General features: G+C 61.1%; 38 protein-coding genes and 1 pseudogene (1 of these 39 cut by a window edge). 11 read left to right on the top strand and 28 right to left on the bottom strand.

Features of this window, described 5'->3' with window-relative positions; genetic code table 11:
* Positions 1–20 precede the first annotated feature (20 nt).
* The 14 genes and pseudogenes from BN1800_RS07190 to BN1800_RS07125 all read right to left on the bottom strand — a co-directional run bounded on the left by BN1800_RS07190 (position 21) and on the right by BN1800_RS07125 (position 14,233).
* On the bottom strand, positions 21–1,049 hold the full coding sequence (locus tag BN1800_RS07190) for a substrate-binding domain-containing protein (protein ID WP_086995985.1): 1,029 nt from the start codon (positions 1,047–1,049) through the stop codon (positions 21–23).
* 303 nt (positions 1,050–1,352) lie between these two features.
* On the bottom strand, positions 1,353–2,321 hold the full coding sequence (locus BN1800_RS07185) for a cyclase family protein (RefSeq protein ID WP_086995982.1): 969 nt from the start codon (positions 2,319–2,321) through the stop codon (positions 1,353–1,355).
* Positions 2,322–2,365: 44 nt separating this feature from the next.
* Positions 2,366–3,737: pseudogene (locus tag BN1800_RS07180) on the bottom strand (amidase).
* Positions 3,738–3,756: 19 nt separating this feature from the next.
* On the bottom strand, positions 3,757–4,971 hold the full coding sequence (locus BN1800_RS07175; RefSeq protein WP_086995979.1) for an ABC transporter substrate-binding protein: 1,215 nt from the start codon (positions 4,969–4,971) through the stop codon (positions 3,757–3,759).
* The gene (locus BN1800_RS07170) at positions 4,968–6,008 is read right to left on the bottom strand and encodes a CobW family GTP-binding protein (protein ID WP_086995977.1); all 1,041 of its coding nucleotides are present in this window, start codon (positions 6,006–6,008) and stop codon (positions 4,968–4,970) included. The genes BN1800_RS07175 and BN1800_RS07170 overlap by 4 nt, the downstream gene beginning before the upstream one ends.
* Complete coding sequence (locus tag BN1800_RS07165) at positions 6,001–6,333, bottom strand: hypothetical protein (RefSeq protein ID WP_086995974.1); 333 nt, start codon at positions 6,331–6,333, stop codon at positions 6,001–6,003. The genes BN1800_RS07170 and BN1800_RS07165 overlap by 8 nt, the downstream gene beginning before the upstream one ends.
* Before the next feature lie 12 nt (positions 6,334–6,345).
* Positions 6,346–7,227, bottom strand: a complete 882-nt coding sequence (locus tag BN1800_RS07160; RefSeq protein ID WP_086995970.1) for a polysaccharide deacetylase family protein — start codon at positions 7,225–7,227, stop codon at positions 6,346–6,348.
* Positions 7,228–7,280: 53 nt separating this feature from the next.
* Positions 7,281–8,390 carry an ABC transporter ATP-binding protein gene (locus BN1800_RS07155; protein WP_086996011.1) on the bottom strand — a complete coding sequence of 370 codons (1,110 nt, stop codon included), beginning with the start codon at positions 8,388–8,390 and terminating at the stop codon, positions 7,281–7,283.
* Positions 8,391–8,497: 107 nt separating this feature from the next.
* Positions 8,498–9,733, bottom strand: coding sequence for an ABC transporter substrate-binding protein (locus BN1800_RS07150; protein WP_086995968.1), 1,236 nt, complete (start codon positions 9,731–9,733; stop codon positions 8,498–8,500).
* Positions 9,734–9,836: 103 nt separating this feature from the next.
* Positions 9,837–10,610 (bottom strand): SDR family NAD(P)-dependent oxidoreductase, encoded by a 774-nt coding sequence (locus BN1800_RS07145; RefSeq protein WP_086995965.1) that lies wholly within the window; start codon positions 10,608–10,610, stop codon positions 9,837–9,839.
* Between the two features lie 13 nt (positions 10,611–10,623).
* The gene (locus BN1800_RS07140) at positions 10,624–11,361 is read right to left on the bottom strand and encodes an SDR family NAD(P)-dependent oxidoreductase (RefSeq protein ID WP_086995963.1); all 738 of its coding nucleotides are present in this window, start codon (positions 11,359–11,361) and stop codon (positions 10,624–10,626) included.
* Positions 11,361–12,206 carry an ABC transporter permease gene (locus BN1800_RS07135; protein ID WP_086995960.1) on the bottom strand — a complete coding sequence of 282 codons (846 nt, stop codon included), beginning with the start codon at positions 12,204–12,206 and terminating at the stop codon, positions 11,361–11,363. The genes BN1800_RS07140 and BN1800_RS07135 overlap by 1 nt, the downstream gene beginning before the upstream one ends.
* Before the next feature lies 1 nt (position 12,207).
* On the bottom strand, positions 12,208–13,107 hold the full coding sequence (locus tag BN1800_RS07130; protein WP_086995957.1) for an ABC transporter permease: 900 nt from the start codon (positions 13,105–13,107) through the stop codon (positions 12,208–12,210).
* A gap of 37 nt (positions 13,108–13,144) precedes the next feature.
* Positions 13,145–14,233: an ABC transporter ATP-binding protein gene (locus tag BN1800_RS07125; protein ID WP_179213758.1), complete on the bottom strand. Its 1,089-nt coding sequence runs from the start codon at positions 14,231–14,233 to the stop codon at positions 13,145–13,147.
* A gap of 174 nt (positions 14,234–14,407) precedes the next feature.
* On the opposite strand from BN1800_RS07125, the gene BN1800_RS07120 reads away from it, so the two are divergent.
* Positions 14,408–14,755, top strand: a complete 348-nt coding sequence (locus BN1800_RS07120) for a hypothetical protein (protein ID WP_086995951.1) — start codon at positions 14,408–14,410, stop codon at positions 14,753–14,755.
* Positions 14,756–14,796: 41 nt separating this feature from the next.
* On the top strand, positions 14,797–15,816 hold the full coding sequence (locus tag BN1800_RS07115; RefSeq protein ID WP_086995948.1) for a GntR family transcriptional regulator: 1,020 nt from the start codon (positions 14,797–14,799) through the stop codon (positions 15,814–15,816).
* Positions 15,817–15,838: 22 nt separating this feature from the next.
* Here the strand turns inward: BN1800_RS07115 and BN1800_RS07110 are convergent, their stop codons facing one another.
* From BN1800_RS07110 to BN1800_RS07090, 5 genes are read right to left on the bottom strand one after another with little or no spacing between them, the layout of a single operon-like run.
* On the bottom strand, positions 15,839–16,810 hold the full coding sequence (locus BN1800_RS07110) for a 5-oxoprolinase subunit C family protein (RefSeq protein WP_086995945.1): 972 nt from the start codon (positions 16,808–16,810) through the stop codon (positions 15,839–15,841).
* Positions 16,800–17,675, bottom strand: coding sequence for a 5-oxoprolinase subunit B family protein (locus tag BN1800_RS07105; RefSeq protein ID WP_086995942.1), 876 nt, complete (start codon positions 17,673–17,675; stop codon positions 16,800–16,802). The genes BN1800_RS07110 and BN1800_RS07105 overlap by 11 nt, the downstream gene beginning before the upstream one ends.
* Entirely contained in the window at positions 17,675–19,060 is a 1,386-nt protein-coding gene (locus tag BN1800_RS07100) for an acetyl-CoA carboxylase biotin carboxylase subunit (RefSeq protein ID WP_086995940.1), read from the bottom strand. The genes BN1800_RS07105 and BN1800_RS07100 overlap by 1 nt, the downstream gene beginning before the upstream one ends.
* A complete protein-coding gene (locus BN1800_RS07095) occupies positions 19,057–19,299 on the bottom strand; it encodes an acetyl-CoA carboxylase (protein ID WP_086995937.1) in 243 nt (80 codons plus the stop codon). Before BN1800_RS07095 ends, BN1800_RS07100 begins: the two co-directional genes overlap by 4 nt.
* 18 nt (positions 19,300–19,317) lie before the next feature.
* Positions 19,318–20,094: a 5-oxoprolinase subunit PxpA gene (locus tag BN1800_RS07090; RefSeq protein ID WP_086995934.1), complete on the bottom strand. Its 777-nt coding sequence runs from the start codon at positions 20,092–20,094 to the stop codon at positions 19,318–19,320.
* Between the two features lie 249 nt (positions 20,095–20,343).
* On the opposite strand from BN1800_RS07090, the gene BN1800_RS07085 reads away from it, so the two are divergent.
* Both BN1800_RS07085 and fba read left to right on the top strand, forming a co-directional pair.
* Positions 20,344–21,252 carry a LysR family transcriptional regulator gene (locus BN1800_RS07085; protein ID WP_086995931.1) on the top strand — a complete coding sequence of 303 codons (909 nt, stop codon included), beginning with the start codon at positions 20,344–20,346 and terminating at the stop codon, positions 21,250–21,252.
* A gap of 343 nt (positions 21,253–21,595) precedes the next feature.
* Entirely contained in the window at positions 21,596–22,660 is a 1,065-nt protein-coding gene (fba, locus tag BN1800_RS07080) for a class II fructose-bisphosphate aldolase (protein ID WP_086995928.1), read from the top strand.
* Between the two features lie 8 nt (positions 22,661–22,668).
* On the opposite strand, the gene BN1800_RS07075 is transcribed toward fba, so the two are convergent.
* The 7 genes from BN1800_RS07075 to BN1800_RS07045 form a co-directional block, all read right to left on the bottom strand.
* Positions 22,669–24,414, bottom strand: coding sequence for a glycerol-3-phosphate dehydrogenase/oxidase (locus BN1800_RS07075; RefSeq protein WP_086995924.1), 1,746 nt, complete (start codon positions 24,412–24,414; stop codon positions 22,669–22,671).
* A 28-nt stretch (positions 24,415–24,442) separates the two neighbouring features.
* On the bottom strand, positions 24,443–25,993 hold the full coding sequence (locus BN1800_RS07070; RefSeq protein ID WP_086995921.1) for an FGGY-family carbohydrate kinase: 1,551 nt from the start codon (positions 25,991–25,993) through the stop codon (positions 24,443–24,445).
* A 37-nt stretch (positions 25,994–26,030) separates the two neighbouring features.
* Positions 26,031–26,873, bottom strand: a complete 843-nt coding sequence (locus tag BN1800_RS07065; protein WP_086995918.1) for a DeoR/GlpR family DNA-binding transcription regulator — start codon at positions 26,871–26,873, stop codon at positions 26,031–26,033.
* 172 nt (positions 26,874–27,045) lie between these two features.
* Entirely contained in the window at positions 27,046–27,993 is a 948-nt protein-coding gene (locus tag BN1800_RS07060) for a D-ribose ABC transporter substrate-binding protein (RefSeq protein ID WP_086995915.1), read from the bottom strand.
* Between the two features lie 111 nt (positions 27,994–28,104).
* Positions 28,105–29,157, bottom strand: coding sequence for an ABC transporter permease (locus tag BN1800_RS07055; RefSeq protein WP_086995913.1), 1,053 nt, complete (start codon positions 29,155–29,157; stop codon positions 28,105–28,107).
* A gap of 2 nt (positions 29,158–29,159) precedes the next feature.
* A complete protein-coding gene (locus BN1800_RS07050; protein WP_086995910.1) occupies positions 29,160–30,725 on the bottom strand; it encodes a sugar ABC transporter ATP-binding protein in 1,566 nt (521 codons plus the stop codon).
* Positions 30,722–31,378: a DUF2291 family protein gene (locus BN1800_RS07045; protein ID WP_086995907.1), complete on the bottom strand. Its 657-nt coding sequence runs from the start codon at positions 31,376–31,378 to the stop codon at positions 30,722–30,724. Before BN1800_RS07045 ends, BN1800_RS07050 begins: the two co-directional genes overlap by 4 nt.
* Positions 31,379–32,167: 789 nt before the next feature.
* Here BN1800_RS07045 and BN1800_RS07040 point away from each other — a divergent pair.
* From BN1800_RS07040 to derI, 7 genes are all read left to right on the top strand, one after another.
* On the top strand, positions 32,168–33,745 hold the full coding sequence (locus BN1800_RS07040) for an FGGY-family carbohydrate kinase (protein ID WP_086995904.1): 1,578 nt from the start codon (positions 32,168–32,170) through the stop codon (positions 33,743–33,745).
* Between the two features lie 41 nt (positions 33,746–33,786).
* Positions 33,787–35,298 carry a glycerol-3-phosphate dehydrogenase gene (locus tag BN1800_RS07035; RefSeq protein WP_086995901.1) on the top strand — a complete coding sequence of 504 codons (1,512 nt, stop codon included), beginning with the start codon at positions 33,787–33,789 and terminating at the stop codon, positions 35,296–35,298.
* Between the two features lie 11 nt (positions 35,299–35,309).
* Entirely contained in the window at positions 35,310–36,242 is a 933-nt protein-coding gene (locus BN1800_RS07030) for a sugar phosphate isomerase/epimerase family protein (RefSeq protein ID WP_027509056.1), read from the top strand.
* A 72-nt stretch (positions 36,243–36,314) separates the two neighbouring features.
* Complete coding sequence (locus BN1800_RS07025) at positions 36,315–37,250, top strand: sugar-binding transcriptional regulator (RefSeq protein WP_027509055.1); 936 nt, start codon at positions 36,315–36,317, stop codon at positions 37,248–37,250.
* A 99-nt stretch (positions 37,251–37,349) separates the two neighbouring features.
* A complete protein-coding gene (locus tag BN1800_RS07020) occupies positions 37,350–38,126 on the top strand; it encodes a DeoR/GlpR family DNA-binding transcription regulator (RefSeq protein WP_027509054.1) in 777 nt (258 codons plus the stop codon).
* Positions 38,123–38,893, top strand: a complete 771-nt coding sequence (locus BN1800_RS07015; RefSeq protein ID WP_086995897.1) for a triose-phosphate isomerase — start codon at positions 38,123–38,125, stop codon at positions 38,891–38,893. The genes BN1800_RS07020 and BN1800_RS07015 overlap by 4 nt, the downstream gene beginning before the upstream one ends.
* A gap of 12 nt (positions 38,894–38,905) precedes the next feature.
* Positions 38,906–39,361, top strand: a complete 456-nt coding sequence (derI, locus tag BN1800_RS07010; protein ID WP_027509052.1) for a D-erythrulose-4-phosphate isomerase — start codon at positions 38,906–38,908, stop codon at positions 39,359–39,361.
* A 168-nt stretch (positions 39,362–39,529) separates the two neighbouring features.
* Here the strand turns inward: derI and dhaL are convergent, their stop codons facing one another.
* Together dhaL and BN1800_RS07000 are read right to left on the bottom strand one after the other, a co-directional pair.
* Positions 39,530–40,180 carry a dihydroxyacetone kinase subunit DhaL gene (gene dhaL, locus BN1800_RS07005; RefSeq protein ID WP_027509051.1) on the bottom strand — a complete coding sequence of 217 codons (651 nt, stop codon included), beginning with the start codon at positions 40,178–40,180 and terminating at the stop codon, positions 39,530–39,532.
* A 17-nt stretch (positions 40,181–40,197) separates the two neighbouring features.
* On the bottom strand, positions 40,198–40,790 hold the 3' portion of the coding sequence (locus BN1800_RS07000) for a dihydroxyacetone kinase subunit DhaK (RefSeq protein WP_086995894.1). Its footprint extends 403 nt past the window's final position; 593 of the gene's 996 nt are visible here — the last part of the coding sequence; the start codon falls outside the window, past its right edge — the gene reads right to left on this strand; its stop codon occupies positions 40,198–40,200.

The raw sequence follows: 40,790 nt of genomic DNA, 5'->3' as shown, positions 1-40,790 counted from the left end.
GGACGGCAATCCACAGAAGCTTATTCCTCGATGCCCTTCGTGCCGCGACGCTTCAAGTACTTGTCCCAGTAGAAGTCGTCGGCATTTTCCGCCGTCACAATGGACAGGCCGTTATCGACGACCGGAATGCTCATCGGGTTGAAGCCGGAGCGCTTGGCGTCGTTCATCGGGTCTATCAGTTCCGGATGCTTGGCGAACCACAGCAGCATGAAGCCCATATAGCCCTGCATGCCCTGGTTCGGGTTGATCGAGCCGAAGACTTCACCGGCCTTGATCATGTCGAGGATGTTGGCATTGACGTCCGCGCACATGACGAGGACCTTGCCGCCGCTTTCCTTGCTTGCCTGCGCGGCGCCGATCGCCGAGTTCGCTTCGGGCATGAAGACCGCGCCGAGATTCGGATTGGCCTGAATAAGGCTCGAAAGCCCCTGATAGGCCTTGGTCGGGTCCTGATTGGAAGCCGCGCGACCGACGAGCTTCATGTCCGGCCACTTCTCTTCCATGCGGGCGATAAAGGCGACGATGCGCTTGTCATGGTTGTCCTGGCCCGGATTTTCGAGAACCGCATATTCGCCCTTGCCGCCCATCTTCTCGGCGATCGCGTCGGCGGCATAGGTGCCTTCGCGGGTGTTGTCCGAGGTAATGAAGGAGACGCGCTTGGAAAGCGGGGAGTCGGCCGCAAACGTGGCGACCGCTGTGCCCTGGTCGATCGCGCGGTTGATCGGCTCGATGAACGGATCGGAGTTCATCGGATGCACGAGAATGCCGGCCGGGTTCTGTGCCAAGGCTTGGTCGAAGGTGGCGATCTGCTTGTTGACGTCATATTCCGGCGTGCCGGTATATTCCGTCTCACAGCCGAGCTGCCGGCCGGCCTGCTTGAACATTTCATAGACGGGGAACCAGTATTCCACGCCCGACACCATGACGTTCATGACGTATTTTTCGCCCGGCTTGCAGCGGAACGGGTTTTCCGTTTCGGCGGCCGCGGAACCTGCAAAAAGCGTTGCCGTAAGGACCGCCATCGCGGTCGTGCTGAGAAAAGTGCGCAAGTGTCCTCCTCGAGGCCGAAGCCCCTCCCAAAAGCCCGAAGGCGCCAAATCGACGCCGGTGATCGCTGTGATGACCGGATTTCCTCCTCGAAGTCCGGTATGGACAGCTAAACGCAAGCCGCAGCGCATGTCAATATAATTCATGTTGTGAATTATAATTCACGCTCACGATCACGCTGATCGACCTTCGGCTGAAGGTTCCTTCGCAAACGCCGCGTCAAGTAAACATCCAAACCGCTAGGAAATGGATTTCAGAATGCAGAATCCTCTGGAATATCCCGGCGGGCGATTTCTACCCCGAGCTCAGTTTAGCGGCATCGCCACCGGTCGCATCGGCGCGCCGGTTGCTCCGCGCAATTTGATGCATGCACCAAAAAAGGCGAATTCGTAACGCTTCTCGCCGGCCAACTCCTCAAGATAGGCCATTTCGAGGATCGGCACGGCCGCTTCCGCCAGCAGATAGGTATGAACGGGGAAGAAGTTGAGCTCGTGTGCCGACGGCGTCTGCTCCAGCGTCAGGTTGTCGGCGCCGATCATGATTGCCCCGTGCTTGGCGATATATTCCGCACCGTCGCGGTTGAGGCCGGGCGTGTTCCTGGTGAAGGCCATGTCGGGCCACAGCAGCATCTGGCCGGTGCGCAGCAGCACCACGTCGCCGGGCAGGATCTTCAGCCCCTGCTTCTTCAGGCAGCCCTCGATATCGGCCTTGCCGATCGGGTGGCTCGGCGGCAACGTGTCGACGCCGTGCATGGCCGCGATATCAAGGAGAATGCCGCGTGCGAAAATCGGCGGATATTTTTCCGGACCGCAAATATCCCAGGCGCGGCTGCCCAGGTGATCCCGCGCCGTGAACCCATTGAAAATCTCGCCGTTGTAGCCGAAGTGGTTGAACGTATCGATATGCGTGCCGCAATGGGTGTACATCGAGATACTGTCGCCGGAATAGGCGACGAGTTCGTTCTGTTCGCGCGTCACGCCCATCGTGTTGGCGACGATTTCGCCCTGCGGCGTGTGGGTCATCCAGATCTGGTAGGGCTGGTCACCGGCGCCGAACCAGCCGGGCATGCCGACGAAATGGTCGACCGACAGGTCGAAGACCCTCGAGGCATCGGTACGGCCGATTATCGCCGAGCGTGACTTGGCGTCGATGAGGTTCAGCATGCCGATCTCGTCATCGTTTCCGTAAGGGCTCTTCGTCACCTTATGGAATTCGGCATTGTAGGCGATGATCTTGCTCTTGGTCGCTTCGTCGACATAACATGCCATGCACATTGCAAGTCTCCTTGTTCATCTTCGCAGCGCCGGAGCTGCCGACTTCAGATCGTTTCGCCACGAACGACCGGTTCGGCCGAGAGCGCCACCGACAGCAGCCGCTCGTCGGCGTGCGCCAGTCCAGACAGCAGAAAGCCGACCGGCATGCCGGCGTCGCCCGTGCCGCAGGGGATCGACACCCCGCACCAATCGAGGAAATTGCCGAGCAGCGTGTTGCGCAGTGTCTTGTGGTTAGTCGTGACGAAGAGGGTCATCGGTCTTCAGCGGCTCGACAGGCGGCGCCACATGCGCAACGGTCGGAAAGGCGATCAGGCGGTCGCCGACCAGCCGGTCCACCGCCTCGATCAGCCGCGTGCGGGCAGAGAGAATGTCGAGGTAGTGCGAAAGGGTGATCTTCTCGCCGAAACTGGTGCGCGAGACTACACGCGGGTCGATCAGCCCGGCGTCCGGTCCGGTGATACGCGACCGATGCAGCCAGTAGGCCTCTGCCGTCACCAAGGCCCCGTGGCTCGCCATCAGTTGCAGAATTTCCGCGAAGGCCGGGATCTCCAGCCGCGTGAACGCGACGCCGGCGGCGGACATACGCTCGACCGCCGCTTCGAAGGCCGCGACAACGCCCGGCTCGGCATCGTCGAAGACGACATTGCTGGGGATGACCACCTCCAGCCCGGCGAGCGGGTGACGATTGCTCGTCGGTGCGGTTGCCCCGCGCATTGCCGCGTCGATCCATGCGGCATCCTGCACCGAGCGGCAGAGCGGCCCGAGCGAATCCAGGCTGCCGGCAAGCGGAAATACACCCGTCATCGGATAACGCCCGCGCGTCGCCTTGTAGCCGACGATACCGTTCAGCGCCGCCGGGATGCGCACCGAGCCGCCTGTGTCGGAGCCGATCGAGACTGGCACGAGACCGGCCGCCACCGCCACGCCCGAACCGGAGGACGAGCCGCCCGGGATGCGGGCGACATCAGTGCTGCGGGGGTTTTTCGGCGTGCCGAAATGCGGATTGATCCCGAGGCCGGAAAAGGCGAACTCGCTCATGTTGACCCGGCCCGCTGCCACCATGCCGGCGGCAGCCAGCGCAGAGACAACGGCGGCATCGGCCGCAGCCGGTGCCTCGTCGCGAAGAAGCAGCCTGGACCCTGCTGACGTGACGCTGCCGGCAACGTCGAAAAGATCCTTCCAGGCAACGGGAATGCCTTCGAGCCGGCCAAGAGAACGGCCATCCTTCAGCCGCTTGGATGAAGCATGCGCCTCGGCCATCGCCCGCTCACGCGTCAGCGAGATGAAGACCGTCTTGTCGTCATGGCTTTCTATCGCGTCGAAGACCTGTTCCGCCACAGCGACGGGATCGACGCTGCCACCCTGGATGAGGGTGGAGAGCTGGGCGATCGAGCGAGCGCCGTAAGAGAGTTTCATTCTATCTTTTCCACTTTGCTCACGCCGCCACGAACTGCACCCAGCGGCGCACCAGGTAATTGTGTTCATCCATGGTCGTGTTCCAGACGGCGATCGAGTTGGCGCGCTGCCAGTAGGAGCCACCGCTACGCACCGCACCTGCCTTGATGCGGAGGAGCCCGTCAGGCCCCGGCAAGTCCGTCGCAGCCGGCAGACCTTCGTACCAATAGTCCCATTCGGCCGGCGTCATGTGTGGCCGCGAGCGTCCCGGCGTCGACATGTAATAGCCCTGCCGGGCCACCACCGCGCCGGGCCAGCCGGAGATCCACCAGTTGAGATAGTCGTAGGCCGCATCGAGCATCCGGCCGGAAAGCCGCTTCGAAAGGCAGAGCCCGCCATGCCAGGCGCGGTAGCCCTCGGCGGGATTGGCGAGTTCGACGGGGAAGCCACGCAGGTTCAGTTTGCTGATGCCGAGCGACCACATCGACTGGATCTGCGTGTCGCTCTTCGTCATCAGGTTCGCCGCGTCCTCGGCCGAACGCCAGAAGCCGCGGAAGAAGCCGGCCTTCTTGCGCTCTTCGAGAATATCCAGCAGCCGGTCGATCTCCTCGATGCTCATGTTGCCGAGGTTGTCGAAGGTCATCAGCCCAGCCGACTGCGCGGCAAGTGCTGCGTCGAAGATGCCGATCGCCGGCTCGTTGACGAGGGCAGCGCGACCATGCCAGCGCGGGTCGAGCAGTGCTGCCCAGGAGATCATCTGGTTGGAATTTGCCGCATCCGTCCGGTAGGCGAAGCTGTCGAAATTATGCGTCGTCGGCAGCATCGAGATGCGTTGCGAGGGCGTTTCGGCAAGCGCCAGGTTCGGTTGCACGAAAAGCTTGGTCACCGGCGCATCGCCCTGCCCGATCCGCGCATTTGGTCCAATGCGGCCCGTTTTCGTCAGATCGGTGATCTCGTCCCAGAGCGTGATCCGCTCGATCTCGATCGGCTGCACAGCGCGCCAGTACCAAACGATGTCGAGGTTGTGGAAGCATTGGTCGTAGATGTCATAGGTCATCGGCTCCAGCGCCGCCTTGTGCTGGGCCGTCATGAAGTCCTGATTGTCGAATTCGATATCCATGCCGAGATCGCGCTCGGCACCGAGCCGAAGTTCTTCGAGAAGCGAAATCGCCGTGCCGAGGATGCGCAGCTTGATCCGGCCCTCTGTATGAAGGGCGGGCGTCGGAAAGCTCTTCGGTGTCGGCATTTTTCTCATGGCTGCAGTTCCTCGATCCGCCGCGGCGCGACTTGAGCCACGCCGAGCCCATTGAAGGCGTCAAACGATCGCTCGATCGCCGCGGGCGCGATGCCGTCGACGATGAAGACGATGCGGGAACGCCTGTCCCCGCCGGGCCAGGATTGCATATGAACGGGCGTATGGACCAGATGCTGCACGCCGTGGATCGCCACGGGAAAGTCTTCGCCCTCGATGTTGAGAATACCCTTGACCCGAAGGATACGGTCGCCGTGCCGATTGAGGAGCATGGTCAGCCAGATCCCGAAAGCGGTCCAGTCGACCGTGCCTTCGCTCACCAGCACGAAGGACCGGATGCCGCCGGAATGTTCGCCGGCAAGAGCCGGCCCCGGGTCGTCGCAATAGAAGCCGCCCGGTGACTGCATCGCCTCGGCGCGGCCGGTTGTCATGTCCTCCAGCAGATTGATGACATCGTCCGACGCCAGGACAATCGGCGCGTCCGGATTGATCTGCCGGATCATCGCCGTAACCCGCGCGACCTGGCCAGCCTCGGCGATATCGGCCTTGGTCAGCACCAAAAGGTCGGCCACCGCCACCTGCCGCATCGGTTCGCGATAGGCGGCAAGCTGCCTCCCCGCATTGACGGTATCGACGGTGGCAATCACGCCCGAGGACCGGAAATGATGCCGCAGAACCGGATCGGCCTTCAACGTGGAAAGAACTGGGAAAGGATCGGCAAGCCCGGTGCTCTCGATGACGATCCTGTCGAAGGGCGCGACGATGCCGCGCTCGCGCTTCGAATGGAGATCGCGGATCGCATCGGCCAGTTCGCCCCGCACCGTGCAGCAAAGGCAACCGGATTGTAAAAGCACCATGTTGTCGTCGATGCGCTCGAGCAGGTGATGATCGAGCCCGACCTCGCCGAATTCATTGATCAGCACAGCGGCGTTCGAGAGCGCCGGATCGGTCAGCAGACGGCGCAGCAGTGTCGTCTTGCCGGACCCGAGAAAACCGGTCAGCAACGTCACGGGCGTGAAGGCCGGAAACGCATCAGCCATGGCGGTTCGCCTCCAGCCCGTCGACAAGCGGCTCGGCCAGCGGATCGAGCGGCCGGCCCGCAAGCCGCTCGGCCGCCGGCCACAGATGTCCGAGATCTTCGATGATCTCGGTCTTTCCGGTCCGGGTCGACAGCAGGAAGGAGGATCCCTGCCAGTCGGAGATGGAGAGACCGAAGGCGTCGAGAATGCGGTTGGCGATCGCAACACGGCGGGCGCGCTCGCGCCGGCGGTCGATCCGCTCGCCGGAGCGGGTATAGACCCCGGGCCGCGCGACCGCGTCGGCCCAGTGCTCGTTGCCACCCAGAATGCCGCAGAGCGAACACATCGGCTTTGCCTCTTACTTCTTGCGCGGGAAGCGGTTGGCGAAGTCGTCGGCGATCTCGTTCATCGTCACGAACTTGACGCCGGGATGCTTGATCATATGGGCGTAAAGACGCTCCAGCATCATCAGAACCTGCGGCCGACCGGCGACATCAGGGTGGATCGTGATCGGGAAGACGGCGTAATCCATTTCGCGATAGACCCAGTCGAACTGGTCGCGCCACATCTGCTCGATGTCGTGCGGGTTGACAAAGCCGTGGCTGTTGGGTGCCTTCTTGATGAACATCATCGGCGGCAGGTCGTCGAGATACCAGGATGCCGGGATCTCGATCAGGTCTGTCTCGTGACCGCGCTTCAGCGGCACCATCCAGTCCGACGGCTTCTTCGAATAGTCGATCTTGGTCCAGCTGTCGCCGACGCGGACATAGTACGGCGTGAAGTCGTTATGCATGAGCGAATGGTCGTACTTGATGCCACGCTCGAGCAGCAGTTCGTTGGTGACGTTGGAGAATTCCCACCAGGGCGCCACATAGCCGGTCGGTCGCTTGCCGGAAAGCTTGGCGACGAGCTCGATGCACTTGTCGAGCACCTCCGTCTCCTGCTCGCGCGTCATGGCGATCGGGTTTTCATGAGTGTAACCATGGATGCCGATCTCGTGGCCGGCATCGGCGACGGCCTGCATCTGCTCCGGGAACGTCTCGATCGAGTGGCCGGGGATGAACCAGGTGGTCTTGATGCCGAAGCGCTCGAACAGCTTCAACAGCCGTGGGCTGCCGACTTCGCCGGAAAACAGGCCCCGCGAGATATCGTCCGGCGAATCTTCGCCGCCATACGAGCCGAGCCAGCCGGCAACGGCGTCCACGTCGATGCCGAAGCTGCAGAAGATTTCTTTTGCCATTGCGGGGTCTCCTTGTGATGTTCTCGTTGGTCCGGCTTTGATCGGCCGGCTTTTCAGTGGGCGGGAATGACGGTGGCATTTTCGGGCTTGAAGGCGAGCGTGACCGGCGCATCGACCGGAAACGCGCCGGGTGGATACTTGTCGACATGGGCTTCGAGCGCCAGCATACGTCCATCCGGCAGGACGACCGAAAGATGCGAAATATGCCCGACGACCTCGAAGCGGCGGATCCTGGCATCGATGATATTGCCGCTGGAGGCCTCAACGATCGCGTCGCGGCCGCCCTTGTCGAGCGCATGCACCTCGACGGCTTCGGCAGGGATCACGACGCTCACCGCATCTCCGTCTGCGACCGCGCCATTGGCATCGCCGGCGAGAAGGCCAAGCGGCGTGTCGACCATGACATGTCCCTTTTCGTGGCCCTTGACCGCACCCTTGAAGATCGTGTTGCGGCCGATGAACTGCGCGACAAAAGGCGTGTTCGGCCGCGTATAAAGCTGATGCGGTGGGCTGATCTGTTCGATCCGGCCTTGGTTCATCACGACGATCCGGTCGGAAAGCGCCAGCGCCTCGGATTGGGCGTGCGTAACGAAAACGAACGTCACGCCGAGCTCGCGTTGCAGCAGTTTCAATTCGCTTTGGATCGTCTTGCGCAGGTTGGCGTCCAGGGCGCCAAGCGGCTCATCGAGCAGCAGGATATCAGGCTCGACTACCAGGCCGCGCGCAAGCGCGATGCGCTGGCGCTGGCCGCCGGAAAGCTTGTCGCATCGCTTGTCGGCGACGTCCTCGAGACCGAGTTTGGCGACGATGCGGTCGACCTTCGCATTGCGCTGGGCCTTCTCGATGCGCTTCACGTCGAGGCCGTAACCGATATTGTTGCGCACAGTCATATGCGGGAAGAGCGCATAATTTTGGAAGATCATCGAGGTCGGCCGCTGAGCCGGGCCGATATCGTTGATCCGCTCGCCCCTGACCATCAGATTGCCGGAGGAGATGCTTTCTAAGCCGGCGATCATCCGCAGCGTCGTCGTCTTGCCGCAGCCGGACGGGCCGAGGAACGCGATGAACTCGCCCTTGTCGACGGTGAGGTTGAAATCGATCACGGCCGGCGTTCCGTTATCGTAGACCTTGCCGATCTGGTAGAGTTCGAGGTCATGTATCATGTCGATCATTCCGGGTTGCGGGTGGAAGGACAGGCGACCGGAGCCGCCTGCCAGGTGGCGCCCTCACCGCATCTCGCGTGGGATGCCCGGGCGCTGGGAGTAACACATCAAGCGCTGAGGAATTCGTCCCACTTCTGGATGAGGTGATCGTATTCGTCCGGCCACTGGTGCCAGTAGGCGACGTTTGCCGCGCGGGTCTCGAGCGAACCGCCGTCGCGCAGATCGCCCTCCTTGATGCCGCGCTCAGCCGCACCGACCCACGGCTTGCCTTCGTACCAGAAGGCATATTTCTCCGGTGCCATCTTCTCCTTGATGTTGGTGGTCGGCGAATAATAGCCCTGCTCGGACACCGTGATGCCTGGTTCGCCCGACAGCCAGTAATCCGCATAGGCGACAACGGCTTCCTTGTTCGGCGTGCCCTTCAGCATGGTGTTGCCAATGGACCAGGCGCGATAGCCTTCCTTCGGAATGGCATATTTGCAAGGCTTTCCCTGCGCCTTGACGGCCATGACCGCCGGCTGCCAAGCGTCGCAGACGACGATTTCGCCGGATGCCAGGAAGTTGACGAGTTCGCCGAAATCGCCCCAGAGCGCACGGAACTGGCCTTCCTTCTTTTTCGAGATCAGGAACTTCGCGGCTTCGTCGATTTCCGCGGCGGTCGGATTTCCGGGGTTCTTGACATTGGAGAGACCAAGCGTGTTCATCGCCATGACCGCCTGGCCGAAGGCCGTCAGCGGGTCAGTGTTGAGGCCGGATTTGCCCTTGTACTTGCTGTCGAAGATCGCCGTCCAGCTGTTGGCTTCCTCGTCGGAGAGTACCTCCGGATTATAACCGACCGAGTCGAAGTTGAAGACCGAAGGCACCATCCAGAGCGCCGTCTGCGTCTCGTCCGTCCAGATCTGGCCGACGATCTGCGCCTCGGCATCGAACTTCGGATCCGGTTTGGTGAAGATCTCCCGGATATTCGACCAGCTCTTCAGGCCCGAGGTTTCAATTGGGTCTGCGTTGTCGGTCATGACGACGGAAGGAAGACGTTCGCCGATCGTTTCCCAGACGTCATAGTCCTTCGAACCGGAGAGGATGCGGGTCTGCGCGTCCGAGAAGGTCGCCGCCGTGCCGGACGTCGTGCCGACGCCGCTTGCCGCCTTGAAGTCGGCCAGGATGCGTTCCTGCACGGTGACCGAAAGGCCGATCGTGCGCAGCTGCTCGCCGGCGAGGCTGGCGGCCTGCGCATAGGCTGCCCGCGAAGAGAGGAAGTGCGTGCCGCCGCCGATGGCAAGCGCCATCGCGCCTGCGGATCGCTTCAGCAGTGAGCGTCGATTCATGTCCATCGAAATTGTCATTGTCGTTCTCCGGTTTTTTTGTTCCCGGGATGGTCTTCATGACCACCCATCGTTCTCGTCCGGCCTCGGCGTCAGGACGGGATCGGTCCTGACGCGCCCGCCGTCAGTATCGGCCCACGAGGAGCCCTCCATCCACGACCAGCGTCTGGCCGGTCATGTATCTTGCGCTGTTTGATGCCAGGAAGACGATCACGTCGGCGATGTCCTCCGGTTCGCCGAGCCGCCCCATCGGGATGAAGGCGCTTGCCGCTTCCGCGCCCTTCGGTCCGAGCGAGTTTTCTTCCGACAGAAGCTGCGCCGTGCGGATGTAGCCGGGCGCCATGCCGTTGACGCGGATGCCGTCGCGAGCAAGTTCGACCGCCAGGCCGCGCACGAGGCCGACGACGCCGGCCTTGGCGGCGGAATAATGCACGTGTTCGTCCCAGCCGTAGGCGACACCCATAATCGAGGAAAGCGCCACCACGGCGCCGGATTTACGTGCCTTCATGCCTGGTGCGGCGGCACGGACCACTCGGAAAACGCCCTTGAGGTCGATGTCCAAGGTCAGCTCCCATTTGTCGTCGTCGAGGACATCGAGCGGTGCTTTGTGGGCGATGCCGGCATTGGCGATGATCACGTCGAGGCGGCCAAAACGCTTCTCCACGTCGGCGACCAGGGCATCGACGGCGGACGTCGACCGGACGTCGAGCTCGATGAATTCGGCCGAGCCGCCTGCATCCTCGATCTCCGCCACGGCCGCGCGCCCCTCGACCTTCAGGACATCCGTGACGATCACGTGGTCGCCAAGCGCGGCGAATGCCTTGGCGGCCGCCTTGCCGATGCCGATGCCGGCGCCGGTGATCAGCACGATGCGGGGTGTCGAGGAGATCGTGGTCATTTTGTTTTCCTGACTAGAGCATGACGTCGCCGGAGTTCGGGCCGAGCGTTTGGCCGACGAACAGGCTGGCGGCGGGAGATGCGAGAAACGAAACGGTGGCGGCGACCTCTTCGGGCTCACCGAAGCGGCCGAGCGGCAGTTCGGCGGCCTTGCGGACCCGCCACTCCTCCGAGAGTTCGCGCACCAGCGGCGTATTGATCGGCCCGGGAGCTACGGCATTGACGCGCACGCCGCGGTTCGAGACCTCGCGCGCGAGCGATTTCGTCATGCCGATGATCGCCGCCTTTGCCCCGGCATAATGGACGAGTTCGATGCCGCCGATCTGGCCGAGCTGCGAAGCGACGTTGACGATGATGCCATCCCCGGCAACGAGCATCGGCGGCAGAGCAAGCTTCGTCATGAGAAAAGTGCCGCGAACATGGATTGCAAACATCCGGTCGAAATCCGCAACCTCGAGGTTCTCGAACAGCGCCTGGTGGACGATGCCGGCACAGTTGACGAGCAGCCGGGGGTGGCCGAAGGCCGAGACTGCGACCTCGTAGACGTTCGCCGTATCCGTCTCGGAAGAAACGTCGCCGGCAACCGCCACGGCCTTGCCGCCGGCTGCCGCGATCTCGTCGGCAACCGCCTGCGCACGGTCGGGGTGGAGGTCGTTGACGATGATGGCGTAACCGTCTTCCGACAGCCGGACGGCGATTGCGCGGCCGATGCCGGATCCGGCGCCCGTGACGATGGCCGAAGGTATCGACATCATGCCTCCTCCTGGATCGCGACGCGCTTGGCACGCCGTATGGAGAGCATCATCAAAATGGCGTACACACCGAGCAGTGCGAAGGAGAAGATCGTCGTCAGCACCCCGAAGGCGAAGACGTTCGGATGCACCTCCACCGAGAAGGTGCCGTAGATGGCGAGCGGTAACGTCAGGTCGCGGCCGGATGCAAACAGCGTGCGCGAGAATTCGTCATAAGACAGAGTGAAGGCGAAGAGCATGGCCGAGAGCACGCCTGGAAAGATCAGCGGGAACGTCACCTTGCGGAATGTGCGCGCCGGCGACACGCCAAGCGACCACGACGCCTCCTCGACGCTCTGATCGAAGCGATTGAGGATCGCCAGCATGACAAGAAAAGCGAAGGGGTACGTGTAGACGACGTGCAGCACGAAAGCGGTTCCCCACCAGTGCCGGTCGATGCCGAGCGCATTGGCCACGAGCGCCATGCCGAGGCCGACCAGAACGCCGGGGACCATCATGCCGAGAACGATCAGGTAGAAGACGACGCCCGAGCCGGGGAACCGGCGACGGAAGGCCTGCGCGGAGGTGACGCCGAGCACTGTGGAGACGATCATCGTCATCACCGAGAGCACCAGCGAGCGGACCAGGGCTTCGTTGATCGGCAGCGGCGCGATGCGCGACGGCGGCGTCAGGCCGAAGAGATGCTTGTACCAGTATGTCGACCATTCGATGATCGGGAACTGTGGTCCGCCTTCCGGCCCTGTCTGGAAGGACAGAATGGCGAGCACCACCATCGGTGCGTAGAGGAAGACTAGGAAGAGCGCCGTGTAGACGCCGAGTGAGAGCTTGATGCCGCCGGCCTGCATGTTAGAGCTCCTTCCTTAGATCAACGACGCGCAGGAGCGCCGCGACGACAACCCCCATGAGCACGGTGAGCACGACACCGACCACGGCGGCGAAGGCCCATTTCAGCGATCCGACCTGTGTGACGATGATGTTGCCGAGAAGGTTCACTTTACGGCCGGAAAGAGCGGCAGCAGTTGCGAATTCACCAAGCACCATGACGGAGACGAAGATCGCGCCGACCACCACGCCCGGCATGGTGAGCGGCAGTATTATGGTGCGGAAGATGCGCCAGAAGCCGGCCCCTAGATCCTGCGCCGCTTCGATGACGCTCTGATCGATGCGGCCCATCATGAAGGCGATCGGCCCGACCATGAAGACGCAGTAGATCTGCGTCATGCCGATGATGACCGACAGTTCGGAGAAGAGCAGCACCTCGATCGGTTGGTTGATGATCCCGAGATTCTGCAGGATGAGGTTGATCGCTCCCTCCTTGCCCAGCATCGGTCGCCAGGCAAGGACGCGGATCAGGAAGGAGGTCCAGAAGGGGATGACGCAGAGGACGAGAAGGGCCGTCTGGATCGTCTTGTTCTTGACGAAGAGGCCGACGTAGAGCGCCGCTGGATAGCCGACGACCAGCGTCGAGGCGAGCACGATCAACCAGATCCTGACCGTCGTCCACAGTGCGCTGAGATAAGTATCCGTGGTAAAGAAGGTCACCCAGCTCTTGATGGTGAGATCCGGGGTGATCTTGAAGGTCGTCTGCGTCCAGAACGACACGTAGATCATCATCAGGATAGGCGTCACCAGAAAAAGCAGCATCCAGATGACGCCCGGCGCCAACAGCCAGAGCGCCTTGCCGGATGCCTTCGTGACCGGTTCCACCGTGGTTTCGGTCTCGGCTGTTGTGGCACTTATCGACATCAATCAGTCTCCGGTCCCGCGCTGCGCGGTAAGAGTGTCAGGCGTAAACGAGGGCATCCCGTCGCTTCCAGACGAGCGCGTAGCGCGACTGCGGCGTGCAGGCGGGCGGCATGCTTTGGCTCAGATGAGATTCCACTTCGAAGACGCGGCCGTCATCGAGCGAGAAGAAGGAATTGATCGCGGCGCCCGAATATTCGTCGGCGACGAAAGTCGCCTCGAGCTTCACCTCGTCATCGGCGACAGGGGCTTCGGCCGGGCGGATCACGACGCGGTCGTAGCGGATGGCGTAGCCGGTGCGGTCGCTGCGGAATTGCGTCTGGTCGCCGAGCGGGAAAGCACCGTAAGGGCCGAGGAAGCTCTCGCCGGCGAGTTGGCCTTCGAAGAGATTGTAGCAGTTGAGGAAACCCGCCACCGGCAGCGATTTTGGCCGGTTGTAGATCGTGTCGGCGTCCGCCGCCTGCGCGATCCGGCCGCTCTCCAGCACCAGCACCATGTCGCCCATGGCAAGCGCTTCGCTCTCGCTGCCGGTCACGTGCAGGAAGGTGACGCCGCAGCGCTCGCGGATCAGCCTGAGCTCGCTGCGCATGCGGGCCCGCAGATTGGCGTCGAGTGCGCCAAGCGGCTCGTCGAGCAGCACCAGTGACGGTTCGGTCACCAGCGTGCGGGCCAGAGCCACGCGCTGCCGCTGACCGCCGGAGATTTGCGCGACGCCGCGATCTTCGAGACCCGATAGGCCGACAAGCGCAATCATGTCCTTGACCCTGGCCTGCACGATACCAGGATCGACCACGGGGTTTTCGACACGGTTTTCCAGCCCGAAGGCGATGTTCTTGGAGACCGACAGATGTGGGAACAGGGCAAAATTCTGGAAGACGAAACCAATGTCGCGTCGGTGCGGTGGCACCGTCTCAATACGCTGGCCCTTAAAAATCACCGTGCCGAGGTCCGGCTGCTCGAAACCGGCGATGACGCGCAGTAGCGTCGTCTTTCCCGATCCGCTCGGCCCCAGAAGCGAAACATAGCTGTCGTTCGGCAGCGACAGGTCGACGCCGTCGAGCGCGTTTAGCGCGCCATAGGTCTTGGTGACGCCTGCGAGCTTGAGAACCGAAGACAAGAGCCTCTCCATTTTGCGTCAGAGACAGATCGCCCGCTCCGCCGCCGCACTCCTGCGATACGGCAGCCGAAACCGTGCGTGCGCAGCGAGGCACACGGCGGAAATCGATCGGCAGTCTGACTTTTTTCTAGTTCACCCTCGGGACACTTCTAGCGGCGTCCCTACTGTGCCGAATTGATGGCATAAATGATTTTTGTATTCAATAGGCTTTTTCTGAAACAGCCCGAGATTTTGTGCAGGGCAACAAAAAATCACAAAAAGGCGGCATTGGATGAGAGGAAGGCCGAAAAACAGGATACGGGATCTCACCTCGATCACGCGCAGTTTTCACGCAAATTTTCGCTAAAAATCGCATATTTCTGCATCAAACGTGCTTTCGTCGCGCAGCCGTTCGCAACTCCCGGCCATTTGCATGGCAAAAAAGGTCGGGATTGGCAGAAAGTACCGCTTCACTCGGCGTCACGTAAAAAAATGCAATTTTGGTATGCAAAAGACATTTATTTTGACATGGTCCAAAACGGCAAAATAAACTAAAGAGAATTCCCACTTTGTTGCCATCCGCTCTTGGATGGAGGATGCCCAGCCCGATGATACGCAATCTCCCAGGACAGACGGCCCAGCGTCGGTACGAGATTGCCGAGCACATCCTGCGCGACAATATCGTCGGCGGGCAGTTGCCGCTGGGTCTGGTTCTGCTTGAGGGGCCGATCGCCGACATTCTCCAAACATCGCGGGCGCCAGTGCAGCGCGCCCTGCTGCGTTTGGAGGCAGATGGCCTCGTCCACCGCTTCCAGGGACGTGGTTTCCTGGTCGGCCCTCAGGATGCGGGTCTCACTCCAAACCGCACTGATATCAAGTCCTTCGGCCTCGTCATCGCCCAGCATGCCGACGAGGCGTTGCAGAGCCGCTCGTCCTGGGCGCGCATCTACAACACCGTCGAGCGCGACGTGGCCGGCTGCGTCGTTTTCGGCCAGTACCGCATCATCGAGATCGAACTCGCCAATCATTTCAAAGTCAGCCGCACGGTGGTGCGCGACGTCCTCAGCCGGCTGCAGGAACGCGGCCTCGTCCGGAAGAACCTGAGTTCCCATTGGATCGCCGGGCCGTTGACAGCCCAGACGATCAAGGATCACTTCACGCTTCGACGCATGCTGGAGCCAGCAGCCCTGAAGGCCGGCGCTGCCGCCGTCAACCGCGAACGCCTGACCGAGCTCTTCACCCGCCTGGCCGGTCTCGAAGCTTCGCAGCCAGTCGATCACCTCGAAAAACTCGAGGAACTTCAGGAGCAGATGATCGACATCTGCGTATTGACGACGGCAAACGAGAAGACCCGCGAGTTGATCCGCAACAACCTCCTGCCTGTCAACGCCGCCGAGCGGCTGCTGCGTCATCTCGGCCTGCCTGATGATCCCACCGCCATCACCGAGATGCGGCTGATCGTCGAACTTCTGATGCGCGGCGCCGTCGACGCGGCCGCCGCCATGCTGGAGACCCATCTCGACGCTTCGGTGAAGCGCATGATCGCCCAGATGAAGATCGTCGCCATCATTCCCGGCCCGAGCGTGACCGCCGACTACCTGACGCGTGTCGAGTGATCGGCCGGCCATCGTTGTCACCTCACGACAGGCTTTGGCGGAGGCGGTCGAGCAGTGCGGCCCGATCGGCCCTCGCCTTCAGCGCCTCGTCCATCGTCACTTCAACGAACCGCGCCGGCGTATGCGGCTGCAGCTGGCCGATGAGGTCCATGTCCGCCGAGATCACCGTGCCGACCATGAAATAGCCGCCGCCGGATACAGCGTCGCGGTGGAGGATAATCGGCTCCGTCCCGCCCGGCACCTGGATCGAGCCGTAGGGGTAGCAGCTGTCGACGATGTTCGACGGATCGGAACCGGCGCCGAAGGGCTGCTTGCGGTCCAGAAATTCGAGCTTGCGCCCGCCGCGGAACCGGTAACCCATGCGGTCGGCCTCAGGCGCCACCTTCCACTCGTCGGCGAAGAAGCTCGCCTTGGCGGCATCCGTCAGCCGGTCCCAGTAGAGCCCCGGCAACACGCGCAGCTCTACCGGCGTTCCGGGCTTGCGCCGCAGCTCTTCGGTGACGCTTTTTCCTTCCTTGGCAAGGTTGGCCTTTCCGACGGGCAGTTCGTCGCCGGCTGCCAGTGCCCTGCCCTTGTAGCCGCCGAGCGCGCCGATCGGATAGGTGGAGCGGCTGCCGAGCGCTTCCGGCACATCGATGCCGCCCGCGACCGCGATCAGGATGCGCGCGCCGGATTTCAGGAGGTCGAAGCTCAGCACCTGGCCGGCCTTGACCTTGAAAGCTGTCCACCCGGGCTGCGCCACGCCGTCGACCTTGGCCGGCATGTCCGCACCGGTGACGGCCACCAGTGTATCCTCGGTGAATTCAAGCTTCGGCCCCATGAAGACCGCCTCAAGACCCGCCGCCCCTTCATCGTTGCCGACGAGCAGATTGGCGGCACGCATGGCGTAGCGGTCCATGGCGCCGCCGATCGGGATGCCGAGGTGGAAATAGCCGGGACGGCCGAGATCCTGGACACTCGTCACCAATCCGTGATGCAACACCTTAATGGCCATTGAGAATGCCCTCCAGCCCCGCGTTGTAGCCGTCGATGTCGTTGCTGAATTCGCGCAGATCGAACCGGACCTCGCGGATCGGTGGGCTGAAAAGCCTCTTTTCGACCTCCTCAACCGCAGTATTGTAACCGTCGCGATCGACCGGCTTGAACTTGACGATATCCCCAGGGCGGAAGAACACCATGAAATCGCGCAGATAACTCGTTTGCTGCGTCGGGTCGAAGATCGGCATCGGCGTGACGCCGAACATCTGGTAGCCGCCGGCGCCACGCACCGAATAGATGCAGCCGAAGCAGCCGCCATGGCCGACCGTCAGTTTGGGCGTATCTGTGCGCGGTCTCAGATATTTCGGCACCTCGATCTGCCGCTGCCGTTCGACCATCTGGTACATGAAGGGCAGCCCGGCCACGAAACCGACCATAGACACGAACCACGGTGAACCCGCATGCGCGGCGATGAAATCCTTGACACCGCTATAGCCGTTGATCCGCGCGGCATAATCGAGGTCCGTTCCGCCAGGCTCCTGGTGCCGTTCGCGAAAGCGCATCAGCGTCTCGTGTGTCCACGGATCGTTGTAAAAGACCGGAATTTCGATGATGCGGGTCTTCAGGACCGGCTCTGATTTTTCTGCCGCGCCCTCGATCGCCTGCACCTCCCGCAGGATGTCGTCCGGTTTGATGAGATCAGGATTGAATTTCACTTGGAACGAGGCATTTGCCGGGCAGATCTCGGTGACACCCTTGATCTGGCTTTCCCGAACCGCTGTCGCCATCGACAGGCTCTTGAAGAAGGCCTCGAGCGACATCTCGCTGCTGCATTCGACGAACAGGTGCTCATCACCTCCGAACGTATATCGCGCAGGCATCAGGCAACCTCCTGGGTCGGGCTGGCCAGAGCAGGAAAATCATGCTCCAGCCATTGTTCGAGAAAGCGGGTATGGATGGCACCCTTGGCGACGCTTGCGTCACGGGCGAGCGCCAGATGCAGCGCTGCCGTCGTCGGTACGCCTTCGATCGTGAGAGCCGTCAGCGCCGCGGCGAGCTTTTCAAGGCAGGCCTTGCGTGTCTCTGCGTGGACGATGAGCTTGCCGAGCAGGGAATCGTAGAAGGGTGGAATCGTGTAGCCCTCATAGAGCATCGTATCGAACCGGATGCCCTCGCCTTCCGGCACGGAAAGCGACGTGATCGTACCCGGCGATGGCTGGAAGGCTTTGAAGGGATCCTCGGCATTGATGCGGCACTCGATCGCATGGCCGCTGACCACGATGTCTCGCTGGGCGACCGAAATCGCCGCACCACCCGCGACCTTGAACATCTCCTGCACCAGGTCGAACCCGGTGATCATCTCGGTCACAGGATGCTCGACCTGGATGCGGGTGTTGACCTCGATGAAGTAGAAGTCACCCGTTTCGTCGTCATAGAGATATTCGACCGTGCCGGCGCCGCGATAGCCGACCTCGCGCGCAAGTGCCACGGCGCTCATGCAAAGCCGTTCGCGCATGTCGGCTGGCAGCAGGAAGGCGGTTGCCTCTTCCCACACCTTCTGGCGCCGCCGCTGCAGCGAGCATTCGCGTTCGTAGAAATGTACGAAATTCTGGCCATCGCCGAAAATCTGCACCTCAACGTGCCGGGCGCGGGCGATGACCTTTTCCATATAAAGTCCCCCGTCGCCGAACGCGGCCAGCGCCTCTGCCGAGGCAAGCGGAAACTGCTGTTCCAGCTCGGCGATACTATCCACGATGCGGATACCACGTCCGCCGCCGCCGGCCGCGGCCTTGATCATGACAGGAAAACCGATCTCATCTGCGAGTAGCCGCGCGTCGTCGAACCCGGCGACACGCCCATCACTGCCAGGCACTGTCGGCACGCCGGCGCGTTTCGCCACCTGTCGCGCCGCAACCTTGTCGCCGAGCATGCGGATAGCATCACCGGAGGGACCTATGAAGATCATGCCAGCGTCGCGCACCGCATCCGCGAAATCGCCGTTTTCGGATAGAAAGCCGTAACCAGGATGCACGGCATCGACGCCGGCGGCCTTGGCGGCGGCGATCACCGCCTCGATGTTGAGATAGGATTTCTTCGGCGCCGGCGGGCCGATGTTCACTGCCTCATCGGCGAGCCGCACCGCCAGCATATCCGCGTCTGCTGCGCTGTGCACCTGCACGGTCCGGATGCCGAGTGCCTTCGCCGCCTTGATGACGCGAACGGCGATCTCCCCGCGATTGGCGATGAGCACCGAGCCGATTGTCATACTTCGAGCTCCGCAATGACCTGCCCGGCCATAACGGGCTCCTCATTGTCGACGAGGAAGGTGATCGCCCTGCCGGAAACACCGGCCGGGACTTCCTGGAATGTCTTCATTACCTCTATCACGCCGATCGTCTCGGCCTCGGTGACGTCATCACCGTTCCCCTTGAAGGGCGGAGCATCCGGCGCGGAAGCCCGGTAGAAGGTGCCCGGCAGGGGCGAACGGATTTCAATCTTGCTCATGGTCGGTCTCCGCAAAATCTATTGGCCAAGGATCTGCGACACCGGCGCGATCCGGATTCCCGCACCGATCAGAAGCTCGCGAATGCTGAGAACGATATCCAGCGCGCCGAGCGTATCGGAATGAAAGCAGATGGATTCAAATTCGATGTCGATGTCATTGCCCGCGACCGTGCGAACCTTGCCTTCCTGGCAGGCCCGCAGCACTTTCTGTGCCAGCGCCATCGGATCCGGGCGGCCGGCATCGCGGGTAAAGACGATCGAGCCGCTGTCGTCGTAGTCGCGGTCTGCGTAGAACTCGCGCACGACAGGCTGTCCGGCATCGAGCGCTGCCCTGTGCGTCGCCGAGCCGCCCATGCAGAAGACAAAGGTGCTGGGCGAGACGGTGCGCATGTACTGGACGAAGATTTGTGCGAAATCCGAATTGACCGCCATCTCCATATAGAGCGCGCCATGCGGCTTCACATGCTGCACGGGCACGCTGTGACGGCGAGCGAACTCGCGGAGCGCCCCCACTTGATAGATGATGTCGTTGACCAGTTCTTTGCTGTTGCCGAGAATCTTGCGGCGGCCAAAGCCCTGCAGGTCATTATAGCCCGGATGTGCCCCCACACCCACTCCATGAGCCGCGGCAAGCGCCACGGTCTCGTCGATGAGGTTCGGATCGCCGGCATGGAAGCCGGCGGCGATATTGGCCGAACTGATGTGGGAAATTAGAAGCGAATCCTGCGTGTCGCCGATCCGCCAACGCCCGAAGGCCTCTCCCATATCGCAGTTGATGTCGACGATGTTTTTCAAGCTGTCTTCCGCCGTTGTCATCTGACGAAAACGCTACGTGACAAAACTGGATTTGAAAAATTCAATTTTTGCGCCATCATTATCGAGAAAAGAGATACCTTGGCTTAAATCAAAGGCAAAAAATATATGGTTATTTCCAATGGCTTCTTTCCATTTCGCCTCGAATGCAGAGGGGCTTCGCATAAATCAAAGGCAGTGAATCGAATTTATTGACGCCTAATTCAGAAAATTCGATGGGAATATAGACTTATGAGCCTGAGTTTCCGGCAGCTCCGCTATTTTGTCGCAACTGCCGAGCAGGGGCAGATATCCTATGCGGCGACACAACTCTCGATCTCGCAATCGGCGGTGACAACGTCAATCAAGGAGCTCGAAAAATCAATCGGCGTGGCTCTGTTCACTCGCATGCCGCAGGGCATGGAACTGACCGCCGCTGGCCGGCAGTTTCTTTCCTACGCCTACGAGATTCTCGCCAAGGTCGATGAGGCAACGCATCTGAACTATGTCAGCAGCGACATTGAGGGCGATCTGACTGTCGCTGCGACCTACACCGTTATCGGTTACTTCCTGCCGCTCCATATCGAGCGCATGCGGCGGCTTTATCCCAAGCTGCGCATCCAGCTTTACGAGGTGAACCGCGAGTCGATCGAAGAAGGCTTGCTGGTCAATCGTTACGACATTTCGGTGCTGCTGACCTCGAATATCTTGAATGCCGCACTCACCACGGAGACGCTGTTGCGTTCCGTCCGCAGGCTCTGGGTGCCGGCGCAGCATCCGCTGCTGAAGCGCGCGGGCGTCGGACTGCAGGACATCGCCGAGGAGTCTTACATCATGCTGACGGTGGACGAGGCGGCGTACTCGTCGCTGAAATATTGGAGCACGACGCCTTATCAGCCGCGCGTGATGCTGCGCACCTCGTCGATCGAGGCGGTCCGCTCCATGGTCGCCAACAACCTCGGCGTAGCGATCCTGTCGGATATGGTGCACCGTCCCTGGTCGTTGGAAGGCCGGCGGATCGAGACGATCACCATTAAGGATCCAGTGCCACCGATGGATGTCGGTCTCGCCTGGCGCGCCAACACCGAGTTCACTCCGGCAATGCATGCCTTTCGCCGGTATTTTCAGCAGGCTTTCGGCCTGCCGGGCACCAATGGATAAACTCGCATTCGACGGCAACGTCTCGGAAGATCGATGGTATTTGGGGCCACTATGGCCTGCATATGGGTCTTGAAAGGGGCGGAACCGCAGATCCGTAAAAAAAGCGCGGCGCAGAGAGCATTTATGGAACGATGGCCTTCCTGATCGCTGCTGCGATCGGTCGAGTGCATGCGAAGATGGCTCCCCCATAATATCATACTGACTGTGATATTGTTATTATTGCTTGTTACATTCCTCCTCCCATGCCATTCTGCCCTTTCAAAAACGGGCGCCCGAAGCGCCCGGGCTCTACTTTCGACAGGATGGCGGCGTTCCGTTCGACCATCGAATGGGGAAATCTTGGATGGCACGCATCACGCTGAGGCAACTGCTCGACCATGCTGCGGAGGAAGGCTACGGCGTTCCCGCTTTCAACATCAACAACATGGAGCAGGCACTCGCCATCATGGAGGCCGCAGATGCGTCTCACGCACCGGTCATCATGCAAGCGTCGCGCGGAGCGCGCGCCTACGCCAACGACATCATGCTGAAGCACATGATGGATGCGGTAGTCGAAATCTATCCACATATTCCGGTCTGCGTTCATCTCGACCACGGGAACGATCCGTCGAGCTGCATGACGGCAGTCCAGGCGGGCTTCACCTCGGTGATGATGGACGGTTCGCTAAAGGCGGATGCCAAGACCCCCGCTGACTGGGCCTACAATGTCGGCGTCACCAAGATGGTAACAGACATGGCTCATCTCGGCGGCATCTCGGTCGAAGGCGAACTCGGCGTGCTCGGCTCGCTGGAAACCGGCATGGGCGAGGCCGAGGACGGTCACGGTGCCGAAGGCAAGCTGTCCCATGACCAACTGCTCACAAACCCCGACGAGGCCGTAAAATTCGTCCGCGAAACCAAGGTCGATGCGCTGGCGATCGCCATGGGAACGTCGCATGGCGCCTACAAGTTCACCCGCCAGCCGGACGGATCCGTGCTGGCGATGGGCGTCATCGAAGAGATCCATCGCAAACTGCCGAATACGCACCTCGTCATGCACGGCTCGTCGTCAGTCCCGATCGAGCTGCAGGAGGTCATCAACAAGTACGGCGGCCAGATGAAGCCAACATGGGGCGTGCCGGTCGAAGAAATCCAGCGCGGCATCAAGAACGGCGTGCGCAAGGTGAACATCGATACCGACGGCAGAATGGCGATGACCGGCCAGATCCGCCGAGTGCTGCAAGAAGATCCGAGCGAATTCGACCCGCGCAAATATCTCAAGCCGGCGATGGCGGCGCTCAGCAAGCTCTGCAAGGAGCGCTTCGAACAGTTCGGGACGGCCGGAATGGCAAGCCGGATCACGCCGCTTCCTGTGTCGGAAATGGCAAAGCGCTACAAATCCGGTTCGCTCGATCCGGTCTTCTCTTGAGCTGTAGTCTATACTGACGCCGGGCGCTGTGCCTGCTCAGGCCCGGTGGCAGGCATCCTGCTTACGAGTGTCTGGCCGTGGAATTTTTCAAGCTGGCTGACGACGTCCTCGATCTCGCTTGCAATGCGTTCGGCGTTCCAGCCGAGCGCGGCCCCGGCGACACCGGCGATTTCCCGCAAACCTTCGAGCGTCAAGCGGCCTTCGATCGCAAGCGTCGTGCGCCGAAGGACGATATCGGAGAGGTGTACGACGAGTTCGTTTCGAGCAATCCAGTCGACTTCCTTGAAACTATAGTGCCCCGCGCCCGTCAGCCGCTGTTCATCGGAGTATGCCGACGAGAAAGAGAGCACGGCCGCAGCCGTCGTTCCGTAGCGACCAAGCAGTTCGTCCACGCGCTCGACTGGTACGCTGGTCCGCGCCGCGGCTTCCCTGATCCAGACGCTTCGTTGCAGCACGTCCGCCGGGAAGGCCTTTCCGCCACCGATCGGCAGGTAGCGGGTCGATTGCTTGCGGACATGCTGCAGGCGCGCGAGGATGGAATCGGCAACTTCCTCGGCAAAACCGCGGAAGGTCGTCCACTTTCCACCGACGAGCGAGATGATCGGAAACGGCCTGCCTTCTTCCGGCTCCTTCACCGGTGCAGAATGATCGCGACTGATCAATCCTGGGGTAGTCGCATCAGAGGCCGGCAGCGGACGGACGCCGCTATAACTATAGACGATCTGATCACGATCGAAGCGAAGCGTCGGTAGCAGCGAGCGGACGCTATCGAGGAAATATTCGGTTTCCGGTTCCTCGCAGCGGACATTATCCGGGTCATAGGCAGGGATATCGGTGGAACCGACGAGCGCCAGCCCGAGATAACTGTAGACGAGGCAGATGCGCCCATCGTCGGCCTCGAAATAGATCATGTGGCCGTTCAGGCTGCGAACCAGCTCAGGGTGATCAAGCAGAATGTGGGAACCCTTCGTGCCGCCGATCATTCGAGAGGGAGCGCCGAGCGCCCCATTGACCTGATCGATCCAGGGACCGGCGGCGTTCACCACCAGTTTGGGGGAAATTGCCAATTCGCCGCCGTCCGGTTGCCTGAATGTCAGGCGCCCGCCGGAGACTGCCGCCAGCGTTGCAAAATTGGCGGCAAGGCTCTTCGCATTTGCGTCGAGCCCGTCCATGACAAGTTCGTAGACAAGCCGCTCGGGCCTGCTGATCTTGGCGTCGTAATAAATTCCGCCGGCGACGATTGCCGGGGTGACATGCGGCATCTCCTTGCGCGCCTTCTTTCTCAAGATCAGCCGATGGCGTGGCATGACCCGGTCGCGTGATCCAAACAAATCGTAGAGCCCAAGCCCGATCTTGATGAGAACAGCCCCCCGGCTGCGCGGCGCAGTCTTGGAGCCCAGCAGCGTGCGCAGCGCCGCCCAAATACCCCGTGTCCAGGAAAAGACCGGTATGAAGGTAGGCAACGGCTCGACGCAATGCGGAGCGTTCTTCAGCAGCAGATTGCGCTCCAACGTCGACTGGGCGACCAAGCCGAACTCGCCTGTCTCGAGATATTTCAGGCCGCCGTGAATGAGGCGCGATGGCGCGGCACTCGTCCCGGAGCCGAAATCGGCCTTGTCGACGATCATGCAATTGACGCCTTGCGCCGAGAGGTCGCGAAACAACCCGGCACCATTGACGCCCGCACCGATGATCAGGACGTCGATGTCGGCCTCTCCAAGGTTCGAGAAGCGCTGCTGCATGTCGGGAGTCATGATCTTGTCGTCCTAAATCGCGCGCACATCAGTGCCGGGCTTCCGTCTCGTCGCTTACCGATTGCTCCGGCGCAAGGCCGGCAATTTTCGGCCAAAGGGGCATCATAGCGTCGGCGATCTCGCGGAAGACCCGGTAGCGTTTGTCATAATCCGCGCTGCGTGTGCCATCCGGCTGGCACGTCTTCGCGATGCGGCCGATATCGCGCGGATCGCTCTGCGGATCGGCATAGATGCCGGTGCCCGATCCGGCGCAAAGAGCAGCACCCCAGGCGGCGGCCTCATCCGTTTGGGTCACGGTCACTGGCATGCCGAGCACATCGGCGAACATCTGAACGACCAGCGGGTTGCGCGAGATACCCCCGGCAAGCCTTGCCTCGTCAAATGCAAAGCCGTCGCGAAGTGCGTCGACATGGATGCGGTGATTAAAGGCGATACCCTCGAGCACGGCGCGCAGCATGTCGCCGCGATCGTGCCAGCCGCCGAGGCCGAAGAAGCCGGCACTTGCCGAAGCACCATAGGGCGAACCGAACAGATAGGGATGGAAGAGCGCCGTCGATGGCCGATCGAAAGCCGCATCGACCTCCGGCGCGAGCAAAGCGTGAATGGAGCTGCCTTGCGCCTCGCCCTTCGTCCGCTCGCCGGCGCACAGCTTGTCGAGAAACCAGTCGTAATTAGCGGTCGATGCTGGCGAGATTGACATGTTGTTCCAGATGCCCGGCGCGATGCCGTTGCGGCAGAACCAACGCCGGTCGACCCGTGGTTCCGACGACAGCGTCTCATTGATCGAATAGGTACCGGCAATAACGGCGACGATGCCCTTGGCATAGCCGCCCGCCCCGAGCGCGGAGGCCGTGACATCATGCAGCCCGGCGACGACAGGCGTTCCCACTGCAAGGCCGGTCAGATGCGCCGCCTCACGTGTCACCCGCCCGATGATCTGATCAGAACGCGCGGCCGGCGGCAGAGCATGGACGAGCTCCTGCAGCCCAAAAAGCCTCAGAGCCTCCTGGCTGTATTCCTGTGTCTTCACGTCGGTAAAGGAGGTACTTGCCTCCGTGCGATCCGTACCGATGATGCCCGTCAGACAAAAACGCAGCCAGTCCTTGCAGCTCAGGAAATGACCAATGCCTTTGAACCGCTCGGGTTCCATGTCGCGGATCCAGGCAAGCAGTGTCGATGGTGCGGAGACATGCGGGATCTGCCCCGTGAGCTCGATGGCACGGTCGGCGACATCGCTGTCCATCCACTGATCGACGATGGCACCGGTCCGGCTATCCAGCGACAGGATGGCCCGACCCAAAGGTATCCGCTCATGATCGAGCAGATAGATGCCATCCCCGTGGGCCGTTGCGGCGATGCCCTGGATGTCGCTTCCCGGTCGATTGCTGAGGGTGATCGCCTCCCGAATTGCATCGGCCGTCGCACTCCACAATTCGTCCATGTCCCGCTCGATATGGCGGGCCTTTGGGATAAACTGCGTGACGCGGCGCCGGGCGACTGCGAGCGGCGTGCCGTCAATATCGAAGATGACGGCCTTGGTGACCGTCAGGCCACTATCGATCCCGAGCAGACTCGGCATTCGCTTTAACCTCGTTACCAGCAACAGGCTTGCCCAGTCACGAGCGCCCTCCGGCGCCCCTGGCGATGACAACGTTGATATCTCTGGACCGCATGCGGTCGATGTGCACCGGCTGCGTCTTGTCGTCGACGATGACGACGTCAAACTCATCCAGTGCCGCGAAACTGTGAAGCGCCCGCCGCTCGAACTTCGTATGATCGGCAAGCAGGATGCGCTTGACGGAACTGTCGAACATGGCACGCTTCGTATCGACCGTCTCCGGGGATTGGTGCAGCACCGTGCCGTCGCTGATCGCCGACATGGAGATGAACGCGACATCGGCCCTCAGACCCCTGATCTCGTTGATGGTCATGCGACCCATGAAGGCGTTACACCAGTTGTAATACTGCCCGCCGAGTGCGAGCAGCGTCACGTCGTGCATGCCCTTCAGCGCGTTCATTAGCGTCAGCGAATTGGTGATAGCCGTGATCGGCACTTTCGACGGCAGATGCGCTGCCATCTGTAGGACTGTGGTCGAATCATCGAAAAAGATTGCCTGCCCCGGCTCAACGAACTGCATCGCCGCTTCGGCGATCATCTTCTTCTCCGCCGACTGGCGGTTCGAGCGATAGACCTCGCTGGATTCTATGAGGTTGGTGGCAGCCGCAGTGACGATACCGCGCGTCTTCCTGAAGAGACCGCGGCTGACAAGTTCGTCCACGTCACGATGAGCGGTCATCAGGCTGATCCCGAAACGGTCGGTGAGGTCTTCTATCCGCATCGAGCCTTCATTCATGACGGCCTCAGCAATCATGCGCCGGCGCGCGATCTGGCGCGTCTGGCGGCTGTCGCTCGTAAGCTGGTCCAACAGATCCTCGCCCTGGCTCGTCTTCTGTGTCACGGGTCACCCTTGTCGCTGAACTCTGGATGCCAGCTTCGTACAGTGATTGCCGCCCCAAGGCAAAAAGACGACATGGAACGGGCGGTTGCGGCCGCAAATTGGCGTTTCAGGCATGCGAAGAGCCGAGCTGCCGGCGCAAAAAGGGGCGCCTTTCGAGCGCCCCCTTCGGCGATTACTGCGACAAGACGAAAGGACCCGTGTACTCATCCACGTTGTCCTTGGTGATCAGCAGGCAATCGAAGAGCTGTTTCTCGCTCTTGGCACCGGTGTTGCCAGTCTTGATGACGCTGTCGGCCTGCTTCACCGCTTCTGCGGAGAATACGGCAACCGGCTGCAGGACTGTGTACTGGAGTTCACCTGCCTTGATGGCCGCAACAGCATCCGGAGAACCGTCAAAACCGCCGACCTTGATGTTGGCGAGCTTGCCGGCTTCCTTGAGAGCGGCGATGGCGCCCAGCGCCATTTCGTCGTTGCCAGAGATGACGCCGACGATGTCCGGGTTTGCCTGCAGCATGGACTGCATCTTGTTATGGCCCTGAGTACGGTCCCAGTTGGCGACTTCCTTGGTAGCCTTCTTCAGGTCCGGATACTGCGAAAGCACGGTCTCATAACCGTTGGAGCGCGTCGCCGCATTATTGTCCGACGGTGCGCCGAAGAGTTCGGCATAGTTGCCCTTGTCGCCGATAGCTTCGACCCACTGCTGGGCACCGAGTGCTGCACCCTGGGCGTTGTTGGAAACCAGCTGCGCCTTCGCCAGGCCTTCCTGGTTGATTTCCGCGTTGACGAGGATGACCGGAATTCCTGCTGCAACGGCCTTCTTCACCGCACCGACGGAACCGTCAGCATTCGCCGGGTCGAGGATAATCGCAACCGACTTGTTGGTGATTGCCGTATCGATCAGGTTGCTTTCGGTGTTGGTGTCACCCTTGTGCGCGCTGACCGAGGCCGTGTAGCCGAGCTTTTCGGCGGCAGCTTTGGCAACGTTGCCTTCCGTCAGCCAGTACGGGTTCGACGGATCGTTGACAATGATCGTCATCATCCCGGCCGCCCAAGCGGAGCTTGCAAGAAGCGGTGCCACAGTCGCGGCGGCAAGAAGAATGCGCATACCTTTTTTAAACATAGTCTCTCTCCCATTCGTTTGCTCAGTTATTGCCGGAGACCCGGCGGTGCTTTCCCCAATCGGCCTTCGTGGAACCCAGCCTGCCGTCGCGGATAAGTTCAGTCGCAGCCGTCAGGATGATTTGACCCGGCGGCCGTATTGGATGCTATTCATGAGGACGGCGAGAACGATCACCGCACCGGTGAAGACGGTCTGCCAGTAGGCTGAGACGCCGATGATCACGAGGCCGTCCGAGAGGAATCCGATGACGAAGGCCCCGAGCATGGTGCCGCGTACCGTACCGCGGCCGCCGGTCAGCGCGGCACCACCAATGACGACGGCTGCGATCGCCGTCAGTTCGTACGTGGTACCGGCAGTCGGACCGGCGGAGGTCAGCTGCGACGAGAGCACCAGGCCGGCGATCGCGGCACAGACTCCCGACAGCACATAGACGACGATCTTGACGCGCTTGACGGGAACGCCCGAAAGGTCGGCCGCACGTTCGTTACCACCCGAGGCATAGAGCCAGCGGCCGAAAGCCGTGCGGCTCAGCACGATGCCGCAGACGATTGCCAGAACCGCAAGCACAATCACGCCGATTGGGATGCCTCCAAGCCGGTTAAAGCCGAGCCAGTCGAACCCGGTATTGCCGAGTTCCCGGCGGCCGCCGAGATTGTTGTAGGTGAGACCATTGGTCATCAGAAGCGCAATACCGCGGGCTACATAAAGCACACCCAGCGAAGCGACGAAGGCCGGCACCTTGAGATAAGCGATCAGCACGCCGTTGACCGCGCCCACCAAAGCACCAAGCGCACATGTGATGACGACGACCGCCCAGACCGGCGGATAGAGGATGACGCCGAAATAGTTGAGCGTGACGCCTTGCATCAGGAAGCCGGCGATGCAGCCTGCGAGCCCCAGCGTCGAGCCGACCGACAGGTCGATGCCGCCGTTCAGGATCACCAGCAGCATGCCGATCGCCAAAATGCCAAAGATCGCGACGTGCGACGCCATGATCAGGAAGTTGTTCATCGTGAAATAGTAAGGCGACAGGAACGAGAAGACTGCGATGATGACGATCAGTGCAAAGAATGCCCGGCCTTCCAGGATGAGGCGCACGACGTTCGTATTGCGCTTCTGCCCGGTGGAAACTGACTTCTTCTCGGCGATGTTAGTGACTGACATGCTCAGCGCTCCATAGTTCCAGGCTCGTGCGCGACCACGGCTTCGCCGGAGGCAGCCATGATCTTTTCCTTTGTAACGTCCGAGCCAAACTCGGCCGATATCCTGCCGCGGCGCATAACGATGATGCGGTGCGCGATGCTTAGGCATTCATTGACCTCGGACGTCGAATAGATGACCGCCAGTCCCTGCTTGGCGCGCTCCGCGAGCAGCTTGAACACTTCGGCCTTGGCGCCGATATCGATCCCGCGGCTCGGTTCGTCGAGCAGGATCACCTTCGGTTGGGTTACCAGCATCTTGCCGATGACGACCTTCTGCTGGTTGCCGCCGGACAGCGAGCCGATAGCCGCCGCGCCGCCATCGGTCTTCACATGCACCCGGCGGATCGCATCGTTGACGAGATCGCGCTCCCGATGGCTGGAGGTGAACAGCCCCCTCGTAAAGGCGCTGATGCTCGCAAGCGACAGATTGGATCCAACCGTCATCGTCTGCACCAGGCCATCGCGCTGGCGATCTTCGGGTACAAGGACGAGACCGCTGGCGATGCGCCCGGCGATGCTGAGCCCGCCGACATCCTGTCCTTCGAGCAGAACCTTGCCGCCATTCGAACGCAGGCGACCGGCGATGCATTCAAGGAGTTCCGTCCGCCCGGCCCCCATCAAGCCGTATATGCAGACGACCTCGCCGGTGCGCACCTGCAGCGATAGGCGGTCGACCGCGTTATAGGCAGCGCCGAAAGGACCGGGAACACTGAGGTTTTCGATGGAAAGCGCCACTGCGCCTAACTGATGGCCTTGCGGTGGATTGCCGAGGTCAAAGTTATCGCCGACCATGTTGCGGACGATCCATTCGAGGTCGATATCCTTGCGCTCCGCATAGGCCGTCATGTTTCCGTCACGGAGGACAACGGCGTGGTGGGTGATCTGCAGAGCCTCTTCCAGGTGATGCGAGATGTAGACGATTGAGACGTCGCGGCTGGTTAGGTCGTGGATGACCTTGAAGAGCACTTCTACTTCGGTGGCGCTCAGCGCCGAAGTCGGTTCGTCCATGATGAGGATACGCGAGTTCACCGAAAGCGCGCGGGCGATCTCGACGATCTGCTGCTGGCCGAGGCGGAGATCCTCGACGCGCGTGAGCGGATCAATGTCTTCCTCGAGCTCCTCCATGAGCGCGCGTGTCTGGCGCTCTTCCTCGGCGAAGTCGACAACACCACCCTTGATGATCTCTCGACCCATGAAGATATTGTCACGGACGCTGAGATTGGGCGCTAGGCTGAGCTCCTGGTGAATGATAGAAATCCCGCACTCGCGCGCATGGGTCGACGATGTAAAGCTGATAGGCGAGCCGTCGAGGATGATCTCACCGGAACTCGGCTGCACGACCCCCGAAAGGATTTTCATCAAAGTCGACTTGCCCGCGCCATTCTCACCGAACAGAGTGGTGACCTGGCCGCGATGGATGTCAAAGTTCACTCCTTTCAGGGCGTGAACATTGCCATAGGACTTGGCGATGTTGCGAGCGGCAAGAACAACCTCGCCACGGCCTCCGGAGTTGCACAGCGGCTGGCTCATTTGAACTCGACCTTCACCGGCGTGACGAGCCAGTTCTTCGGGTTGATGAGCTTGAAGACACCCACCACGGTCGCCGTCTTTCCATCCAGCGTCTCAGGATCGAGGCCCGCAAAGACCGACTTCTTCATCTCGTTATTGATGGCCGAACCGGCATCCTGATACTGGATCTGGTTGGTAAACTGCCCGAACTCGATGGTTCCGGTCGCGTCACGGAGGTCCGTGCCGTTGACCGCAGGACCGGTCTGGACACGGACCACCGTCTCGGGAGGCAACCCATCGACTTTCATTTCGCTCATGTTCGCCTTGCGGGCGCCGAAGACACCTGTCAGCGTAACAGGGATCACCGGTCCAGTGCTCGTCGCTGTCCCGTATTTTTCGGCGGCTGCCTTCTTGTCGGCGGCGATTGCGGCAGCAAGCTCGGCGGCCGCAACAGCACGATCCCCGACATTCGCCCTAATCTTCGGGAACTGCTCTGCGCCGAAAGTCTCAGGAGAAAATGCCTGTTGCCTGACATCATCGGCGGACCCGATCTTGACGACCGTGGTGTCGAGCGCAATCGCCCCGACAACGATGACGGCAAGCGCCGCGCTTGCAATGAGCGTGAAATTGCCGCTGCTCGGCTTTGATGCTGCATAATCAGGCTGTGTACTCATGTCCGGACGGCCTTTGACTTGAATGGCGAGGAGAAGGACGAGCGCGGCAACAATCGCGGACCGGCGGGCCTATTGTGCCGCACCAGAGCAAGAATCGGCGGGTCGCCGGCAGGGCCGCAACCCTGGACAAAAATCCTCATTTGGAAGCCTCCTCAGCAAGCCGGCGATTGTCTCCTCCAACCACCCGAGCCAGCAACTCTCGATCCGGAAGCGCACTTCCGTGATAGAAATATGTTATTTACGCCGCAAACAATGTTATATTTTTCGGCACCTGTCAACGGGCGCTTGACGGGAACTTGAGCAAAAATGCGAGACTTCACGTTCAGTTTCTGTCGCTGCAGAGCAGCATAGTTGGAAGCAAATGCACAATCCATCTCTGCGTGCCCTGGCCTCTGAAGATAAATAACTAGCTGTTCTAATTATATATTATTGAGACAAGGGCAGCGGCGATTGCCGATGACGGCGTGGCAGCCCATCATTTCCAAGCGGCAAGCTATGCTCCTAATGCCACTCATTTTATCTGAAAAAAATTTCAGTTCTAGCAAAATCTTACTGGCATTATGGTATCATTATGTTATGTTCATTTACGAGGGCCGTCGGAGCTTCGGCTCGCATTTTTCCATCCAGGATATTGCAAAGGCAGCGCGCTTGCCGCATCCGGCAGAAAGACCGAAGTTGGCAGCCGGATGCCTCATCCCAACCTAATTTGCCGATCGGGAGGACTTCAGATGAATTGGACGCGCGCAACACCCACCGAAGCGTTCGCAATCGTGGCGAGATAGTCCTGCGATGACATCGACTGAGAAGATCATCATCGGGATAGATGCCGGTACCTCCGTCATCAAGTCGGTGGCCTTTGATCTGTCCGGAAGCCAGATCGCCACGGCCTCCGTACGCAATAGATACGCGACCGGTGACGATGGCTCTGCAACGCAGTCGCTGAGTCAGACTTGGCTCGATTGCGCCAGCGCGTTGCGCGGCCTCGGAGAAAAAGTACCCGATCTCGCATCACGCACCGCAGCCGTCGCGGTCACGGGACAGGGCGACGGCACCTGGCTCGTCGGTCGCGGCAATGCACCGGTCGCCGATGCCTGGCTATGGCTTGATGCGCGCGCCGCACCGACAGTCACGTCACTCGCCGGCGGAAAGCAGAACCGTGCCCGCTTCGAGGCAACGGGCACCGGCCTCAACACTTGCCAGCAGGGTGCGCAACTCGCCCATATGGATCGCTATACGCCGGACCTTCTCGACCGGGCGGAGACGGCGCTGCACTGCAAGGACTGGCTTTATCTCAACCTGACAACCGTTCGGGCGACCGATCCGTCCGAAGCGAGCTTCACTTTCGGCAACTTCAGAACACGGCAATATGATGCGATGGTGATCGATGCGCTCGGCCTGAGCCATAGACGGACGCTTCTGCCTGAAATCATCGACGGCACCGAGATCAGCCACCCGCTAACGCCCGAGGCGGCGAGGGCCTGCGGACTTCTTACGGGTACGCCGGTCTGCCTTGGCTATGTCGACATGGTGATGACAGCGCTCGGTGCAGGCGTGCGCAGCGGCGCTCGCAACGCCGCCTGCTCGACGATCGGTTCGACGGGCGTGCATATGCGTGCCAAGTCTGTTGCTGACGTTCAGCTCAATCATGAGGGAACGGGCTATGTAATCGCCCTGCCCATCCCCAGCATCGTCACCCAGGTCCAGACGAACATGGGCGCTACGATCAACATCGACTGGATCCTGAACGTCGCCGCCTATCTGATGGCCGAGGCGGGAGGCAAGCCTGCTTCGCATGCTGACCTGATTGCGCGCATCGACGGCTGGTTTGCGGAAAGCCGGCCGGGTTCGGTGCTTTACCATCCCTACATCTCCGAAGCTGGGGAACGTGGGCCTTTCGTCAACGCCAACGCACGCGCGGGCTTCACGGGACTTTCGACGCGCCACGGCTTCCCCGACCTACTGCGCAGTGTGGTCGAAGGGTTGGGGCTTGCCACCCGCGATTGCTACGAGGCAATGGGCGCGATGCCCGAAGAGCTGCGGGTCACGGGCGGCGCAACACGCTCAGTCGCCCTTCGCCGTTCACTCTCGGCCGCCGTGAACGCACCTATCCGCCAGTCGCGCCGCGATGAGACGGGGGCCGCCGGTGTGGCGATGATGGCCGCGGTGGCTGTCGGCGTCTATTCCAGCATGGATGATTGCATTGCCGACTGGGTGACGCCACTGCTCGGCGAGGCGGAGATTCCGGATGCGAACGAGGCTGCCCGGTTTGACCGGCTATTTTCCGCCTACACCGATGTGCGCCAGGCAACGGCGCCTGCCTGGGACAAGCTCGCCGGAGCCGCAACGACATCGCCGGCAGGCGAGTAAATCAAGTTCTGATGCAGCGGGCATCGAAGGGAAAGAATAACATGACTGAACCCGAACTCCTGGATCTCTTCGTCATCGGCGGCGGCATCAACGGCGCGGGAATCGCACGCGATGCTGCGGGCCGCGGCCTGAAAGTCGCGCTGTGCGAGAAGGACGATTTGGCACAGGGGACCTCGTCTCGCTCGGGCAAGCTGGTGCATGGCGGTCTGCGCTATCTCGAATATTACGAATTCCGCCTGGTGCGCGAGGCGCTGATCGAGCGTGAAGTGCTGCTCAATGCCGCGCCGCATATCATCTGGCCGATGCGCTTCGTCCTGCCGCACAGCCCGCAGGATCGTCCGGCGTGGCTCGTGCGGCTCGGCCTGTTCCTTTACGATCACCTTGGCGGGCGCAAAAAGCTGCCGGGGACACGCACGCTCAATCTGCTGCGCGATCCGGAAGGTACCCCGATCCTCGATCAATTCACACGCGGCTTCGAGTATTCCGATTGCTGGGTCGATGACGCGCGCCTCGTGATCCTGAATGCGGTCAGCGCGGCGGAGAAAGGCGCCACTGTTCTCACTCGGTCGGCAGCAGTCTCGGCGCGCCGTGAGAGTGGCAGCTGGATCGTTACGACGAAAAACAGCCTCACGGGAGAGACGCGAACCTTCCGCGCAAAATGTCTCGTCAACTGCGCCGGTCCCTGGGTGATGGATATCATCAATCGTGTCACCGGCTCGAACTCCGGCCGCAACGTCCGTCTCGTGAAGGGTAGCCATATCATCGTGCCGAAGTTCTGGGTCGGTTCCAACGCCTATCTGGTCCAGAACCACGACAAGCGCGTCATTTTTATTAACCCCTATGAGGGCGACAAGGCGCTGATCGGGACGACCGATATCGCCTATGAAGGCCGCGCCGAGGACGTGTCCGCCGACGAGGCGGAAATTGATTATCTGCTGAAGGCCGTCAATCGCTACTTCAAAGAGAAGCTACGCCGGGAGGATGTGCTGCATAGCTTCTCCGGCGTTCGTCCACTTTTCGACGACGGCAAGGGCAATCCGTCCGCGGTTACCCGCGACTATGTCTTCGATCTCGACGAGACGGACGGCGCTCCTCTGCTCAACGTCTTCGGCGGTAAGATCACCACATTCCGTGAGCTTGCCGAACGGGGCATGCAACGTCTCAAGCATATTTTTCCGACGATGGGCGGAGATTGGACCGAGAAAGCGCCGCTGCCCGGCGGCGAAATTCCGAATGCCGACTACGAGACCTTCGCCAACAGCCTGCGCGATGCCTATCCGTGGATGCCCCGCAAGCTCGTGCATCACTACGGCCGTCTCTATGGCGCCCGCACGAAGAATGTGGTTGCAGGTGCGACTGGCATCCAAGGGCTTGGGCGGCATTTCGGCGGGCAGCTTTATGAGGCCGAGGCCCGCTATCTCGTTGCGACGGAGTGGGCCGCGACGGCCGACGACATCCTCTACCGCCGCACCAAGCATTACCTGCATCTGAGCGAAGCGCAACGTGCAGCCTTTGGCGAGTGGTTTGCTTCAATGCGCCTTGCCGCAGCTTGAAGGATACTCCTATGGCGCTGACCCTTTCGCTCAATACCAATCCACTGGTCAATCGCTTCGCCGACCTCGACGACCTCATCGAGACGGTTGCGCGAGATTTGAGGATCCGCGACCTCCAGCTGACCCACGAGTTCATCAATCCTAGCTGGCAGGCGCCCGTGATCCGCCGCCTGGCGCGCACCATGAACGCCGCGCTGAAGCGCACGGGTGTGCGGATCACATCAGGCATGACGGGGCCTTACGGCCGCCTCAACCACTTCGGACATCCAGATGCCGATGTGCGCCGCTATTACATCGACTGGTTCAAGACTTTTGCCGACATCACCGCCGATCTCGGCGGTCACTCCATCGGAACGCAGTTTGCAATCTTCACCTACAAGGACTTCGACGATCCGGCCAGACGCGAGGAACTGGTCAAGATCGCGATCGACTGCTGGGCCGAGATAGCCGACCACGCACGCGCTGCAGGGCTTTCCTTCATCTTCTGGGAGCCGATGAGCATCGGCCGCGAGTTCGGCGAGACGATTGCCGCCTGCCTGTCGCTGCAGGGGCGGTTGGCAGCCGCCGGATTGGCCATCCCGATGTGGATGATGGCGGATATCGATCATGGCGACGTCACCTCCACCAACCCCGACGACTACGACCCCTATGCTTGGGCGCGCGCCGTGCCGCCGGTATCACCGATCATCCACATCAAGCAGAGCCTGATGGACAAGGGCGGACACCGGCCCTTTACTGCAGAATTCAACGTCAGGGGCCGCATTCAGCCCGCGGCTCTGCTCCAGGCGCTTGCCGAAGGTGGGGCAAAGGACAATGAAATCTGCCTGGAACTCTCCTTCAAGGAACGCGAGCCGAACGATCGTCAGGTCATCCCGCAGATCGCCGAAAGCGTCGCCTTCTGGGCACCGCATATCGACACTGGCGTCGCCGACTTGAACATCTGAGGCGCGGATCTTTAAAAGGCAGCACTGCGATACGGCGCAATCGCCGCCTGTGACATTCGAAAGGGAACCGTGATGACGGACGCCGATTATACGCTAGCCGTGCGTGCTGCCTGGCTCCACTATGCGGGTGGGCTCACGCAGTCCGAGGTCGCCCGGCGCCTCGGCGTGCCATCGGTAAAGGCGCATCGCCTGATCGCACGAGCGGTTGCTGATGGCGTCGTCAAAGTCACCATCGACGGGGATATCGTCGAATGCGTCGAGCTGGAGATGCGGCTTTCCGAACGGTTTGGGCTTCAATATTGCGAAGTCGCACCCGATCTCGGCGAGGAAGGGTTGCCGCTTCGCGCGCTCGGCCATGCGGGCGCCGGCTATCTCAAGCGCGAGATCGAGCGCGGCGACAATACGGTCATCGGCCTTGGTCATGGCCGCACGCTTTCCGCCGCCGTCCAATATATGCCGAGGGTGAGCGCGAAGGGCCTGCGCTTCGTCTCGTTGCTTGGCGGCCTGACACGAAACTACGGCGCCAATCCGTATGACGTGATGCACCGCATCGCCGAAAAGACCGGTACCCATGCCTATGTCATGCCGGTTCCCTTCTTCGCCAATACCGGCGAGGACCGCGAAGTGTTGAAGGCGCAGCGTGCCGTCAAGGAGGTCTTCGATCTGGCCAACAATTCCGATCTGAAGCTCGTCGGCCTGGGAACTGTCGATGCAGACGCGCAGCTTGTTTTGTCCGGCGTAGTTGAGCCCCGAGAAATGGAGGAAATTGCCGCCGCAGGCGGCGTCGGCGAGATCCTCGGGCACTTTTTCGACGCCGACGGCCACATCCTTGAGACGATGCTAACAGCGCGCACGCTCTCCGCGTCTTTCCCTAAAACCAAGAGCGAGCGGCTTGTGGCGCTGGCAGGTGGACAGGCGAAAGTGCCGGCCATCCGGGCAATTCTCAACAGCCGCCGCCTTTTCGGGCTCATCACGGACGAGCGCACCGCCCAGATACTGCTGAGTTAGCATGTCGCGGCAACACAAATTTATCGCAAAATAACACAAATAATGTTGCGTATCACGAAATTTCTCGTTATTTTGACATCAAACAATGTAAGGACCGGGATGAGGCGGGAAGAGCGGCAGCAGCTGATTGTTAACCTGCTCATCGAAAACAAGACCGTCGATCTCGACGACCTTGCCGATCGCTTCGCCGTGTCGAAGATGACGATCCATCGCGACCTCGATGATCTCGAGCAGGCTGGCGTCCTGCGCAAGGTTCGCGGGGGCGCGACCATTGATGCTGGAATGCAGTTCGAAAGCGACTTCCGCATTCGCGAGCGCCAGGGCACCGAAGCCAAGCTCGCAATGGCGCAGACCGCGCTGGGCCTGGTCGAGCCGGGAATGACCGTGATGGTAAACGATGGCTCGATGGCGGCCGTGCTCGGGGAAATGCTGCTGCAGAAGCGTCCGCTGACGTTGATCACCAACAACGCGGCGATCATGGAGCGCCTGAAAGGCGAAAGCGGCATCACGCTGATCGCGCTCGGGGGCATTTATTCGGCGAAGTTTAACGCCTATCTCGGCGTCGTCACCGAAGAGGCACTATCGCGGCTGAGGGCCGACATCGCCTTCATTTCGACGCCGGCAGTCAGCGGCAGGCTCGCCTATCACATGGACGACAACGTCGTGCGCGCCAAGCGGGCAATGATCGCGTCGTCGGCCAGAACCTGCCTTCTGGTCAACCACCAGCGCATTGGCCACACCGCACTGCATGTCATGTCGGATCTGGCCGACTTCGACGCCGTTATCACCGACACCGCACCGGATGCCGCTTTCCTGGAGGAATTCGAGCAGGCGGGCATTACGCTCACCATCGCATCAACGCAGGATCCGACATGACCGAGAAACCGCGCTTCTGGATTGGCACCAGCTGGAAGATGAATAAGACGCTTGCGGAAGCCGAGCATTTCACGCGCGGCCTCGAAGTCGCCGATGCCACGCGCGACCCGCGCATCCAGCGCTTCGTGATTCCGCCCTTCACGGCGGTACGCGAGGTCAAGGAGATGCTTGCCAAGACCTCCGTGAAGGTCGGCGCGCAGAACATGCATTGGAGCGACCAGGGTGCCTGGACGGGCGAAATCTCGCCGGTGATGCTGAAGGACTGCAATCTCGATCTCGTCGAGCTCGGCCATTCCGAGCGGCGCGAACATTTTGGAGAGACCGACGAGACAGTTGGCCTGAAGACCGAAGCGGCCATTCGCCACGGTCTCATTCCGTTGATCTGCATTGGCGAGACGCTCTCCGGCCGTGAAAGCGGGAAGGCTGCCGAAATCCTGGCGGCCCAGGTGCGTGGCGCTTTTTCGAAGCTTTCGAGCGGGCAGAAGGACGCCGAAATCCTGCTGGCCTACGAACCCGTCTGGGCGATCGGCGAAAAGGGCATTCCGGCGACTGCGGATTATGCGGATGCTCGCCAGTCTGAAATCATCGCCGTTGCCGAAGCTATTCTAGGCCGGAAGATCCCCTGCCTTTACGGCGGATCGGTCAACCCGCAGAACTGCGAAGAACTGATCGCGAGCCCGCATATCGACGGGCTTTTCATTGGCCGTTCGGCCTGGAATGTCGAAGGCTACCTCGACATCCTGGCAAAATGCGCCGCCAAACTCTGAGGAGAAAGAACAATGAAGCTTGCCATTGCAGGAGACAGCGCCGGCGAAGACCTCGCCAAAGTTCTGGCCGACCATCTAAAAGACCGCTTTGAAGTGCACGAAGTCTCGCGCACGAGCGCCGGTGCCGATCCTTTCTACGCCAACCTTTCGGACCGCGTCGCCTCGGGCGTCATCGACGGCACCTACCACAAAGCGATCCTCGTTTGCGGCACCGGCATCGGCGTCTGCATTTCGGCCAACAAGGTTCCGGGCATCCGCGCCGCCCTGACGCACGACACCTACTCTGCCGAGCGCGCCGCGCTTTCCAATAATGCGCAGATCATCACGATGGGAGCCCGCGTCATCGGAACAGAGCTTGCAAAGTCGATCGCTGATGCGTTTCTCGCCCATACCTTCGATGACAACGGTCGTTCTGCCGGCAATGTCAAAGCCATGGATGATCTCGACGCGAAGTACAAGGCCCGTTAGTCCATGCTGACTGCGGCGCCGGGGTCCGGACATTGGGGGTTGCCGGCACATTGTCGAAACCACCCGCAACCGCCATGCGTGCCGATCGTCTTCAGGACGTCGTGCGACATGCCGATCCTGCGATCGTCGAGCGGGCCAGCGACCTGCTCTCGCCAAAGCCCAAGATTTTCATGCGGATGGCTGCAGCCTGTCCTCGATGCCGAGCGCCAGCGATTTGAGGATCAGCGCGCAGGACGTCGCACCGGCATCAAGGACACCGAGCGAGCGCTCGCCAAGCCGGCTCGCGCGGCCGACCTTTGCCACCAGATCACGGGTGCTGTCGCGGCCCGCCTCGGCGGCGGCAACCAGGGCATTCAGCGATTCCGCAAACGACTTGCCGTCGCCGTTTGCCGTATCGAATGCCGTGATCGCAGGCACCAGCGTATCGAGAAGCGTCTTGTCGCCGACCTTCGCGGAACCGATGGCCTGTATGCCGTCAAGCCCGCTGTGCAGCATTTTGCTGAACATTGCCGCATCGATCATTGAGGCCTTTTCGATAATTTCGGCGAACTGGATAAACATAACGCCGTAGAGCGGACCCATCGAGCCGCCGATCTCGGTCATGAGGACCGTGCCCAGCGTATCGAGGGCGCCGGCCAATGACATTCCGTTGCCCTTGATCCTCTCGGCCGCCATGCCGAAACCCTTGGCCATGTTGACGCCATGGTCGCCATCGCCGATCTTGCCATCGATCTCGCTGAGATAGGCGCGGTTCTCGATGATCCGGTCAGCTACGGAAAGGACGATGTCTCCGGATGTGGCGTTCTGGAATTGCTGCATTTCGTCTGCCTTTCCGTTCAAAGCATGGCCGGGCACTGAACGTCGACGTCCAGGAGCCGCTTCAATTCTTCATCCAGCGCCATGACGGTCAGCGTCGCGCCAACCATTTCCAGCGAGGTGAAATAGTTGCCGATATAGGTCTTCTGGATCTTCAGTCCGCGTCCGGTGATTTCGGACTCGATCGTGTCATGGAGAATATAGAGTTCGTTGAGAGGCGTGGCTCCGAGACCTGAGACAATCACCGCGACTTCGGTTCCGGCAGCGAGATTGTGGTCGTCGAGAACGGCATTCGCCATGTCGCGTGCAACTTCGCTTGCCTGTTTCAGCGGTTCGACCCGCACGCCCGGCTCACCGTGATGGCCGATGCCGACCTCCATAGTCCCGGGCTCGATCGAGAAATTGGGATGTCCGACAGCCGGCAGGGTGCAGGGACTGAGGCCGACGCCGATCGAGCGGCAGTTGTCGATCGCCCGTTGCGCGACTGCTTGAACCTCTTCGAGGCTTCCACCCTCTGCCGCCTTGGCGCTACCGCACTTCCACATGAAGATCTCCCCGGCGACGCCGCGGCGTTTCTCCCGCTCGTCTGGCCCGGCCGAACACACGTCATCAT

It is taken from the genome of Rhizobium sullae (assembly GCF_900169785.1).
Lineage (GTDB): Bacteria > Pseudomonadota > Alphaproteobacteria > Rhizobiales > Rhizobiaceae > Rhizobium > Rhizobium sullae.
The sequence above is the reverse complement of the archived record's forward strand: the minus strand, read 5'-3'. Positions and strand labels throughout refer to the sequence as shown.

Coding starts and splice junctions, on each gene's coding strand:
- BN1800_RS07185 (WP_086995982.1), bottom strand. CDS start 2,321: ATGTGCATGGCATGTTATGTCGACGAAGCGACCAAGAGCAAGATCATC.
- BN1800_RS07175 (WP_086995979.1), bottom strand. CDS start 4,971: ATGAGAAAAATGCCGACACCGAAGAGCTTTCCGACGCCCGCCCTTCAT.
- BN1800_RS07170 (WP_086995977.1), bottom strand. CDS start 6,008: ATGGCTGATGCGTTTCCGGCCTTCACGCCCGTGACGTTGCTGACCGGT.
- BN1800_RS07165 (WP_086995974.1), bottom strand. CDS start 6,333: ATGTGTTCGCTCTGCGGCATTCTGGGTGGCAACGAGCACTGGGCCGAC.
- BN1800_RS07160 (WP_086995970.1), bottom strand. CDS start 7,227: ATGGCAAAAGAAATCTTCTGCAGCTTCGGCATCGACGTGGACGCCGTT.
- BN1800_RS07155 (WP_086996011.1), bottom strand. CDS start 8,390: ATGATACATGACCTCGAACTCTACCAGATCGGCAAGGTCTACGATAAC.
- BN1800_RS07150 (WP_086995968.1), bottom strand. CDS start 9,733: ATGACAATTTCGATGGACATGAATCGACGCTCACTGCTGAAGCGATCC.
- BN1800_RS07145 (WP_086995965.1), bottom strand. CDS start 10,610: ATGACCACGATCTCCTCGACACCCCGCATCGTGCTGATCACCGGCGCC.
- BN1800_RS07140 (WP_086995963.1), bottom strand. CDS start 11,361: ATGTCGATACCTTCGGCCATCGTCACGGGCGCCGGATCCGGCATCGGC.
- BN1800_RS07135 (WP_086995960.1), bottom strand. CDS start 12,206: ATGCAGGCCGGCGGCATCAAGCTCTCACTCGGCGTCTACACGGCGCTC.
- BN1800_RS07130 (WP_086995957.1), bottom strand. CDS start 13,107: ATGTCGATAAGTGCCACAACAGCCGAGACCGAAACCACGGTGGAACCG.
- BN1800_RS07125 (WP_179213758.1), bottom strand. CDS start 14,233: ATGGAGAGGCTCTTGTCTTCGGTTCTCAAGCTCGCAGGCGTCACCAAG.
- BN1800_RS07120 (WP_086995951.1), top strand. CDS start 14,408: ATGATTTTTGTATTCAATAGGCTTTTTCTGAAACAGCCCGAGATTTTG.
- BN1800_RS07115 (WP_086995948.1), top strand. CDS start 14,797: ATGCCCAGCCCGATGATACGCAATCTCCCAGGACAGACGGCCCAGCGT.
- BN1800_RS07110 (WP_086995945.1), bottom strand. CDS start 16,810: ATGGCCATTAAGGTGTTGCATCACGGATTGGTGACGAGTGTCCAGGAT.
- BN1800_RS07105 (WP_086995942.1), bottom strand. CDS start 17,675: ATGCCTGCGCGATATACGTTCGGAGGTGATGAGCACCTGTTCGTCGAA.
- BN1800_RS07100 (WP_086995940.1), bottom strand. CDS start 19,060: ATGACAATCGGCTCGGTGCTCATCGCCAATCGCGGGGAGATCGCCGTT.
- BN1800_RS07095 (WP_086995937.1), bottom strand. CDS start 19,299: ATGAGCAAGATTGAAATCCGTTCGCCCCTGCCGGGCACCTTCTACCGG.
- BN1800_RS07085 (WP_086995931.1), top strand. CDS start 20,344: ATGAGCCTGAGTTTCCGGCAGCTCCGCTATTTTGTCGCAACTGCCGAG.
- fba (WP_086995928.1), top strand. CDS start 21,596: ATGGCACGCATCACGCTGAGGCAACTGCTCGACCATGCTGCGGAGGAA.
- BN1800_RS07075 (WP_086995924.1), bottom strand. CDS start 24,414: ATGACTCCCGACATGCAGCAGCGCTTCTCGAACCTTGGAGAGGCCGAC.
- BN1800_RS07070 (WP_086995921.1), bottom strand. CDS start 25,993: ATGCCGAGTCTGCTCGGGATCGATAGTGGCCTGACGGTCACCAAGGCC.
- BN1800_RS07060 (WP_086995915.1), bottom strand. CDS start 27,993: ATGTTTAAAAAAGGTATGCGCATTCTTCTTGCCGCCGCGACTGTGGCA.
- BN1800_RS07055 (WP_086995913.1), bottom strand. CDS start 29,157: ATGTCAGTCACTAACATCGCCGAGAAGAAGTCAGTTTCCACCGGGCAG.
- BN1800_RS07050 (WP_086995910.1), bottom strand. CDS start 30,725: ATGAGCCAGCCGCTGTGCAACTCCGGAGGCCGTGGCGAGGTTGTTCTT.
- BN1800_RS07045 (WP_086995907.1), bottom strand. CDS start 31,378: ATGAGTACACAGCCTGATTATGCAGCATCAAAGCCGAGCAGCGGCAAT.
- BN1800_RS07040 (WP_086995904.1), top strand. CDS start 32,168: ATGACATCGACTGAGAAGATCATCATCGGGATAGATGCCGGTACCTCC.
- BN1800_RS07035 (WP_086995901.1), top strand. CDS start 33,787: ATGACTGAACCCGAACTCCTGGATCTCTTCGTCATCGGCGGCGGCATC.
- BN1800_RS07030 (WP_027509056.1), top strand. CDS start 35,310: ATGGCGCTGACCCTTTCGCTCAATACCAATCCACTGGTCAATCGCTTC.
- BN1800_RS07025 (WP_027509055.1), top strand. CDS start 36,315: ATGACGGACGCCGATTATACGCTAGCCGTGCGTGCTGCCTGGCTCCAC.
- BN1800_RS07020 (WP_027509054.1), top strand. CDS start 37,350: ATGAGGCGGGAAGAGCGGCAGCAGCTGATTGTTAACCTGCTCATCGAA.
- BN1800_RS07015 (WP_086995897.1), top strand. CDS start 38,123: ATGACCGAGAAACCGCGCTTCTGGATTGGCACCAGCTGGAAGATGAAT.
- derI (WP_027509052.1), top strand. CDS start 38,906: ATGAAGCTTGCCATTGCAGGAGACAGCGCCGGCGAAGACCTCGCCAAA.
- dhaL (WP_027509051.1), bottom strand. CDS start 40,180: ATGCAGCAATTCCAGAACGCCACATCCGGAGACATCGTCCTTTCCGTA.